The 57,671-nt window shown below is 55.2% G+C and carries 41 protein-coding genes and 3 pseudogenes (2 of these 44 cut by a window edge); 21 read left to right on the forward strand and 23 right to left on the reverse strand.

What is annotated here, in order from left to right:
- Positions 1-975, forward strand: the final stretch of a protein-coding gene (locus Poly41_RS19505) for a PVC-type heme-binding CxxCH protein (protein ID WP_146528409.1). It extends 2,130 nt beyond the left edge of the window; the window shows 975 of its 3,105 coding nt (coding positions 2,131-3,105); its start codon lies off the left edge, out of view; its stop codon occupies positions 973-975.
- On the opposite strand, the gene Poly41_RS19510 is transcribed toward Poly41_RS19505, so the two are convergent.
- Positions 967-1,782 (reverse strand): DOMON domain-containing protein, encoded by an 816-nt coding sequence (locus tag Poly41_RS19510; RefSeq protein ID WP_231615785.1) that lies wholly within the window; start codon positions 1,780-1,782, stop codon positions 967-969. The two genes, Poly41_RS19505 and Poly41_RS19510, sit on opposite strands and share 9 nt — an antisense overlap.
- Positions 1,783-1,893: 111 nt before the next feature.
- Here Poly41_RS19510 and Poly41_RS19515 point away from each other — a divergent pair, with 111 nt between their 5' ends.
- Positions 1,894-4,020, forward strand: coding sequence for a hypothetical protein (locus Poly41_RS19515; RefSeq protein WP_146528410.1), 2,127 nt, complete (start codon positions 1,894-1,896; stop codon positions 4,018-4,020).
- On the opposite strand, the gene Poly41_RS19520 is transcribed toward Poly41_RS19515, so the two are convergent.
- On the reverse strand, positions 3,976-5,721 hold the full coding sequence (locus Poly41_RS19520) for a BBP7 family outer membrane beta-barrel protein (RefSeq protein ID WP_146528411.1): 1,746 nt from the start codon (positions 5,719-5,721) through the stop codon (positions 3,976-3,978). The genes Poly41_RS19515 and Poly41_RS19520 overlap by 45 nt on opposite strands.
- A gap of 239 nt (positions 5,722-5,960) precedes the next feature.
- Positions 5,961-7,103, reverse strand: coding sequence for a prenyltransferase/squalene oxidase repeat-containing protein (locus Poly41_RS19525; RefSeq protein WP_146528412.1), 1,143 nt, complete (start codon positions 7,101-7,103; stop codon positions 5,961-5,963).
- A gap of 263 nt (positions 7,104-7,366) precedes the next feature.
- Here Poly41_RS19525 and Poly41_RS19530 point away from each other — a divergent pair, with 263 nt between their 5' ends.
- Entirely contained in the window at positions 7,367-7,915 is a 549-nt protein-coding gene (locus Poly41_RS19530) for a hypothetical protein (protein ID WP_146528413.1), read from the forward strand.
- A gap of 56 nt (positions 7,916-7,971) precedes the next feature.
- Here the strand turns inward: Poly41_RS19530 and Poly41_RS19535 are convergent, their stop codons facing one another.
- On the reverse strand, positions 7,972-8,685 hold the full coding sequence (locus Poly41_RS19535; protein WP_146528587.1) for a PAS and helix-turn-helix domain-containing protein: 714 nt from the start codon (positions 8,683-8,685) through the stop codon (positions 7,972-7,974).
- Between the two features lie 508 nt (positions 8,686-9,193).
- Here Poly41_RS19535 and Poly41_RS19540 point away from each other — a divergent pair.
- Positions 9,194-10,189, forward strand: coding sequence for a sugar phosphate isomerase/epimerase family protein (locus Poly41_RS19540; RefSeq protein ID WP_146528414.1), 996 nt, complete (start codon positions 9,194-9,196; stop codon positions 10,187-10,189).
- A gap of 24 nt (positions 10,190-10,213) precedes the next feature.
- Positions 10,214-10,417 (forward strand): sulfur carrier protein ThiS, encoded by a 204-nt coding sequence (gene thiS / locus Poly41_RS19545; RefSeq protein WP_146528415.1) that lies wholly within the window; start codon positions 10,214-10,216, stop codon positions 10,415-10,417.
- A 75-nt stretch (positions 10,418-10,492) separates the two neighbouring features.
- Here thiS and Poly41_RS19550 read toward each other — a convergent pair whose 3' ends face one another.
- From Poly41_RS19550 to Poly41_RS19565, 4 genes are all read right to left on the reverse strand, one after another.
- The gene (locus Poly41_RS19550) at positions 10,493-11,359 is read right to left on the reverse strand and encodes a 3-keto-disaccharide hydrolase (RefSeq protein ID WP_146528416.1); all 867 of its coding nucleotides are present in this window, start codon (positions 11,357-11,359) and stop codon (positions 10,493-10,495) included.
- Positions 11,360-11,362: 3 nt separating this feature from the next.
- Positions 11,363-13,624, reverse strand: coding sequence for a serine/threonine protein kinase (locus Poly41_RS19555; RefSeq protein WP_146528417.1), 2,262 nt, complete (start codon positions 13,622-13,624; stop codon positions 11,363-11,365).
- A 106-nt stretch (positions 13,625-13,730) separates the two neighbouring features.
- Complete coding sequence (locus Poly41_RS19560; RefSeq protein ID WP_146528418.1) at positions 13,731-15,056, reverse strand: Trx7/PDZ domain-containing (seleno)protein; 1,326 nt, start codon at positions 15,054-15,056, stop codon at positions 13,731-13,733.
- Positions 15,057-15,134: 78 nt separating this feature from the next.
- Complete coding sequence (locus tag Poly41_RS19565; protein ID WP_231615787.1) at positions 15,135-16,619, reverse strand: sulfatase family protein; 1,485 nt, start codon at positions 16,617-16,619, stop codon at positions 15,135-15,137.
- Positions 16,620-17,031: 412 nt separating this feature from the next.
- Here Poly41_RS19565 and Poly41_RS19570 point away from each other — a divergent pair, with 412 nt between their 5' ends.
- Positions 17,032-18,081 (forward strand): DUF1611 domain-containing protein, encoded by a 1,050-nt coding sequence (locus tag Poly41_RS19570; RefSeq protein WP_146528420.1) that lies wholly within the window; start codon positions 17,032-17,034, stop codon positions 18,079-18,081.
- Positions 18,078-19,094, forward strand: a complete 1,017-nt coding sequence (locus Poly41_RS19575) for a dipeptide epimerase (protein WP_146528421.1) — start codon at positions 18,078-18,080, stop codon at positions 19,092-19,094. The genes Poly41_RS19570 and Poly41_RS19575 overlap by 4 nt, the downstream gene beginning before the upstream one ends.
- 66 nt (positions 19,095-19,160) lie before the next feature.
- On the opposite strand, the gene Poly41_RS19580 is transcribed toward Poly41_RS19575, so the two are convergent.
- Entirely contained in the window at positions 19,161-20,165 is a 1,005-nt protein-coding gene (locus Poly41_RS19580) for a sensor domain-containing diguanylate cyclase (RefSeq protein ID WP_146528422.1), read from the reverse strand.
- Positions 20,166-20,566: 401 nt separating this feature from the next.
- Here Poly41_RS19580 and Poly41_RS19585 point away from each other — a divergent pair, with 401 nt between their 5' ends.
- The 7 genes from Poly41_RS19585 (at position 20,567) to Poly41_RS19615 (ending at position 29,127) form a co-directional block, all read left to right on the forward strand.
- Positions 20,567-21,493: a DUF1559 domain-containing protein gene (locus tag Poly41_RS19585; RefSeq protein ID WP_146528423.1), complete on the forward strand. Its 927-nt coding sequence runs from the start codon at positions 20,567-20,569 to the stop codon at positions 21,491-21,493.
- A 14-nt stretch (positions 21,494-21,507) separates the two neighbouring features.
- Positions 21,508-21,894, forward strand: a complete 387-nt coding sequence (locus Poly41_RS19590) for a BlaI/MecI/CopY family transcriptional regulator (protein WP_146528424.1) — start codon at positions 21,508-21,510, stop codon at positions 21,892-21,894.
- The gene (locus tag Poly41_RS19595; protein WP_146528425.1) at positions 21,894-23,051 is read left to right on the forward strand and encodes a M56 family metallopeptidase; all 1,158 of its coding nucleotides are present in this window, start codon (positions 21,894-21,896) and stop codon (positions 23,049-23,051) included. Before Poly41_RS19590 ends, Poly41_RS19595 begins: the two co-directional genes overlap by 1 nt.
- 306 nt (positions 23,052-23,357) lie before the next feature.
- On the forward strand, positions 23,358-24,404 hold the full coding sequence (locus tag Poly41_RS19600; RefSeq protein WP_146528426.1) for a glycosyltransferase family 2 protein: 1,047 nt from the start codon (positions 23,358-23,360) through the stop codon (positions 24,402-24,404).
- 31 nt (positions 24,405-24,435) lie between these two features.
- A complete protein-coding gene (locus Poly41_RS19605) occupies positions 24,436-25,629 on the forward strand; it encodes an LptF/LptG family permease (protein WP_146528427.1) in 1,194 nt (397 codons plus the stop codon).
- Between the two features lie 83 nt (positions 25,630-25,712).
- Positions 25,713-27,431 (forward strand): phospholipid carrier-dependent glycosyltransferase, encoded by a 1,719-nt coding sequence (locus Poly41_RS19610; protein WP_146528428.1) that lies wholly within the window; start codon positions 25,713-25,715, stop codon positions 27,429-27,431.
- Positions 27,432-27,591: 160 nt separating this feature from the next.
- Positions 27,592-29,127: an FMN-binding glutamate synthase family protein gene (locus Poly41_RS19615; protein ID WP_146528429.1), complete on the forward strand. Its 1,536-nt coding sequence runs from the start codon at positions 27,592-27,594 to the stop codon at positions 29,125-29,127.
- An 18-nt stretch (positions 29,128-29,145) separates the two neighbouring features.
- On the opposite strand, the gene Poly41_RS19620 is transcribed toward Poly41_RS19615, so the two are convergent.
- Genes Poly41_RS19620 through Poly41_RS19630 form a run of 3 tightly spaced genes read right to left on the reverse strand, consistent with a single transcriptional unit; the run spans position 29,146 to position 31,119 of the window.
- Entirely contained in the window at positions 29,146-29,577 is a 432-nt protein-coding gene (locus Poly41_RS19620) for a TadE/TadG family type IV pilus assembly protein (protein WP_146528430.1), read from the reverse strand.
- Positions 29,578-29,599: 22 nt separating this feature from the next.
- On the reverse strand, positions 29,600-30,709 hold the full coding sequence (locus tag Poly41_RS19625; RefSeq protein ID WP_146528431.1) for a vWA domain-containing protein: 1,110 nt from the start codon (positions 30,707-30,709) through the stop codon (positions 29,600-29,602).
- A gap of 53 nt (positions 30,710-30,762) precedes the next feature.
- Positions 30,763-31,119, reverse strand: coding sequence for a TadE family protein (locus Poly41_RS19630; RefSeq protein ID WP_197231460.1), 357 nt, complete (start codon positions 31,117-31,119; stop codon positions 30,763-30,765).
- A gap of 615 nt (positions 31,120-31,734) precedes the next feature.
- On the opposite strand from Poly41_RS19630, the gene deoC reads away from it, so the two are divergent.
- The 3 genes and pseudogenes from deoC (at position 31,735) to Poly41_RS19645 (ending at position 33,475) form a co-directional block, all read left to right on the forward strand.
- A complete protein-coding gene (gene deoC, locus Poly41_RS19635; protein ID WP_146528433.1) occupies positions 31,735-32,457 on the forward strand; it encodes a deoxyribose-phosphate aldolase in 723 nt (240 codons plus the stop codon).
- Between the two features lie 387 nt (positions 32,458-32,844).
- Positions 32,845-32,892 (forward strand): annotated as a pseudogene (locus Poly41_RS35730) (twin-arginine translocation signal domain-containing protein); the annotation flags it as partial.
- A 4-nt stretch (positions 32,893-32,896) separates the two neighbouring features.
- Entirely contained in the window at positions 32,897-33,475 is a 579-nt protein-coding gene (locus Poly41_RS19645) for a hypothetical protein (RefSeq protein ID WP_231615789.1), read from the forward strand.
- Here Poly41_RS19645 and Poly41_RS34985 read toward each other — a convergent pair.
- From Poly41_RS34985 to Poly41_RS19670, 6 genes and pseudogenes are all read right to left on the reverse strand, one after another.
- Positions 33,472-34,893: an alpha-L-fucosidase gene (locus Poly41_RS34985; RefSeq protein ID WP_231615808.1), complete on the reverse strand. Its 1,422-nt coding sequence runs from the start codon at positions 34,891-34,893 to the stop codon at positions 33,472-33,474. The genes Poly41_RS19645 and Poly41_RS34985 overlap by 4 nt on opposite strands.
- A gap of 12 nt (positions 34,894-34,905) precedes the next feature.
- A pseudogene (locus Poly41_RS34990) lies at positions 34,906-36,270 on the reverse strand (sulfatase family protein); the annotation flags it as partial.
- Between the two features lie 130 nt (positions 36,271-36,400).
- On the reverse strand, positions 36,401-37,873 hold the full coding sequence (locus tag Poly41_RS19655) for an alpha-L-fucosidase (RefSeq protein WP_146528437.1): 1,473 nt from the start codon (positions 37,871-37,873) through the stop codon (positions 36,401-36,403).
- Positions 37,874-37,984: 111 nt separating this feature from the next.
- The gene (locus tag Poly41_RS19660; RefSeq protein ID WP_231615790.1) at positions 37,985-39,637 is read right to left on the reverse strand and encodes a sulfatase family protein; all 1,653 of its coding nucleotides are present in this window, start codon (positions 39,635-39,637) and stop codon (positions 37,985-37,987) included.
- Between the two features lie 199 nt (positions 39,638-39,836).
- Positions 39,837-40,910 (reverse strand): ThuA domain-containing protein, encoded by a 1,074-nt coding sequence (locus Poly41_RS19665; RefSeq protein ID WP_146528438.1) that lies wholly within the window; start codon positions 40,908-40,910, stop codon positions 39,837-39,839.
- Positions 40,911-40,962: 52 nt separating this feature from the next.
- Entirely contained in the window at positions 40,963-41,655 is a 693-nt protein-coding gene (locus tag Poly41_RS19670) for an O-methyltransferase (RefSeq protein WP_146528439.1), read from the reverse strand.
- A 320-nt stretch (positions 41,656-41,975) separates the two neighbouring features.
- Between Poly41_RS19670 and Poly41_RS19675 the strand changes: the two are divergent.
- Positions 41,976-42,203: pseudogene (locus tag Poly41_RS19675) on the forward strand (PQQ-binding-like beta-propeller repeat protein); the annotation flags it as partial.
- A 126-nt stretch (positions 42,204-42,329) separates the two neighbouring features.
- On the opposite strand, the gene Poly41_RS19680 reads toward Poly41_RS19675, so the two are convergent.
- Positions 42,330-44,960 (reverse strand): glycosyl hydrolase, encoded by a 2,631-nt coding sequence (locus Poly41_RS19680; protein ID WP_146528440.1) that lies wholly within the window; start codon positions 44,958-44,960, stop codon positions 42,330-42,332.
- A 15-nt stretch (positions 44,961-44,975) separates the two neighbouring features.
- Between Poly41_RS19680 and Poly41_RS19685 the strand changes: the two genes are divergently transcribed.
- The 3 genes from Poly41_RS19685 to Poly41_RS19695 all read left to right on the forward strand — a co-directional run bounded on the left by Poly41_RS19685 (position 44,976) and on the right by Poly41_RS19695 (position 49,376).
- Positions 44,976-45,626, forward strand: a complete 651-nt coding sequence (locus Poly41_RS19685) for a hypothetical protein (RefSeq protein ID WP_146528441.1) — start codon at positions 44,976-44,978, stop codon at positions 45,624-45,626.
- Between the two features lie 176 nt (positions 45,627-45,802).
- The gene (locus Poly41_RS19690) at positions 45,803-47,116 is read left to right on the forward strand and encodes a Gfo/Idh/MocA family protein (protein ID WP_197231462.1); all 1,314 of its coding nucleotides are present in this window, start codon (positions 45,803-45,805) and stop codon (positions 47,114-47,116) included.
- Positions 47,117-47,252: 136 nt separating this feature from the next.
- On the forward strand, positions 47,253-49,376 hold the full coding sequence (locus tag Poly41_RS19695) for a HEAT repeat domain-containing protein (protein WP_197231463.1): 2,124 nt from the start codon (positions 47,253-47,255) through the stop codon (positions 49,374-49,376).
- Positions 49,377-50,074: 698 nt separating this feature from the next.
- Here the strand turns inward: Poly41_RS19695 and Poly41_RS19700 are convergent.
- The 4 genes from Poly41_RS19700 to Poly41_RS19715 all read right to left on the reverse strand — a co-directional run.
- The gene (locus Poly41_RS19700; RefSeq protein ID WP_146528444.1) at positions 50,075-53,608 is read right to left on the reverse strand and encodes a LamG-like jellyroll fold domain-containing protein; all 3,534 of its coding nucleotides are present in this window, start codon (positions 53,606-53,608) and stop codon (positions 50,075-50,077) included.
- A 29-nt stretch (positions 53,609-53,637) separates the two neighbouring features.
- Positions 53,638-54,765 carry an alpha-L-fucosidase gene (locus Poly41_RS19705; RefSeq protein WP_146528445.1) on the reverse strand — a complete coding sequence of 376 codons (1,128 nt, stop codon included), beginning with the start codon at positions 54,763-54,765 and terminating at the stop codon, positions 53,638-53,640.
- Between the two features lie 181 nt (positions 54,766-54,946).
- Complete coding sequence (locus tag Poly41_RS19710; RefSeq protein WP_146528446.1) at positions 54,947-56,698, reverse strand: alpha-L-fucosidase; 1,752 nt, start codon at positions 56,696-56,698, stop codon at positions 54,947-54,949.
- Positions 56,699-56,842: 144 nt separating this feature from the next.
- Positions 56,843-57,671, reverse strand: partial view of a right-handed parallel beta-helix repeat-containing protein gene (locus Poly41_RS19715; protein WP_146528447.1) — the final stretch only. The gene runs 2,096 nt beyond the window's last position; 829 of the gene's 2,925 nt are visible here — the last part of the coding sequence; its start codon lies beyond the right edge, outside the window; the stop codon is at positions 56,843-56,845.

Here is a 57,671-nt window from a genome sequence, read left to right on the forward strand (position 1 = left end):
GAGCGATTGCAATCGTTGATTCGCGAGTTGAGTGTCGTGTTTGGAGAGGGCCGAGCCATCGAGGATTTGAAGCGAATTGCCTTGGGGAGCATGAAAGATGCGACCTCTTCACTGTCCTACGAAACTCGATTGTCAGCCCTTGAAACCTTGATTCAAATACGCCCAAAGGATCTGCGCAGCATCTGCGAACCATTGCTTTCGGACGCTCGGATGAACGTGATCGCGGCGCAGGGTTTGGCCCTGTTTGACGATCCCAAGGTGGCGATCGCATTGATTCGTCGGTACGGCGCGTTTCGAGGGCCGGAGAAGCCAAAGATCATTTCGCTGTTGGCCAGTCGACCGTCCTTTGCAACGGCACTGCTCGAGGCGATCGAGCAGGGGAAAATTCCACGTGCGGACCTTTCTGCGTTCCACGTTCGTCAGATCCAGAGCCTGCAATCGAGTGCTCTGAATGATCGAATTGTCGAAGTCTGGGGGCAAGTCCATGACACGCCCGAAGAGAAACTGCAATCCATTCGCGAGTTAAAGGAAAGCTTAAGTGACCAGGTTTTGTTGCAAGCCAACAAACCTCGTGGCCGAGCCTTGTTTGTAAAACACTGCCAAAATTGTCATCGACTTTATGGTGAAGGCGGCCAAGTCGGTCCAGACCTTTCGGGAGCGAACCGAAACAACTTGGATTACTTGCTAAGCAACATTGTCGACCCCAGCGGTGTCGTGGACCGAGATTTTCGGATGTCTATCCTGCTCCTCGATGACGGACGTGTCCTCAATGGGCTGGTGACCGATCAATCCGATCGGACACTGACGCTTCAAACCAACACCGAATCGGTGACGCTCGATCAAGACACCATCGAAGATCAAAAGATCACCGACAAGTCACCGATGCCCGAAGGTATGCTTGACACGCTTTCTCGCGAAGAAATCCGAGACCTGCTGGGTTACCTGCGGCATCACAGTCAAGTCGCGTTACCGTGATTCCGAATCCAAACGTGCCTCGCCCCACATGCTCGGGTCCTCGGTGACCGGGTATTCCGGTCCTAAGGCGAGCGTTTGCCATCCCAATTCGCGGTCGACGACGGCGTAGTAGAGCCCCACGCGTGGCTGATCAATGGGATCGTAACCGGTTAACGATTCGCTGGGGATAAAACCCGAGAGCAGGTACCCATCGTGTCGAGGGTAGGCCGCAATTTTCAGCGATTCCGAGGGAATCGGTTTTGGGTTCGCTCTGGCTCGGTTGATTGGAATCCACGCGGTAACCGGCCGTTCACGGTTCGCGCCACCTCCTGATGGCATCCATAGAAAACGATGGCAGAACTGAGTCGCACGATGGATTCCGGGGCTACACCGCGTGTCGATCCAAAGATGAAATCCATCGCTGTCGTCGAGTCGTGAATCACGGCACCATGGCAATTGTCGTTTGCCGGTCACGCTGACGTGAATTCCAATTCCCGATGCATTCCATGCCATGCGAACATCGGCAAAGACCTTGCGACCACTTAACGCCCCGAACGAGGGCAGTCGACAACGTTCGTCGAGGGACAAGCCTTTGCTTGTCCATTTCAATTCATCATGGCAAAGCGTTACCTCGAATCGGAACAGGAACGACGGATCGATTAGCGATTGGGGTTGCGTTTCGGCCAGCGGTTCGGTTCCTTCGTTTAGGCAGCGTGCATTCGCCAGATAACGGATAGCTGGGCAACCAAAATCGTGCCCACCTTTTATGAAACTATCGCCTTCGGTGGCCAAACAAAAGGGGATTGAACGACGGAAAGGGGTCGGCATCCGTAGGTCTCGTCCTCGCAGTACGGCCTGGTTTGAGGGGACCCGATACAAATGCTCGAAAATAGACTACATTTATGGCGTATGTTTTTGACTCGAATCAAGGATTTCTTCTTGAAATTTCTACTCGCGCCCGCTTTAGGGTTGGCCATCGGATGCTCGCTCGTCGTGACGGTCGTTCTTTCACCGGCTGCTAGGGCGGGTGTCGTCCCCGAGAATGTGATGGTCGTCGTAAACGCCGACTCGGTTCCTTCTCGTACTCTGGCCAACCACTACTGCGAACTTCGCGATATTCCCACCAATAACGTCATTCTGCTCGACGACGTCCCCAAGGGTTTGACAATTGAATTGTTAGACTTCAAGGAACGGATCTTGATGCCCATCCTCAAGACGCTTGATGAACGCGGATTGGCTGCTCAGGCGAAGGTGATCGCCTACTCGGCAGGTTTTCCTGCGGCAGTGAAGATCGACGAGCATACCGCAAAGTTGGACGATTCGACCGCTAAAAAGTATCAGTTGCCGACCGCCTCGCTGACCGGTTTGACCTTTTTCTACCGGTTCATTCTCGCAGACCAATTCAGCTATTTGGGGTGGGAATCAAACCTCTACGCACGAGGGAAGTTTGACCGAACCTTTCGCAATCCGTTCTCCGGCACGGAAGCAGAGGAGTTTGACAAGGCCATCACGGAGATGGCAAGCGGCGATGCCCCGCAGGCTGCGGAGACACTCAAACGGCTACACGGTTCCCATTTGACATTGAGTGCCGTTGCGATCAAATCGGCGGAAGCCTATTCCGCGGCCGATGATCAGGATGCAGCCTTGTTGATGCTGAAGAAGGCAATCGCGGCGGGTTGGAGTTACCCACGCTATCTCAAGGAAACCCCGGCACTCAAAAAGCTATCGACTGAACCTGAGATCGCAGCGGCCATGGAAGGGATGGCCAACATGCCGATCTCAATGCAAGGTCCGGTGGGGTTCTCTGCCTTACGCGGGTGGATGGCATCGGGTGAAGCGGTCCCCGTCAACCAAGGCGGCGTCTCGTATCTGATGTCGTGCATGTTGGGCGCAGTCTACCCCAATGGCAGTTCGATACGTCAAGCCGTCGACGTGCTTGATCGTTCTGCAACGTGCGACCGAACGTATCCCGACGGCGAGTTTCTTTTTTCGCTGACGGGTGACGTCCGCACCACGACACGAATGCCCGGTTTCGCCGACGCCCTTGTCTACCTCGCCGAACAGGGCAAGACGGCTAAGATCACTCGTGGCTCGTTGCCGACCGGTAAAAACCGGGTGAACGGCTTGATGTTGGGAACTGCGACGTTTGATTTGCTAACGAAGAAATGGAGTTTCGCTCCAGGGGCGATCGCAGAGAACTTGACGAGTCTCGGAGCGGCCTACACGACCTCATCGCAAACGAAACTGAACGAGCTACTGCATGCGGGGGCCGTGATGAGTAGTGGTTCGGTGACGGAACCTTACTCGTTGCAGTTCAAGTTCCCTCATCCGATGATGTACGCCTATTATGCGGAAGGGGTCACGGCGATCGAAGCGTATTACTTGTCGATCACGTCACCTTACCAAACGCTGATTGTTGGCGATCCGCTGTGTCAACCGTTTGCTCGACCGCCAGTGGATCAAGTGGACATGTCGCTTCAGTCGGCCGTGGGCGCAGATGCACAACTCGTGAACACCGTGCGAATTCGTCGTAGCGAAAAAACCGCCTCGGTGGATGCGAACCCCAAGCCGACAAAAGCCCATCATGTTGAGCTATTCGTCAATGGAAAAATGATGCAGGTGGCACGCCCGTTGCAAAACTACAACCTGCGATTCCCTGCGAAGTTGTCCGGAGAGCTGGAAATCGCGGTTGCGGTCTCGGGGAACCATCCCGCTGAACCGATGATGCGTTTTTCGCAATCCTTCGAGGCGCCGGGCGATTTTGCCGTTCCCGTTTTGAAAACGGAGTTCGATCCCAAGGAATCCCTTCGATCCGTTGTCGATGTCCAATGCGAAGGTGCCGACTCGATCGAAATTCAATACTTTGCCGATACGATCGCAACCGTTTCGGGCCAGAAGGGATCCGAAACGATTGATCGAAGCGTGTTAGGCGACGGACCGCTGCGGTTGCGAGCGGTCGCCGTTTTTGTGGGCGACGATGGCAACGCCATCGCGAAGATCCAAGGCAAACGAGTCGTCGTCCTACCAGTTGAAATCGAGTCCGACGTAACCACCGTGCAGGATTAGCGAATCGTTGGCATCGATTTGGCGACTCGACTCAACGCTGTCGTAGGCATGATCGAGCGACCCCGCCGTTGTCGCAACGCCGGTCATGCCCATCAATCGATAGCCACCGCGAAGCGTCCATGCGTTGTTCAGCCGAGCACCTAATCCGAGGTCTAACTCTCCCATCGTCGCAATCGACGTATCGGAGGACTCCGTGTTGATCAATTCGGCTGTCGAGCCGGTGACATGGGCATCGACGGTGGTGGTACCGATACGGTGCCGCATTTCGACATCATTGCTATAGATGCCGAATTTTCCCCCCAGACCCAAGTGGAATCGATTGCCGATGCAATAGGTCAATCGCGAACCAAATTGGTAACCATACAAGTTGTTGTCAATATCGAGGTTGCTGTAGAGGTCTTGTGCAGCAAAGCCTGCTAAGCCGTCAACGTTGGCCGCGAGTTCGAGCTCGTCTTCAAGTTGGAACCATCGGAATCCGTGACTCGTTTGCACTCGCACACGGCCTGTGGTGCTGCGGACAAGGGGGCCGGTCGAGCTACCGTACCCATAGCATCCGCTATTGAGTCCCAAGGCTGCGCCGAGTCCCGTGCCTGCGCTGCCTTCGCTACACAGTCCAGCAGCCCGCTGTGCGCCCATCAAGCCAAAGCTGGCTAGATTGACTTCCACGCCCTGAAAACGCATGTCGCGACGCAATCGGTAAGCGTCTGCCAACGCCATGTGGTTGTACACGGTATCGTACGTAGCTCCACCCGTGGGGTCGATGGAGATGGCGTCCCAGGCATCGATCGCCACATGGTAATCGCCAGCGGTAGGGGGCGCGATCCGCGACTCTTCGCTACTTGGGTCAAAGAACAGGTAGCTAACGCTCAATCCAAATCGCGCGTCGTCGAGGTAACGGCCGCCGAAAATCTCAAATGCCGCACCACTGTCCGAATCGACCTCACTCAGGTTTAACGCTTTGGCGCCATCTGCAGTCCAAGCCAAAATGCTGCGATCGGAATGGTCTTCGACGTCCAGCATCAATACATTGAATCCGCCAAACCAGGGGTTCAGGGGAGGACGTGTCGGAGTGCCGCAGTTGGACGCGGGATTGTATGCCGGCCCAGCAAAGTGTGGAGCTGGTTGATAGGGTGGCCCCATCGCTGGCGTTGGCCCCATTGGGGGCGGTCCCAGCTGCTGCATCGGAACGCCGTTCTGCGATTGCAAAGGCTGGAACGGCCTGCCGTCGTGAGTCGTTGGAAAAACCATCTCCTGTCCCGGCATCGGAACCGCTTCCGGATGCGGCATCTGATCACTTGGTGATGCAGTGGCCTGCGATTCGTCATTCGGAGTCCCGGATGCTTGCGGGTCAGGGACCGGCATTGCAGGCGGCAATAACTCTGCCTCGGGCGGCGACGTTGGCTGTTCCGTAGGGGGCGAGTTCCGTTGGGGCGAGGGCAACTCACTGAACGAATCGGTCGGTTCGGCGAGTTCCGCGTCTTGGCCTTCGTCGCCGCTTGCTGTTTCCTGATTTGCGGCCGTTGAGATCGTTTGTAAGACGTTTTTGGCCGTTGACTTGACCGAATTGAATCGACTCCATTTCGATGGTGGCTGATAGCCGTCGGGCTGTGCCGCATTCTGGGCTTGGACAGCCGAGCCAACCGTCATCCCGACGGACAATCCCAGCGCGATCGCCACACACTTCAGTAAACTGGTCTTCATCAGTCGGCCTCCTATGCCTACGTTCTGGCCACAACCGCGCCAAAGCGATTAAACGCCATTGTCAGAATCGGCGATTCAGGCGTTGCGACTGTGCCAGATACCGAGGGGGAAGCGATGTTCGCAGTTCGGCAAAGCATAGAATAGGAAAAACACTTCGAATTCGCCTAAGTTATCGCGTTCGGAAAAATAGGGGGACCTTTGCCAACCGGCAAAGTTTGAACTCAAACAGCCATCCCTCTCTAATTGGGCCGGCAATAGGCCAGGGCCAGCAACGAATAGGCGGTAACCAATTGCCGGTCACCTTCCATCCAGCGGTCACTTTTCTTGTTGACCCACGATCCGTCATCCTGTTGCTGAGCGATCAAGGTATTCGCCAACTCGGCTCGCCATGCGTGGGGATTGCCAGCGGCGTCATCCAGCACTTCCACCCCTGCCGCATCGAGTGCTTTGGCGAACGTGTGATAGTAGTAGTAAAGGCCAGCGTTCCCCATTCCAGGGTTGCTCTCAAGCGAGTAGGTATTGCGAATGAACTCCATGGCTGCTTGGACGCGTGGGTCGTCGGCGGTCAAGCCGGCGTAGATCATGCTCCTCAACCCGGCATAGGTCATCGATCCATAGCTCCGCAGACCGCCCGAATCGCTTTCTCCGGCCATGCTTTGGCCCCCAGCGGCCGGCGTGTAGTAAAAACCACCATCCCCCACTTTGCCTGCAAAGTCCGTGTCGTTCCCTTCGTCTGACAAATTCTGTGTTCGCAGCACGAACTTCAACGCTTTTTGAATCGCTTCATCCTCAGGTCCGTTGCCCAAATCGTGCAGCGCGTCGAGAAAGAAGGAGGTGTTCGACAAATCGGGGCGTTTGTGCTTGCCGTATCCCGCACCACCATAGGCCGTATCGGACGTTTCGGCGCCTTCTCCTTCGTCCCATTGCATTCCCTTCAAGAACAACTCGGCGCGTTTGAGGGCGCTGTCGTATTGGCCGTCTCGGTTGGATCGCACCAAAGCACCGACGGCGACCGAGGTTTCGTAGTTTTGATGCAACGAACCGGTTTCGTAGATCCCACCATCCCCTTGGAACTTTGATTCGAGGTACTTGAGCGCATTCTGAATGACCGGATCGTGGATCGCTTGAGGCCGATTCTTCAAGATGGCGTCAACGCAAAGCGCCGTCACCGCAGCTCCCGTTTCTCCGCTAAAGGACCCATCCGCTGCCTGACCGCGTGATTGGAGGAAATCGATCCCGCGGTTAACCGATCGGTCGATGGCCACTGCTAGGGCAGGGCCCGTGTCCGAACGGGAATCGCCCCCAGATTGCGCATGGACGGTGAGGGCAAATCCAGTGAACGAAATCGTGAGACAAAGCGTGACGGCGATCAAGCGATACATGAGCAGCTTTCGAGTGAAGGATTGTTTTCAATTTCGGGGGTAGCGTTGACGTGAAGGTGCGAAAGGAGTGCCAAACTTCGTTTTGATCCCCACAATGGTCATGGTCGGACGCAACGACGCCTCCATTTTATCGAGTCAGGCTAGATCGATGCAGTCGCTTGACCTCCGAATCCGAAAAACAGCAAGGGTGTACACGATTGAGTTGCCATCGCTGAATTGCTATCGCGTGGATTGGCAAAACGGAGGCATTCGACCTTCTTGAAATGCATGATATGGCCTTGTACCGTTCTCACCGAATCGACAAGCCGACTCCTTTTCACCAATACCGGGTGGATCCATGTCACGCTGCGCGGCGGAATCCGCTCAACGAAGCGAGGACGTCCGGCCCCGACGAAAAAACGGCCGACGGCGGCGGATTTTCCGCCTCGGCCAATGCGCTCCATCGTGTTGACGAAGCTCACGCCACGAATCCCACCTCGTTTGTTGGTGAACCGTCGCAGCCCTGTCAAACGGCCCAACCCTTTCAAACGGCTCAGCCCTATCAACCGGATCAGCCAAGTGCGGCATCCCATCAGGGTTGGTTGCACCGACATGGCGAGGACCTGGTTCAGCAGTTGCAGCGTTGGGCCGAGGATCTCGATGCTCGCGAAGCTCAACTCAATGCCCGAGCAGCACTTCAAGAACACCATGAACGACAATTCCGCGTTCACAAGCAAGCCACGCTGACGGATCTTGCGGAGCAAACGCGGGCGGCCGAGCACGCCCAGTCCGAACTCAGGGCACAGGCTCGCCGCTTGGCTTTCGAGTCCTGACGGAAGGATGCTTACGGCAATGGGGATGGCTGGCTTCGATCAATTCAGGGGGACCGCTATTTCTTATCCGCTTTGTCGGATGAAAAACGCTTTAGCTTCGCGTCGCTGAGTTCCAATCCAATCGACGTGGTCAAGGTCACCAAGTTGGCTTGTCCATGCAGTTTTAGCTTCTTGCTGATCGAATCTTTATGACGTTCGATCGTCTTGGGGCTGCGGTGCAGCACCGCAGCGGCTCTTGGAACACTTAAACCATGGCCAAGCAACACCAAGACTTCCAGTTCTCGCCGCGTCAATACCTGGAGCGGCCCGAGGCCAATGTACTGAGTTTTCACCGATTCAATCTGCGGTTCGGTGCTTCCGTGATGCGATTGATCCGCTGTTCTTGCTTGAGTGACCACAATCACGCGGTTAAACGGTGGCGTTCGATCACGGATCGGCCAAACCGTCGATTCGATTCGCCGGCCATGGTAGATGTGGCAGAGGGATAACGGCTTACCCTCTCTCAAAACGCGGGCGATCAGCTCAAGGCGTTCGGCAACAAATTCAGGTGGATGGAAGTCGCTGATTCGTTTGCCTTCGTAGTCGATGTCACTCGACTTGCTAAAAAGTACCTTCGACGTATCGTTGACGAACAGCAGCCGGCCTTCCGCATCCGTGATACTGACGCCCACGCCGGGGGTTCGCGAAAGTGCTCTCCAGATCGATCCGGGATCAAGTTCGGGAGGGTCGATTCGAGAACGGAATGTCGCCGGTGCCGATCGATGATGCATCGGATCGTTGGACCTGCCGGAGGAGCTTGTGTCGGAATCTCGGTCGGAAGAAGTCATCGGGCATGGCCGAGGGGAATCGGTTTCCTTGGCACAAGAGTAGCGGAAAGCTTACAAATCGGCTCTCGGAATAGGGGAATTGCCTTATAGGCTTGCATTCGATGCCTACTGATAATAGTCGATGATCAGGCACAAACCAATCGCAGGCACGGTTGGCCACCAGCGACAACCGCTGGAATGTGGCAGGGTAGGAGATCCAGCCCGACCTGGAATTCTAGATGGCGAGGTGGCCCCGAGGGGCAGGTGGCCCCTCGCCTTTTTTGATGGGTTGTTGCAGTCCAGCACTGCTAATGCGCACAATAGGGACGCTAGCGTTTGATCGTCGCTGCCAATTTGCTCGCGTTCTTCGCGTCTGACGCGTTTTCGCTCACAGCGAGGCATCTCCGATGCAAGCGGCATTGAAATACCCTGTCCCTCCCCCTCCACTACTTCCTTCACGGAGACTCTTGCAATGGCTCGACCTGTCACGATGTTCACTGGCCAATGGGCTGATCTTCCGCTCGCTGAACTCGCACCCATGCTTGCTGGATTTGGCTATGACGGCATCGAACTCGCCTGCTGGGGCGATCACTTCGAAGTCGATCGCGCTATGGCCGAAGACGATTACTGCGACAAGAAGCGAAAGTTTCTTGACGACGCTGGCTTGCAGTGCCATGCCATCAGCGCCCACTTGGTCGGCCAAGCGGTCTTGGACAATATTGATGCACGTCACAAGTCGATTTTGCCTGACTACATCTGGGGCGACGGCGATCCCTCCGGCGTCAATGATCGGGCTTGCGAGGAACTGAAACAAACGGCTCGTGCAGCCCAGAAATTTGGCGTTGGCGTCGTCAATGGCTTCACCGGCAGCAGCATTTGGCATCTGCTTTATTCGTTCCCACCGGTTCCTCAGAGCATGTTGGACGACGGTTTTCAATTACTGGCCGACCGTTTTAACCCCATCCTCGACGTGTTTGGCGAGTGCGGTGTGAACTTTGCCCTTGAAGTTCACCCCACCGAGATTGCCTTCGATATTTATACGGCCCAAAGAGCACTCGAAGCGCTCGATCACCGCAAAGAGTTTGGCTTCAACTTTGACCCGAGTCACTTGATTTGGCAGGGTGTCGATCCGGTGCAGTTCATTCGGGCGTTCCCTGACCGGATCTATCACGTTCACATCAAAGATGCGATTGTGACTCTGGATGGCCGTACCGGAATCAATTGCAGCCACTTGAACTTTGGCGATCCTCGCCGTGGTTGGGATTTCCGAAGCCCTGGTCGTGGCGGCGTGAATTTCGAAGAGATCATTCGAGCGCTCAACGACATCAACTATCAAGGCCCGTTGTCGATCGAGTGGGAAGACAGCGGCATGGAACGATCGTTTGGTGCCAAGGAAGCCTGCGAGTTCACGAAAAAACTCGACTTCTCGCCTAGTAACATTGCATTCGATGCAGCGTTTGACGAGTAATCGTTTCCTTTTTGAGAAGAAACCATGATTTCGATCACTGTGAACGGCCAACAAGTCCAAATTGAATCGTCGATGAGTGTCCAGCAGATGTTGGACACTGTCGACGTGCCGCCGAACTACCTGGCTGTTGAGATCAACGCGAATGTTGTGCCGCGTGAGCAGTACGCATCGACGATGGTCCGTGACAACGATGAGATCGAATTGGTAACGTTAGTCGGCGGCGGCTGAGTCGCCGCCGACGCATCGCGGTGCATGCCTTTGCCATAGAAGACGGGGCACCTGACCTCTTCTGCGATGGTCCACTCACTCTCCCGCTAGTGGCAGCAGTTGGATATTTCGAAACCAAACACGCTGTCCCTCGGCCTGTAGTGCAATGTGACCAAAAGACAGTTTGGGGTCAGCTCCACGGGCGAGAATGGGCTCCGCCTCTTTGCTGCCGGGATCCAATTGAGGGTTTTGGTAACGTAACACTTCTTTTCCCTCGACACGATAGATGATCTCGTCATGACCTCGGACTTCCATTTCAACGGCGACCCATTGGTCCGCTGGCAGCGTGGGGCCTGACGATTTAACGATATGCTGCTTGATCAGGTCTCCGTTGATCACCAAGTGCGTTCCAGGCGTGCACACATTTCCGGTCTGGCGTTGGCCTTTGCCCAGATCGGCCAGGAATTGCATTTCCAAACTCGCAGGAAATCCTTGATCAAGTTCCATGCTTTGGGGTGATTGCGAATGCAGCATGACACCGCTATTCAAATCGACATATCCTGGAGCATCCGAAAGCATGCGGCCAACAAAGCGATATTCAAGCCGCAACCGGTAATGGGCATAGGCAAGGTCTGAAAACAGGTGCCCGTAGCGTCCTTCGAACGGGCCGTAGTCATCGTATTCGCATTTCAGGATGCCATCTTCCACGCGGAACGTATTTGCAAAGTTGTCGCCTAGGGTGTGACCGGCGATTTTGACGGTCCATCCCTCCAGGTTCTCACCGTTGAACAGATCGATCCAGCTCTCCGTCTCGCCTGCACCTTGTTGCTCATGATGCTCATGATGCTCGGGATTTGATGAGGACTCATCGGCAAAGGCAAGCCCCGGCCTGTCGCTCACGAGCCAAACCGCCAGGACAACAAGCAAACATACAGAGTGGACCGGTTTGGTCGTGTTTTTCATGAATCAAGGTTCTGGGTGAGGGGGTTCGTTCGCGGTGAGATCCATCGTCTGGTCGAGTGTAGCGATTCCCGGGGGCGATGTGGTCGCCTTTTGTGGTTGGGATGTTGAATCCGCGGTTTTCGACGACTGCGACCCTCGCTCGTGTCGGCCCCACCAACGGTCCCCGTCTTCGATGGTCCACTGGCCGACCGCAGGGCTCTTGGAGAGGAGCAGTCCCAGATCTCGAGCTGTCTGAGGGCGTTTCGCACGTGATTTCTCGAGACAACTCATAATCGCATCTTCCAACTGGCTGGAAACGTTAATGTTACGATGTTCGCCAATCGGTTGTGGCAGTTCATCGACATGCTTTTGGCACAATTCGACTAGCCCACGGGCTTGAAAGACGGGTTTACCGGTCAGCAAGAAATAGCCTACAGCGCCCACGGCATAAATATCGCTCCGGGCGTCAACCGTCATCGGTGCTTGAATGGATTCCGGCGACATGTACAGCGGTGTTCCCGTCAGCGATCCCTCGTTACCACCCTCTTGCTCGGCAGCCTGGTCGACCGCTTTCACCAAACCGAAATCGAGCACCTTCACCACATCAGGCTCGCAGCCGCGTCGATTCAGCATCACATTGGCAGGCTTGATATCGCGATGCACGAGTCCTTGGGAGTGGGCTTCATAGAGTGAACCACAAACCTGCAACAGAATATGGATGACTCGCGATTCGGGTAAACGCCCATAAGCGTCCACCAATGCTTGTAAATCGATTCCGTCAAGAAACTCCATCGCGTAGTAGAAAACGCCCTCGGGTGTGCGCCCGTAGTCATAGATCGCGATCGTGTTAGCATGGTTCAATTGACAGGTGATCTGGACCTCATGTTCAAACCTGGCGATTGACGAATCGTTCACCTTGTCCGAATGCAACAACTTGATCGCAGTCGGCCGTCTCAGCATGGAATGATGGCCTTTGTAGACCACGCCCATGCCGCCTTCGCCCAGTTTTTCTTCCAACGTGTATTGTCCCAATTGTTGAGCTTCAATCACGGCGTCTCTGGCTTGACGCTGCAATCGTGCCACAACCACGGTAAAGACGAAGATGGCAATGGCGCTGAGGATCAACAGCGAATAGATGAACATAAAGGTACGTTGCAGAATCACCAAGGGGCGAAAGGACTGAGCTGCATCGACTTCGGTCGCGACCCCGATTTCGTAATTCGGCATCCAATGCCAAGCGCCAATGACCTGCACTCCACGGTAGTCGCGATAGCCCTCGACGTTGATCCCAGAGTTGCCGGCGATGGCATCGGCAGCCATTTCTGTCAATGGCAATTGTGAGCGTCGAACGGCGGGTCGGAACCCCTGGGTCATGTCCTGCCCCGGGTCACGTACCATCAGTTGTAGCATCGATCGCGAATCCTCGTGGTCGGGCAACAGTCCGAGCAGAATCAATTCCTCATCGAACCGACCATTGCTAACCATGACGCCGTCCGTATTGAATGCATAGGTTTCGCCGGAAGCGCCCACTCGGCCCAGATGCAGGATCTTTGTGAACTCGTCCTCGGGACGAATTTGCAGCGCGAGTACACCGATGACGACTTGAAACGAGGCGTCCCGAATGGGTGCACACACATACATAGTTGGTACGCCCATCCGCGACCGTCCCTTGGAGTTCTTCATCATCACGACGCTGGAAAACGGTGGCGAGACAAACGTTTCACCACTCAGCGCTCGCTCAAGAAAGTGGTCATACTCGGGGATGTCTTGCTCGCCGATCAAAGCCGAATGCGAAGAAGAGACGATTCGCTTCGATTTGTCCGCCAGCAGGAAGCCCACATAGTCATGCGCAGCCATGGCCGGGCCAAGTTCACGTGCCAAAGCTTTATGGGGGGCGGGCGATGTTCCTTGCGATGGTTCGCCATCCAACGCCTCACCGAACAGTTCATAGGAAATCTCTCGAACCGAAGCGTCATTCGCCAAGGACTCTGCGGTTGATTCCTGAACCGCAAACCACTTCTTGAGCATCTCCGTTTCGATATGCACAAAGGATTCCAAGCCGGCATGCACATTTCCCTTGATGGTCGATTCGATCGCGCTGCTAACAAAGTAGCCGATGGTAGAAAGCAGGATCACAGCGATGATCGGCCAAACCCAAATTTGTTTCCTTAAGAACACTCCCGTTCGGTTGACGGTCATCGACAAGCTGCGCGATGCCCAGGTCATGTGCGCTTGAGGTTGAGGACCTCGGGTTCCTGGGCGCCGAAATAGGTCAAGTGGATTCATGGCAAACAGCAAGATGGGAAAGCGACGGATCAAGTCCTCCAGCATAATCGCGATTCGGGTGCGAGTCGCCAAAAAACCGCAGATCCGCGTCGCCGTCGCGCGTCCCTTACGGCTGAATCGGCAGCGAAAAGGAGAGTCTTTCTCCCTGACGCAACACTTGGATCTCAATCCGGTCACCAGGCTGGTGAGTCGAGTTGACATGGGCAAACAGGTCCGCTTCGCGAGAAAAGTCATCTCGCCCATCGAATTTAACCAGGATGTCTTCCGCCTTCACGCCGGCTCGCATTGCGGTGGCGTGGGCGCCATATTTGCCGACGCTACGTACACGCAGTGCCATCTTGCCCTGCCCGATCGCAAGACGTTTTCGTTCCAGATCGTCGAGTGTCGAAAGCCGCATGCCTCCAAGGGCGATTCGGGCGAGTCCCCACGAGGAAACTCGCCATGAAATGTCGTCGGCACGCCGCCATCCAGCCTTCAAATCGAGAGTGGTTGTGAGGAGATGGCCATCGCGACTGAGTTCCAATGACAACGAGCCTCCGCTGGGAGCGACGTTGTCGAGTATCCACTGTACGTCGGCCGTGGATAAAAGTGGTTGAGCATTGATGCTGCGGATCTCATCGCCCGCTCGCAGCCCTGAATTCTCCGCGGGCGAGTGGGCTGCGATTTCTTTTACCGTTGCGCATTGGTCCGGATCGAAGAGGATACCGATTGATTTTGGGTGCGGGTAGGGAAACAGAATCCGCTCGGGGATCGACTTGCCGCGGCTCCAATAATACTCACGTCTCGCGTCTCCAATCTGGTGACAGTGAATGCAACTCTTGACGACATCACCCTCGTAGTCAAGCGTGCTGGAATACTGATCCGTAAGACTCGGGTAACGCTCGGGGGACGCGAATTCAAGCGGCTTGCCTTGTTTTCCGGCCAATGCGTCTTTGTTGGCGGGATATCGCGAGTGTAACGTGATCGCCCCTTCTAAGGCCTTCGCCATCCCATCGAGCGACACGTCCTGTAGCCATTCGGTGCGATGCGATCGTGTGCCAAAACGCCCATAGATTGTCTTGTCAGCATTCAGCATAAAGACCGCAAAAGATTGATCGGTGTCATACTGGAAAACGTTTAGGTCAAGACCATTGGTGCCAACGATCCGCAGGCAGACGAATTGATCCAGCAGTGGCTTGATTCCAGGATGGGTGTCCACCAGTTCATCGTCCAACTTCACGCACTCTTCGCATGGGATGCAGCGTAAGACGACGAGAATGGGCTTCCCCGAGCTGCGAGCTTGTCGGTACGCTTCATCGAGGTCGTTGTACAGCCAACGGCCCTCGGCTTCGACCCGTTCCCGATCCGCGCGGACTTTTTCTTCTCGAGTTTGTGCAGACGCGGAGAGCACGAGTGACAACAAGACGGTGACGGTCCGAAAAACGTTCCACATGGTTTTCTGCTTTTGCTGAGGGGCGAAGGGGGCAATTCAAGTTGGCTGGATGCGACGCGGAACGAAGCTCGGGGAGCCTCAATCCGCGAGTACGGCGCAGGGCCGAACTTCCTCGCCGACAACTCCGGTTAGTGAGTCCCCGAGGGCCTTGCGAATGGGGTGTGCAAGTGCACTCAACCGCTCAACCTGCTGGGGGTGATCCGCCGCCACGTTGACGGTTTCCCCCGGGTCGGACCGCAGGTTGAAGAGCGTGACCGTCTCGAGGTTCTCCACCCGATAACCGTGGCGGCTCGCGATCCCATCGATGCCGGATTGGGTAATGGATTTCGCTTTCAGCTTTCCCCAATTGGACGGTTTCCCGTTGACGCCCGGTTCGGCGGCCGTGGTCAGATACGGATGGGGGAAATGCAGTTTCCAGTCGCCGGATCGAACGGCTTGAAGTTGCTGGCCTGCGTAGAAAAAGAGAGCTTGGTGTGGGGACTTCGCGTCTTGCTCCGCCCGCAAGATCGGAAGAATGTTTCGTCCGTCAATCGTCTTTTCTGGCAGTGGTGCATCCAGAAGGTCACAGATCGTCGGCAACAGATCGATCGACATCACCGGCTCGGAGCAGTCACGCCCCGCAGGAATCTGGCCCGGCCAACGCATGATGCAGGGGCTGCGTACGCCACCGTCAAACACCGTTAGTTTTCCCTCACGTAACGGATCTGCCGAGCCGGCGTGATCTCCATAGGAGAGAAAAGGCCCGTTGTCGGAAAAGAAAATGACCAGGGTGCGATCCTCGACGCCCTGGTCTTTGAGGGCTTGCAAGACTTGTCCGACCGACCAATCCAATTCTTCGATTACATCACCATAGAGCCCTGCGGCCGACGTACCCCTGAATTGCTCCGATGCAAAAATGGGCACATGCGGCATGATGTGTGGCATGTACAGGAAGAAGGGCCGATCCCTATTTTGTTCGATGAACTTCACGGCTCTCTGCGTACACCGGCGCGTAAACTGAGATTGATCGGGATCGGTCTCGATGATCTCGGTGCCGTCATACAATGGTAACGGAGGCATGGAGTCCGCAAGCACCGGATGGTACTTGGTGTTGTCATTGGAGTAGGGAATGCCGAAGAATTCATCGAATCCATGAGCGTGTGGCAGATACTCTTTGACCGTGCCAAGGTGCCATTTTCCATACAGGGCCGTTGCATAGCCCTTGGATTTGCAAATTTCGGGCATCAACAGTTCATCGGGATGGATGCCATTGCGGCTGGTGTGGTTGAGTGCACCTTGCAGACCGATGCGATTCGGGTAACAACCGCTCATCAGTGCAGCACGCGAAGCGGTACAGACAGCTTGCGCCACGTAGAAATCGGTAAATCGAGTTCCTTCCCTCGCCATTTGGTCGAAGGCTGGAGTGCGAATCTTTTCGGATCCGAAACAACCGAGATCCTGATAGCCTTGATCATCTGTCATCATCAACACGATGTTTGGCATGCCCTCGTCGTTCTCTGCACGCGTCTCCTCTGCAATACCATGCGGATCAACAAACGGCACGATCGCAAACAAAACCAACACCGAGAATCGAGATCGCAGCCGCCTCGCTATGCGGCTGCCATCCCGAACTCTCGTCGGGCGGGATGGTCGTGTGCTGTAAACGTTTTCGTTTCGGGGAGATTCTTGAAACGGAGGCTGCATCGTGTGTTGAACTTGTGCTGAAAGTGCGGGAGTTGCCGTAGGTTTGGATGGCTTAATTGTACCAGTTTTCCGAATCGGCGATGGGGCTTGTCGCGTTTTGCCATCGAGCGGAGTACGGAATCCGTCGATGCGATTAGGGCGATTTCCTCTTTGTTAGTCTTCACCACCACGCTGCAGGGACCTTCATGCCGAAAGTGGAATCTCAAAATACACCATGAAGTTGCTGCGATGGTGGGCTTTACGCTAAGATGCCGCGACAAAGCAGATACTTTTGCGTCTCAAAGGTGTGCGGATGAATGAACTGTTGAAGTATCGTCGTGTCGTGTTGTTGGTTGATCGATTGGCGACACCGTTTCTTGCCAAGACCGCGATCAGCATGTTGCGCTATCGCCCCGACGACATTGCCGCGGTGTTGGATACGGAACAAGCGGGAACGACCGCGGAAGTGTTGTTTGGAGTGGGTGGGAAGATACCGGTGGTTGCCACGCTACGTGACGTTGATGCGGACGCGTTGTTCATTGGGATTGCGCCGCCGGGTGGCATGTTGCCCGAGCACTTTCGTCCATTCGTGGAACAGGCGTTGTCGGTTGGAATCGATGTGGTTTCAGGGTTGCATGATTTCTTGTCAAATGATCCAGCCTTGACTCTGCTTGCCAAAACGCACTCCGCTAAGATCCTTGATGTGCGGAAGAATCCATTTCGTCAAACAGCGACGGGAGGCGACATTGCACCCGATTGCCTGAGAGTGCATTCGGTGGGTCAAGATTGCAGCGTTGGAAAGATGGTTGCAACCTTGGAAATCCAACGAGAGCTGTGCCGTCGTGGAGAGGATGCGAGTTTTCTGGCGACGGGCCAGACGGGGATCATGGTTTCTGGAAAAGGTTTGCCGATCGATTGCATGGTTGCCGATTTTGTTAACGGAGCTGCCGAACGCTTGGTCACGGAAAGTCAAGATCATGAGATCCTACTAATCGAGGGCCAAGGTAGCATTTCCCACCCCAGTTTTTCCGCGGTCACGGTTGGTCTGTTGCATGGTTGTGCTCCTGATGGACTCGTCTTCTGTTACGAAATGGGTCGCAAGTTCGTCAAGGGGCTGGACAACATCCCGCTGCTGCCGATAGGTCAAATGATGGATGCATACGAAAGAACCGCTTCACTTCGGCATCCGTGCCGCATCATCGGAATCGCGATCAATAGTCGAAATGCATCCGCGGAGGAAGCAACGGAAGAGCGAGATCGCGTTGGCAAGGAGTTTGGTTTGCCTGCTTGTGATGTTTATCGTGATGGGGCGTCGGCACTTGCTGATGCCGTCGTCGCATTGAAGCGAGAGCTGAAGTCATGAAAATCAAACTCTACCGCTTTGACTTGCCGTTGGAGTTCGAGTTTTCGATTTCACGCGAGTCGCGAACGACTCAACAATCTCTGGTTGTTCAACTGGAACACCACGGTGTCTTGGGCTTTGGTGAAGTTACGGAGAATGCGTTTTACGGTCACTCCGTGGAATCGATGATCGCGACCATCGAGCGTTGTCGCTCCGAGGTTGAGGCCTATGAGTTTGGAACCCCCGCCCAGCTTTGGCAGCAGATCGAGGCTCGCTGCGGGAAGGATCGGTTTGCTCTCGCAGCGATCGACCTCGCGGCATGCGATCTCTTTGGCAAGCTGACCAAGAAACGTACCTACGAGACACTCGGTTTGAAGTGGGAGAACGTTCCTGAGTCGAGTTACACGATCGGCATCGACACGGTAGAAAAGATGACGGCAAAACTCCGGTCGAGGCCTGATTGGAAAATCTATAAGATCAAGCTCGGTCATCCTGGAGACGTGGAGATCGTTCGGCGGCTTCGGCAGCAAACCACGGCGACGTTTCGCGTTGATGCCAACGGCGGATGGACGGCAGCGCAAACGATTGAAAATGCTCCTCTGCTAAAAGAGCTGGGCGTAGAGTTGATTGAGCAGCCATTGCATCCATCTGCACCCGAGGAGGAACAACTTCGCGTTTTCCATGAGTCAGCCTTACCCATTATCGCCGATGAAAGTTGTCAAGTCGAATCCGACGTCGCTGCTTGTTTTGGTCGCTTTCACGGGGTGAACATCAAACTTTGCAAGTGTGGTGGTTTGACACCTGGTTTGCGAATGCTCCGTGAAGCTCGTCATCGAGGGATGAAGACGATGGTTGGATGCATGGTCGAAAGCTCGATCGGTATCTCAGCGGCGGCACAGTTGTTGCCGTTGGTTGACTATGCCGACTTGGACGGCGCCGCGCTGTTGGCCAAGGATCCTGCTCGGGGCGTAACCGTTACCCATGGCGTCGTGGAGCTAGGGGAGCGTTTGGGAAACGGTTGCGAGCTAGCATAGGCCCTGGCACGCCTGTTCGTTCCGAGGCAACGTTTTCACACGTTGTGAAGAAAGCCGATGGAATGTTCAAGCGAATTGGGCGTTCCGTCGGTTGCTCGACATGGTCGCTTTGCTTGATCGGGCTATTGGTTCTGTTTGCTTCGCGCGCTTGCACGCGTACATGTGCTTATCCGCCTGAATCGAAGCATGTTCCAGCGATTGGGCCGGATTCCTTACCGCCATCCCAATCGATGCATGCAGGTTGACTTTGGATAGGTTGTCCTGAATTCGCTCTTTTAATTCAACCGCCATGGATTGGTCGCAATGGACCGCCAAGACTGCGAATTCGTCACCGCCCAATCGTGCCACGACATCGCAGTCGCGTGTTCCCTCACTCAATGCGGCTGCGGCATTTTGAAGCATCAAGTCCCCGACGTCATGTCCTTGTTCGTCGTTGATGGTTTTGAAGTTGTCTAAGTCGACGAGCAGCACCGATGCGACGTGCCCGTATCGATGGCAACGAGCTTCCTCGGCATCGAGCAAACGGTCCCATCCGCGGCGGTTGTAGAGGTGGGTTAAGGCGTCGGTTTCTGCCTCCGCCTCGGCGCGTTCGGCACGACGCGTTTCCGCTTCTGCTTTCAGTTCAGATGCCAGAACGGTGCCCAGCAGCCTCGAAAGCAGCGTAAGCTGAGGGAGCTGTGATTTGATCGTGTCGGGTTGCACTTGCGGATCAATCGCGCACAGTGTCCCAAAAAGCGTGCCATCCGGTTTCGTTAACGGTAAACCGATGTAGGCGGCGATAGGAACTTGCTGACCAATCGGGGCGGTCGCGTACGCTGGGACCTGTTTCGCGTCCGGTGCCACGCAAGGTCCTTTGCCTTGAACCATCTGCGAGCAGAAGGAATCGGTCCAGAGAAACACATCCCCCTCTTTGACACCGTAGCCATGGTCTTCTGCTTGAAGAACGATCCAATCATCGCCCTCGGTTCGGGTCACCATCCAGAGCGAGAACCCAAGTTGTTCATGTAGGTACTCGAGAATGTGTTGGGCGGTAACACGGAATTCGGAAAAGGGTTCAAAACTAGCGAGCATGGCTTGTTCGTTGGTTTCAGGTTCTCTAATGGTGCCGAAAGCTGTGGTCACGTGGCCAGCATCGATCGATGCAAAATTGCATCGGGCTCTCGACGGCACTTGTTCGTCGGGCGGGACGTCTAACCCTACGTCCCTCCGTTGGGCTGCCTTTGAAATCAACGCACATTCGCTTGGATGAAGTCATCTGTGGTTTAAGGAATGACGTTTGTACCGGATGATCGGTTTATGCGTGTGCCGTCCCGCGGAAGGGAGGGCCCCTGATCGAGCAGCTCGATTGCTAGCAAAGGCGTTCATGCATTCGGGTTGTTCTCGTGCCCCCAAACAGCCACCGAAGGTGCTTGGCATTGCTAAGAAAATGGAAGATCCGTACCATCGGGCGCTACTCGCTCAAGGAGGATGGGATGGAACGCACTCAACGTAAAGGTTTTCGCAAGCAAGGTTGGTCGATCCGCTTCGCGTTCACTGTGTTGGAGTTGTTGGTGACCCTTGTGGCGATTGGTATTGTCTTGGGGCTTTTGTTGCCGGCGGTTGGTTTGGCTCGAGAGTCCGCCAGACGCGTGCAGTGCGTCAGTCATTTGCGACAAATTGGGATTGCCCTTCACCATCACCACGATGTTCATCGCAACCTGCCGCCGGGATGGCAGTTCGATCGACAGAATCAATCCGCTTATGGTTGGGCGGTGCCATTGCTGCCTTTCATGGAACAAACGCGTTTGGCAGAGTGCATTGACGTTTGCAAGCCTGTTGATGCCCCCTCCCATGCATTGGCGAGGCAAACATCGCTACCAATCATGTTGTGCCCATCCGACATCACCGAATTGACGTTCACCTTGTTTGAAGAGGGCGAGGAGGGAAAGGAAGACGGCGAGGCGACGTCGGTCGGTTCCGGTAGCTCCCGCGATTTGACCCCTTTGGTCCGATTGCCAACTGCAAATTTTGTGGGTGTGTTTGGGACGATTGAACCGGATGATGAAATTCCTGCGCCGATCGGTGATGGCGCGTTTGTGGAGAACCGTGCGATGCGGTTTCGCGATTTTAGCCGCGGAACAGCAAGTACCCTCGTCGTCGGCGAGCGAACGATGGCTCAAGTTCCCTCAACATGGTTCGGTGTCCGTTTGTCAGGCGAAGATGCTGCGGCGAGATTGGTCGGATCCGCACTTGAGGGGATTAACAATCCGATGGCCGACGAGTGCGATTTTTCGAGTCGTCACGGTGGTGGAGCGAACTTTCTTTGGGGCGACGGTCATGTGACCTTCGTGACCGAGCGTGTTGATTTGCAAGAGTACCACCGGTGGTCACAGTTACGCATTCATCCGCAGGGCCCATGATGGGAAAAACGAGTATGTCGCGATCGTCCAAAGGAAGTGTTGATTTAACTAGGTGCGAAGCCGAGGTAATGGACGTTGTTTGGGAAAACGAGTTTGTCACCGTCAATGATGTCGTCAATGCAATTGATCGGAACTTGGCCTACACGACCGTGATGACGACGATGAAGATTCTGGAGGAAAAGGAGATTGTTTGCCGTGGCAAGAAGATTGGACGAGCCTACACCTACTCTGCAAATGTCTCGCGTGAACAAGTGCGTGTGGGAATGCTCAAATCTCTGACGGACCAGTTGTTTGGCGGGTCTGCTCGATCTTTGGTCCTTAGTCTGATGCAATCGGATGCCGTCTCAGCCGAAGACATTGAAGCGGTGAAGGAAGCTGCTGAGAAGCTGGGAGATTCCTAGTGGACGCTCGATTTCTCTTCGAGGTTGGCTGCACGCTTTGCGTTCAGGTTTCGATCATTATCGGTGCGACATTCGTATTAACGCGGTGGATTGGCGACGCGCGGGTGGGGTGTCGGTTGTGGACCGTTTGTTTCGTTTCAATACTGGTGATCCTAGCTGCGGCATGTTTGCTTCCGCACCGCAGGTTGTTTCCTTTTCCTCAATGGGTCTCCGATGAATCGCGAATCGCGATGCTGATTTGGCAAGGTCGTTTGGCCGTTGCCCTACTCGCGATGTGGGGCATCGGAGTCGTTGTGTCATTGGCACGCCGCGCATCGCTGTGCATTCAGCTGTTTCGTTTCTTGAAGGACCGTTGCAAACGCGTGGACGATTTACCGGTTTGGCACGCAATCACCGCAACGGAAACACAACGAGGAGAAGCCAATGCCTTGGCGCTGTGTCTCGAGCAAGAGTCTCGAACTCGGACTCTGCAAATTCTGACGTCGGCGGAAATCCAGGGACCCTTCTGTTGGCAGTTGCATCGACCGACGATTGTTCTGCCGGAATTTTTGCTGCGTGATGATCCGCAAGCGCTTCGTCATGTACTGTTTCACGAATTAGAGCATTTGCGCACTCAGCACCCGATGCAGCATTTCTTACAAGGCGTTTGCTGTGTTGTGTTCTGGTTTCACCCGGCCGTTTGGATGGCCGCGCGCCGAGCGGAATTGGCTCGCGAGTTCTTGTGTGATGAGGTGGCTGCGACGGCTGCAGGAAAATTCAGCGCCTATCTCAGAACGTTGGCAACGATCGCAGAGCGTTGTGGCAGTTTTTCCTGTACCAAGGTACCGCAAGGCACTTTGGCATTTGGTAACCAAAAGAGTGCACTCGTTCATCGCAGTAATCGATTGGTCAAGATTGCGAAACATAAAGTGGTATCGGGCCGGCGACGCAACGCGATTGCACTATTGTCCTTGTTTTTCGTCGCATGGGGGGCCCAGCAGATTTGGGTTCCCACGAATGCACTGGCTTCAAGTCGCAGCAATTGGTCGCCATGGCCAACCTGGACGGCTCAGGTACTCCACAGCGGTTTTAGCATTCACGTCCGGGACTTTGAGCCCTTTGATAATCGGGTACAGATGCACGAACTGTTTGAGAACGAATCGCAGGGCAGTCCGTAGCGGGTTAGGGCTGTGTTTCTCCTTCGCTGTCGAAGAGGTCGTGCAGGTTTATCGTTGTTTTTTTAGTGGGAACTTAGCAACGTCACTCCAACCAGCCACTCAGGAAGGCTTCCCATCTGGCCGCACCAGACGGGAGGGTGACGTGCGTAATCGCTTAGATTTCGAGCACTCCAGACCTGCACGGCCCCCAAAATAAGGGACATTATCCATTTTCTACTAATTTCTTAGCAGTTGGCCTTGTGGCGCTGGAGCAAGGAAGCCTAATCTCCGCAAATACTAACCGCTCAGTAGCTTGGGATTGCAAGGATGCACTGTTCCGAAAACTCAACAAACTCAGCCACCTCAAATGGTGGTGTTCCGTCTTCGCAAGCGACCATCTCGCTGATCTTGCCCGCGTGGAACGAGAGCGAGGTGATCGAACGTGCGATTGCGGAGGCCGATGCAGCGCTCCGGCCACTCAGTGTGGACTACGAAATCATTGTCGTTGATGACGGCAGCACCGATCAAACAGCGAGTTTGGTTGCCCAAGCAGCGATCCGCAATCCAGCCGTGCGATTGGTCAGGCACAATCCGAACCAGGGATATGGCGCTGCAATCCGCAGCGGATTCGCGGCGGCCCAGAAAAATTTGGTCGTGTTCACTGATGCGGATTGCCAATTCGACCTAACGGAACTCGACCGCTTTGTCCTGTTGTCAAAACGCTACGACATCGTCTGCGGTTACCGTATCGACCGCAAGGACTCGGCACTGCGATGCTTCTATTCACAGGTCTACAATTTGCTCGTTCGCATTCTGCTGCGAACCGATGTTCGAGATGTCGATTGTGCACTGAAAATGTTTCACCGGAATGTGGTGAAGAAACTGACGATCTCAGGCAACGGCTTTTTGGTGAATTCCGAGATCCTGACTTCTGCGAAGCAGCAAGGTTACCGTGTCGTAGAAGTGGGGGTATCTCACAGACCACGGATCGATGGCACCAGTACGGTGTCGGTTCACCACATCCCTAAAGTACTGGCAAGCTTGGCGAGGTTCTGGTGGAGCACGGTTCTGTTTCCTGCCGACAACCCCCGTCGTGGCAGCGGTCTTGTGATGATCGGTTCGGAAGCTAGTCCAAGGGAAATACAGGCTGACGCGGGCAACTGGCTCTTTGGTCGAGCTGTGAAGTGGGTGCCGGTCGGCTTGCTGTTGCTAGCGTCGCTGTTTGTATTGATGAACCTTAGTCATTCGCATCCAACTCAGCGCAAGCTTGGCAGTCAACGAGAAACGGTCACGTCACGGGAACCCTTCGTCAAACCTTCTGGATCTCTGAAAGCCACGATTGCACAGGTCCCGAACGCAGGAGTGCGCCAGTGAGGCGGAATGGCGTTTGCGATCGAGGAGCGTTATGACAACGACCATCCAACGAAAGATCGCCAAGGATGTTTTGGTCGTCTTCATGGTCGCCCTTTTTGTCTTGACCGCGATGGTCATGATGATCGGCGTTGCACGCGAAGCGCTAAGCCAGGGACTAGGCCTTGTGGGCGTGATGCGTTTGCTTCCCTATGCGCTCCCCAACGCCTTGTCACTATCCGTTCCAGGTACGGCTTTGCTGAGTGTTTGCACGGTCTATGGACGGATGTCGGCTGACCGTGAGTTTGTTGCATTGCAATCGGTCGGCATCAGCCCGCTGCCGGCGATGACGCCGGCGATTGCACTCACAACGCTACTCAGTCTTGGAACCGTGGGACTGATCAACTTGGCATTCACTTGGGGATATTGGGGCGTTGAGCATGTGGTGATGTCCTCCGTGGAGAGAATTGCCTATGGAGTTCTCGAGCGAGACCATCGATTCCAACACGGTGATTTGTCGATGAGCGTTCGTGATGTTGAGGGGGAGGATTTGATTGAGCCTGTCATCAGTATTCACAAACCGAACGGCGAATTGGTTTCGATCAATGCGCGAGTCGCCAAGATGCGGTACACCGACGAGGATCAGTCACTGACGCTACAAATCACCGAGGGTCAAGCAACCTTTTCCGATAAGGCGTCATTTGTTTTCCCCGATACGCTTGTACAAAAAATCCCATTGGGCCGGTCACTCGGAATGGATCTGCTGACGGCGCATCCGTCGCACATGCCGATGCGAGAATTGCCAGCGGCTTCGATCGCTCAGACGGAAGATGTTTCTCGGCGTGTGGGCGAGATCGTGGCACACACGGGATTCAGTTTAATCAACGCTCAACCAAACGAACTGATTGAGCAAGCGGCGCTCGATCGTGAAGAGGCACTTCGGCAGAGTCGCCGACGCGTGCACCGGCTCGGTACCGAGATGCACCGGCGATGGGCCAGCGGGTTTACGTGTTTGGCGCTTGCGATGGTTGGCGTCCCGTTAGCGATTCGTATGAAGACGACCGATACAATGACGACGTTTGGAATCGTTTTCCTGCCAACGCTACTGGTGTACTACCCGATCTTTGCCTTGACGTTGGATATGGCGAAGGATGGGCGCTTGGCGGCTCAGGGTGTTTGGATTGCAAACCTTGTCTTTGTTTTGATGAGTTTGCTGATGATGCGCCGGATCATTTACAGGCCGATGTAGTCGCAAAATCAGCGTACCGCGGGCGATGGCTGATGAGGACAGGAAGGGCGAACAGGCGGATGCCGCGACCATGAAAGGAAACGATGAGACAATTGAAGAATCGATTGCGAAACTGGTGGAATGCTAGCGCGTTTCCAGTTTCGGATCATGGGCAACTCCCCGGTTCGCAAATCTGGACAACACGTCAGAACGTGCTTGCACTGGGCTGTTTGCTGATTGCATCCATGGTCGTTTTGTTGCCAAACCTGTCCTATCCGTTGATTGATCCGGATGAGACACGTTACGCACAAATTGCACTCGAGATGATTGAGTCGAGAGACTGGGTCACTCCAATGCTCGACGGCCGGGCCTATCTCGACAAGCCTCCGATGATGTATTGGATGACAGCCATCAGTTTCAATGTGCTGGGGCACAACGAAAGCGCCGCACGCCTCCCGTCGGTGCTATCCGCCTTGGCGACGATCATGATGCTGTTCGTCTTGGGGCGTCGGTTCGTCGGCAGCCGAGCTGCGTTCTTGGGTGCCGTGTCGCTATTACTTTGCGGGGGCTTTCTACTGGCGGGACGCTTTTTGATCCTCGATTCGATGTTGACGTTGTTTACGACCATCAGCTTGTTGACGGGATACATCGCTGTTCGAGAGCAAAAACACCGCTGGGTTTGGTGGATGATTTCAGGGGTTGCCTGCGCGCTAGGCGTGTTAACCAAAGGGCCTGTGGCGCTGGTGTTGTGCGCTCCACCATTAGCGGTCAATGGTTGGTTGCGAAAAGATCAGACTCGCACACGTCGTTTGCACTGGATCGCCTTCGTCTTACCCATGACCCTTGTCTGCGTTCCCTGGTACATCGCGATATGGAAATTCAACCCTGAATTCGGTGACTATTTCTTCTTGGAACACAATTTCAAGCGGTTTACAGAAGGTTCGAACCATCGACAGCCGTTTTGGTTCTATTTGCCGATCCTCTTTGTTGCGATGTTTCCAACCTCGTTATTGCTGCCGTCGCTGGCCGTCTTTCTCGCCAGCCGATCCGAAAGGAAACGTAACGCCCGGTCGAAGGATCTTGGCTTCTTGTTTTGTGGTTCGGTTTGGGTTCTTGCTTTCTTTTCGATTGCCAGTTGCAAGCTGCCAACCTATATCCTCCCTGCGATTCCGCTCGTTGCCTTGATGATGGGTGCGATGTTGGACCATACGGTTTTCAAGCCTGATCTTCCAAGTCGGATCACATCTTACTTGAAGCCCTTTCCACAACGTGCATCGATGGTCATGTTCGTGATGAGCATGACCATCGCGGCAGTGGACGTTTGGCTCACTGGATCGCTGCAGTTCACGGTTGCCATGGCGATGATGGTCAGTGTCACGCTGGCGATGATCACCGTAGCAAACTGGAATCACCAAATTGCGTTCGAGATGCCCGGCTGGGCATTTTTATCGCTCGTTGGGATCACGCTTTTGAGCTTCGCTGGGGAGCGCTTGATGCCGACGATTGCTGCTTACCGGTCCATCCACACGAAAGTTGCGATCGCCGCAGAGCAGCATCCGGGAGCGACGATTGTGTACTTTGGTGAAAACCCGCATGCGTTGGAACTCGTGATGCCGACGAGCAACGTGTTCTACTTTTGCCGAGAACAACGCGAGGCGTTTGTGGCATTCTTGTCGCATTATCCTGAGGTTTTGTTGGTGACCGATGATGAAGAGATCGAATCGACTCGGCAAGCGGTCGCAACGACACATCAACTCGTGCAGACCCGTCTGGACAAACACTTGTACGTCGCATCTCGTCAGCATCCGACCCGCGACTTGTAGCCTCGCTGGTCGGTAACGGAGGATCGCGATCGAGAACGACCCCCTCAAGTCTTGCACCTGCGACAATATATCTAGCGAATCGAGGTCGATAGCAAGCTGACTCGCCTTGCTTGTGGGAGTAGGATGGACATCCTTCAACCCCTTCGCAGGAGAGCGGAAAATGTGGTTTTGGTGGACCTTGATCGCGATTGGTTCGTTATTGGTGGTCATTGTTGTCTATGACCTTGTCCAACGAAAACATGCGATTCTTCGCAACTTCCCGATCATTGGCCATTTTCGTTACCTGCTCGAAATGATCGGCCCCGAGCTTCGGCAGTACATTGTCACCGGGAACGACGAAGAACGCCCCTTTTCTCGCGATCAACGACGATGGGTCTATGCATCGGCGAAGCAGCAGAATCGATACTTTGGATTCGGATCTGACAATGAAATGGAGACCACCGACAATTACTTGATTCTCAAGCACGATGCGTTTCCGCTCCATCTCCCTCATGTGGGAGAGCTGGGATATGATCCCAAGTACGAGATTCCCTGCGCCAAGATTCTTGGCGGTTACCGAAGGCGGGCTAAGGCTTTTCGTCCCGCATCGGTCGTTAACCTTTCAGCCATGAGCTTTGGTTCGCTGAGTGGTCCCGCGGTGGAAGCCATCAATCGTGGTTGTCTGATCGCGGGCTGCCTGCACAATTCGGGTGAAGGTGGGATTTCTCGCCACCACCTCCATGGCGCGGATTTGATCTGGCAAATTGGTACGGGCTATTTTGGTTGTCGTGACGCTGCGGGCAAGTTCGATCTTGGAAAACTCAAAGAGACCGTTGCCCGATGTCCGGTGCGTGCAATCGAAATCAAACTAAGCCAGGGTGCCAAGGCAGGTGTTGGGGGCATTGTGCCAGCGGCCAAGGTAACGAAAGAGGTCAGTCAAATCCGAGGCGTTCCCGTCGGTGTTGACTGTCTCAGCCCTGCGACGCATTCTGCCTTTGACGGCCCCGACTCGCTGCTGGACTTCGTGGAGAGGATCGCGGAGGAGACAGGGCTTCCGGTTGGCATCAAATCGGCCGTGGGCCAAACAGGATTTTGGGCTGAATTGGCTCGATTGATGGCGTCGACAAGTCGAGCGGTCGATTTCATCAGCATTGATGGCGGTGAGGGTGGGTCGGGCGCTGCGCCGTTGGCCTTCTCAGACCATGTCGCCTTGCCGTTCAAAGTTGGATTTGCTCGCGTGTACCGGATGCTTGCCGAAGCGGGTGTGCAAGAGAACATCGTCTTTGTCGGCGCTGCGAAGCTTGGCCTCCCCGATGCTGCAATGTTCGCGTTTGCACTCGGTTGTGACATGATTGCGGTCGCCCGGGAGCCGATGATGGCAATCGGGTGCATCCAAGCGCAACGATGTCACACAGGACATTGCCCGACGGGGGTCGCAACCCAGAACCGTTGGTTGATGCGGGGCTTGGACCCCACCGACAAGGCAGCCAGGCTGGCAAACTATATCGTGACGCTGCGTAAGGAAATTATGATGCTGAGTCGGACCTGCGGCGTGATTCATCCCGGTCTGATCACGGGCGAACATGTGGAAATATTGAATGGCCGCTACGGGTCGAGCAGCATTTCGGAGTTGTTCGGGTACAAGGACAATGCGTTGCCAGGGACCAGCGATCGGGACGCCATCGAAGCCGAAATGAAGCTGCGAGAGAACCGCTGAGCGATCTGGTGCATCGAATTACGGTGTGGCGGGAATCGCGGCGGCCATATCCGCCGCTGCACGCTCGGCCAGCATGCGTGTTCGCCCAGAGATGACACCTTCGTAGTAGATGGGTGAGACCCATGAATTGCCCTCAACGGGGACGTCGATCGTGACTTCAATGACCTGAGTCTCATCGGAAAGCGTCTTGGGGTTGACCGAGACCGATGCTTTGGCGACCTGCATCCGTTGCAAGTGTTGTTCGGCAACCGCAGCAACATCTTGGCTTTTTGCGCCAACGATCATCCCGGTTCGCGCTGCCAAGTAGGAAGCATGCTCAACGGAGTGGCGAAGCATGTTGAGTCGAAAGAATTCAATCGATGCAAACACGATGACAAGCAAGATGCTTATCGCAATTGCAAACTCAACCGCTGCGGCGCCGGTTCGCCTGGTTCTTTTCCTGAATGCCATGTCTACTGTTATTCCTATATTCCTATTGCGTCAGCATGCTGGGAAGGCGTCGTGCGATATTGCGGAAGGCTTCATTCAGTTGTGCTCCATCCACGGCGTGATAGTGGGTGCCGCCCGTCATATCAGCAATTTGTTGCATCAACACCTGATCGGCTTCTTCGCTGAAACTGACCGTGTAGATGGGGATTTGTTGGTTCGCGGCTTCCGATGCAGCCAACAAGGGATCGGTTCCTATATTGTGGTTACCATCGCTCATCAAGACCAACGCATTGTTGGCCCAAGGTCGTGCCAGCGTAGGGTGCGTCACACCGGCGATCCCTTGCAGGATGCCATCACCCACATTCGTCCTTCCGCCGTTAAACTCGTACGAGATTTGAGCGTTGCATGCATTGATCAGGGAGTAGTCGTCGGTAAGGTCGATTTCACGAGTCGCCTCGTTTGCATAGCTGACCAATCCCACTTTCTCAACTTTGGCTGTTTGCGACAACTCATCGCAAAAGCCGTTCACGGAGGCAACAAGGTCGAGCCAGCGGCTATTTGGCGGAACAGGATCACCATAATTCCATCCTTCGGGAGCTGCGATGGGGGTTCCTCCAGTGGGCTCATCCGCCGCGAATGCCATCGAACCACTCCGATCGACGATCACAGCCACGTCCAGCGTTGTTTGCGTGTTTGTCGCGGTGCATCGAGGTCGGATTTCAAAGCTCCCGGTCAAACCGGGAAGGAGTGCATGCAGTGAGCTCCCTGCACCCGCCGCAAAGGAGTCAGTCGTCAAACGGACCGAATTACCCGCCTCGGCGACCTCAAACGTGTAGGCCTGGTCTTTCGTTTTGCGCTGACTCAGTCCAAATTCAAGGTCGGCCGCAGAGATCGGGACCACCACATTATGGATGGGATTTTGTGACGAAATGTGTTGCGCTGCAGCCAAGGCATCCTGTTTGCTTCCGCTTTCGACATAGACGCGTCCTGCCGCGCGTGCGGCCGCATCGGTCACGATCTGTACCTTGGCATGAATCACTTGGATGTAGGCAAGATTGATCGCGATGCTTGCGAGTAGCAGCAGCACCGGCAGCATCACCGCAACGGTAACCATCGTTGCTCCGACTCGCTTTGATCTTGATGGGTTCATCATAGGAAGGGCTCCGAAACTGTTTCAATAAATCGGGCGGCACTCGTATCGACGGCCTATTCCGCTCTCAAAACAACCGCTTCCGCGAGTGTTTTGTCCTGGAAGAAGATCCCCCCGAAAACGGAGTTCGCCGCAAAATCGGCTGACACGGTGACGGTAAACGGGTCGCCCGGGCTCTTCGACGAAGGATCCGGCGGATTCATCGTGACCGCGTATCCCTGGATGTTTCGATCATCGAGTAGCATTTCGCATTGAAGCTGCACGCCTTCCGACGAGGCTCCAGGCACGTTACCGATTCTCGCTCCTTCGTAGGCCGTAATCGAAAGATTTTGCTGCAACTGCAGCATCACGCACGCTTCCACCGTTGCCAGTAAGATGATCGCCAGAACCGGAAGGCAAATTGCCAATTCCACAACAGCGACTCCGTGTCGAGAGCATCGATTGGTCGAAAGGTATCGGTGGCGCATCGCTGACGAGGATTTTTGCGGAGGAAGGTTAGGGAGAAGAAGGACCAACAAGGGTTCTTCTGCAGAACCGTATGTCACCCGCAGCGACAGGATGCCGAATCTGCTTGAGTTCACCGAGATCTTGAAGGAACGTCGGCCATGCGTGAAGCAGTTGAAGCGGATATATCGGTCATGCACGGGAAGCAGTTACCTCGCTGATCTGGAAAACGGCACACCGAGGGGGACGCAACGTGATCCCCGGCGTCGTCTCTTGGAAGGGAAGCCCGTGTCTTTTGACTGAATCCCCGTGTCTCTTGCCTTGATTTTCGTTACCAGGAACGCCTTCGGTCTCAACCGTTTGGCTCAGTAGGGCTGATCCCGGTTTGGCATGCTCTGGATTGACTTTGGGGCGAAGTCGCGGTAGATTTTGTCGCGTTTTAGGCAGCTTGGCTCTCGTGCGGCGCACGGCCTGATTCCGTTCCGTTGGTTCGCTTTCTTACAATCTGCCGCGTCCGTTCTTGGCCGACTTCGTTGGCATCTCGATGACACGCTAAAGCCCTTTCCTCTTACACGAAAACTCCAATGCAATATCAGTATTCTGACATATCGAAGATGATCGATCATTCGCTGTTGAATCCCACGCTAACGGTGGCAGATCTTGATTCGGGAATTGCATTGGCGCTCGCCTACGACGTCGCAAGTGTTTGCATCATGCCGTACTACCTGAAGCGTTGCACGGAACTGCTAGGGGACAGCACGGTCAATCCGTCCACAACCATCGGATTTCCACACGGTGGACATACGACTGCGATCAAGCAAGCGGAAGCGGAAACCGCGATTGCGGATGGCTGTCAAGAATTAGATATGGTTGTCAATATTTCGAAGGTACTCAGCGAGGATTGGAGCTACGTCCGCAACGACATCCACGCGGTGGTCGAGGTTGCTCACGTGGCGGGCCGCAAGGTCAAAGTGATTTTTGAGAATTGCTATTTGAACGATTCCCAGAAAATTCGTTTGTGCGAAATTTGTAACGAGGAGAATGTCGACTGGGTCAAGACGTCGACCGGTTATGGAACGGGTGGCGCGACGAATGAGGACTTGGTCTTGATGCGAAAACATGCGGCACCGCATGTTCAGGTTAAGGCTGCCGGTGGTATTCGTGATCTGGATGGATTGATTGCAGTTCGTGAACTGGGGGTGACACGTTGTGGTGCCAGTCGCACGAAAGACATGCTCGACGAATGCCGTCGGCGTTTGAATCTTGAAGAGATTCACGTTACGGCAACGGGTGCGTCGTCTTATTGACGCGGAGGATTCACAGCTTGGGTCGGCTGCGATTATTAAGGCTCATCCGACGGAAGCGCGCGGACCCCAGACTCAAGGTTTTTTGGAGGTATGGCTCCGGTGTCCAATGATCTCTTAGAAAAGAGTCCCCGACGGACGGTCGTCCGCTGGGAACCGGTAGCACCCTTGGCGCACCGTCGACCGGGATATCCCTTGTCAAGTTGCACCTCTGCAGAGCTCCACTCCGTTTCTCCCGGCAACTGCACGATAACAAGTGAAAATAGCTCCTGCCAGCAATGATGGGACACCGGAGAGATGCCTCGAAAACCTCCTGCGCACGCTTGCGCAGGATGAGCCATTATTAACTTGATAGGTCGAAGGCTCATGTCTCAGAAGAATTTATCAGCAATGACTCGCCGTCGTTTTCTTAAACGAAGCACGGTCGCAGTTGCGTCGACCTATGCCCTGCCAACCCTCATTCCCCGCCATGTGCTGGGGTTCGGTGGCCAGGTGGGGGCCAACGATCAAATTGTTGTTGGGCATGGATCAGACGGGGCCCGTTGAACTCTGGCCCGTCGAACAAGGGCCCAACGCTCGGCTCCGCTTTCGATATAAGAACGGCGTCGAGGTGAGGTTGACCTTCCCCGATGAGGAGCCCCATCGCGGTCCAAAACTCGGCGCCGTGTTTACGGGCGAAAAGTGCAAGATTGAGATCAACCGGAATAAGTTCACCACGAATCCGCGTGATTGGATCAAAGACGCTCCGCCGCCCGAATTGGCGGCGAAATGGGAAGGCGATGGTTGGGTTGCCAAAGGACACGTTGAAAATTGGTTCGATTACATTCGCTCACGCGAGAGGCCCAATGCGGACGTCGAGATCGGTCATCGCACCGCGTCGCTGTGCCAGTTGCTTGTGATCACACGCCAGTTGGGTCGGCGATTGAAGTGGGATCCTGATCGCGAGGTTTTTCCCGAAGATTCGGAGGCGAATGCACTTCTGGATCGCCCCCGACGAACGGGTTGGGAACTTCCCCTTTAGTTGATCTTCAGCACGAAGGCATAGTCGCAGGGCAAGTGCTCAGGCAGCGCCACCGTGAGCGATTCGTCTGACTGACGCCATTTGATGGGGCCGTCATGTCCGAGCATTTCGACCTTCTCGATGCCTGAATTCCCGATCCGCGTCCCCTTCTTGAGGCAACGGATCGAATAACGGTCGGACTCGGGTTGTCGAAAACAGATTGCGTACAGGGAGCCTTTTTTCTGCGTCAGACGGACGGCATCGGTAGCGAACTCGATTTTTCCCCCCTCGACGGGCGCATTGTCGGCCGCCGGTTTGGCAATCTCTCCCTCGCCGAAGGTGGTCCAAGGTCGCGTGCCGTAGATTGCTTCGCCATTGACCCTCAGCCAGCCACCCAGCTGTTTGAGCGTGTTGATCTCTTCTTCGCGAATCGTGCCGTCGGGAAGCGGGCCTACATTGAGCAGCAGATTGCCATTCTTGCTAACCGTATCGGCTAACACAGCGACCAGATATTCCGTTGGCCAAAATGCCGTGCCTTCGACACAACACCAACCCTGTACCGCGATCTTCTCGTCGGTTTGCCACTTCGATGACATACGAATCTCGTCAATTCCCTTCCGCTCAAAATCCTCTACCGCTTGGTCGGGTTCGAGGAATTCGCGTTTGTACGTCAGCACGACTCCTTCGGTGTTTGTCTCTTGAGACTGGTTGTAGTAGTGCGACAACACGTTGTAGAACGGCTGGCGAAAGTAAGGCTTGCCAAACATTCGCTCGCCATCCCCAATGCCGCCATCGACGAAGATATAGTCCGGATGGTAGTTGTCGATCAATTCGACCATCACGGCTTCCCACTCTTTTTCATCCTCCGCCGTCGGTGGGTCGTTCTCTGCGCGGCGACGACCGTAGAGCCCCGAGTATTTCGGATCCCAGTTGTCGTACTTCGGAGAGAATTCATAGAAGTTCCAATGACGCCCATAATGCGTCGATACGCCAGTCTTGAGTCCCGCCTTCTTTGCCGCGGAACAGAATTCACCGACGATATCACGTTGCGGTCCCATGGCAGCCGAATGGAATGGGATCACGTTGGAGTCCCAGAGCGCAAACCCGTCGTGATGCACGGCTGCTGAAACGAGGTACTTTGCGCCTGCCTCTTCGAACAACTCAACCCATTGCTCGGGGTTCCAGTTTTCCGCTTGGAACTTAGGGATAAAGTCCTTGTAGCCAAACTTGTTGAGTGGCCCCCATGTCGCTTCGTGATGTTTTTTTAAATCGCCCCACTTCTTATTCGTTTTTGAATCGTACATCCATTTCGGGTACCACTCGGTTTGGTAGGCGGCTACCGAAAAAGGTGCCCAATGGAAATAGATGCCAAGTTTCGCGTCGTCGTACCACTCAGGTACTTCGTACTGCTTCAGCGATTGAGCATTGGGCTCAAACAAAGGTTGTGTCGGTTTCTTCCATACCGGTCGAGCGTTGGCAGTGATCTCTTGGTCGAGTTCGACCATGCGAGCTCGCAGTTGCCTGGCAACCTCCGGCTTAGTAAGGACCAGATTGACTTGTTCACCAATGTCTTCCGTCAGATGAAACAGAAACCGTTGAGGCTCCGGGGGAGGAGCGTTTGCATTGCTCGCCTTCTTTTGAGGAGCTTTCTCGAGATATTTCCATTCTCCCAAACGAATTCCTTCCAAGACGCCGTGGGCGGAGTAGAACACCAATTCATTTCGCGGAGACACATCCGAAGTAAAGGTTCCGGAAATGTCATGTCCATCGATCTTGCGGTCCTTAGGAAGCGGTTTGCCGGATAACGCAGCGATGGTTGGAAGCAAATCCATCGTCGAAGTCATCGCGTTGGTGCTGGTTCCGGCTGGAATCCGGCCAGGCCCCCACATCACGCACGGAACTCGCTGCCCTCCCTCGAATGTGGTGCCTTTGCCATCTCGCAGCGGTTTTGCACTGCCACCATGATTCTTGAATTGCAGCCACGGACCATTGTCGCTGGTGTAGATGATGTAGGTGTTTTCTGCCAAATCAAGGTTACGGACCGTATCGACCAATCGACCGACTTCCGCATCGATGTGTTCAATCACACACTTATAGGCGTTTTGAGGATCCGGGTCGTAAGCGTCCTCGGGTACATAAAGCGGAATGTGCGGCATCGAATGGGGCAGGTACAAGAAGAAGGGTTGATCTTGATTCGCCTTCACGAACTCAATCGCTCTGTCGGTGTAACGTCGCGTGATGGTTCGCTGATCCACTGGCAACTCGATGATTTCTTCGTCTTCAACAAGTGGCGTGTTCCATTTCGTAATGCAGCTGCTTTGGTCCAACCATAACTCGTCGGAGGGGATGCGGAGCTTTCCCTTGTTATCGGGATGATTCATGTCGTTGGAGTAAGGGATGCCGAAGTAGGAATCGAATCCATTGGCTCGCGGAAGGATCTCAGGGTGATGTCCAAGATGCCATTTGCCGACGCAGGCGGTTGCGTAGCCCTGGGACTTCAAGTGATCTGCGATCGTGTGCTCCGTCGCGTTGAGACCATAGTCGCTTGAAGGGAATAGCACGTGCTTGTGCATACCCACGCGTTTGGGATAGCAACCGGTCAGAAGAGCTGCTCGCGAAGGAGAGCAGACCGAGCACGCCGAATAGAAACTCTTGTAGGTGCGGCCCTCGGCGGCCAATTGATCAATGTTGGGCGTTTCAATCGTTTCGGAGCCGAAGCAACCGAGATCGTTGTAACCTTGGTCATCGGTGAAAATGATAATGAAATTCGGTTGCTCAGCGGCGTCGCACGTTTGCAGGAAGCTTGTCGCGAGCATCAATGCGCCGATGCAGCGGAGTGCCGAAGAAATGAGGGTTGTCAGGCGGGGGCGAGTGAAATGCATCATGTTTGCTATACGGAAAGGGGAAGGTAGGGTACGAGTTCTCGTCTCGATGGATGGGTTGCAGTTAGGGGACGATGACTTCCACATCACCCGCGATCTCGGCAACGACAACGGCCGGCAGTGGGTTGACTTCGGTATCCGGCAGCCGAATGGTCTGGCCGTTGTCCGTGTTGATCACCGATATCGATAAAGTGGTTTCTGGGTCCGACAACAAGTAGGCTTTCCGAATAGGATTGGTCATCGGAAGAAGTAACCTGCCATCGTTGGGCCGATCAAAGAGGTGTAGGTAGAGTTTACCGGGCTTGCTTGTGCAACGACCGTCAAAAGGCAGCGTCGCGAAGGGGCTGGCGGTGGTGCCATGGATCGCTTCGCCGTTGATCTGCATCCACTTGCCGATGGACTGAAGCGCATCGATGCTCTGCTGCGGTATGCTGCCGTCCCCCTTGGGGCCGATGTTGAGCAAATAGTTGCCGCCTTTACTGGCGATGTCGACCAAGTTGCGGATCAGCGTCTGGTCCGATTTCCATGCATCATCGTGATCGCTGAAGCCCCAAGTCGTGTTCATCGTCATGCAGGTTTCCCAGTCAATCCCGGGCATGCCCGTTGACGGGATATGTTGCTCGGGCGTAATGAAATCTCCGTACTGTGAGTCGAGTTGCGCGATGAATCCTGCGGTTCCCATTCCGGACCATCCGGCCTCGGGAGTACGGAACAAGCGATTGTTCATGATGATGCCGGGCTGTCTTGCTCGGGCAAGCTGCATCAGTTCGTTGGCACGCCACGCTTCATCACCCTGGAAATCCTGCGAGCTGTAATCCCACCAAAGAACATCCACGGGCCCGTAGTTGCTAAGCAGTTCGTCCACTTGTGTATGAAGATAGTCTTGATACTTCGCGTGATCACGCAGTCCGTTTGGGTAGGGTTGCCCCTTGAGCGGATGGGGTAACTGCTTCGATTCTGCATACGTGTATTGGTCATGATGCCAATCAATCACCGAGTGATAGAACCCAACCTTCAAACCTTCGCTACGGCAGGCCTCGACAATTTCTCTAACCAAGTCGCGATTCAAGACATGTCCGGCGTTAAAGTCACCGGCTTTGGAATCATGAAGACCGAAACCATCGTGGTGCTTTGTGGTAAATACGAGGTACTTACAGCCGGCATTCTTGGCGAGCTTCGCCCACTGCGCTGCAAAAATCTCACTTGGTTTGAACTTGGGGATTGCTTGTTCGGCATAGGCATTCGTGTCGGCCTTGACTCGCTGTTGGATCCACTCCATCCCACCACGCGTGCCAACCGGTTTGCCATCCCATGTTCCAGCCAAACCGCTGTAGAGCCCCCAGTGCACAAACATGCCAAAACGAGCGTCACGCCACCATTTCATGCGAGCATCCCGTTGCTGCGACGTTTCCTGGGTCGAGGACGCGTCCAGATTGTTGGGCGTCGGTTCCGAAGCAAGGGACTGTGCTGAACATGCGGCAAAGCCGTTCATCAACATCCATAGGGAAAGTGTTTTCAAGAATGCTGCATTTTTCATGGTAGCTGCCTGTCGCGTTTACTGTTCGAGTTGTCCATCCTCGCGATGCGCAACGCAAGGCGATTCCGTGTTCTATTTTTTTTGGCGAAAGAAAAGCAGTAAGGCTCTTACTTACTTGGTTGAAGGACGATCAACTTGTTTCGTGTCGTTCACGGAAGGGGCGGTTTTGGGAGTACTGCGTCCTGTCTTGATCGAGTGCTGCAACAATCCGAGCATCTCGTCGGCAATGTTGGGATGGATCAGGGCCAGGTTCGTCGTTTCACCAGGGTCGGTCTCTAAGTTGTACAGTTGCCCCGATGCATCAGGGGCGGTGTCGGGCAGCGCATACTCTCGCAGCAAGTCGTGGTTGGCGTAGTTGTTGCCGCCTGAACCTTTATGGGCCAAGTACTTCCATTTGCCTTTACGAATCGCCAGGTACCGACTTCCGCCAAAACCCTGTTGCAAGAGGTAGGGACGGATCGGGTTGCGACCGTCTTGGTCCTGCCCCAGCATCGCCGGCAAGAGACTAAAACTATCCTCCGCCGCATTGTCAGGAATCTTTGCGCCGGTGATTTGGGCAACCGTCGCCATCACATCGGTGAGCGACACAATTTGATTCGATGTCGATCCTGGCAAGACATGATCGGGCCAACGAACGAGCAACGGCACGCGATGACCTCCTTCCCAATTGTCTCGTTTGACGCCGCGCCAAGGTCGTGCACCGTCATGTTCGTGATCGTGACGCATGTAGTAGACCGTGGGGACTTCTGGGCCGTTGTCGCTCGAGAACATCACAATCGTGTTGTCGGCGATCCCCAGTTCATCGATGGTTCCCAGCAGCTCGCCGACGACGTAGTCGAGTTCAAAAATGAAATCGCCGTGTGGGCCTGATTGCGTCTTGCCTTTGAATTCGTCCGCCGGAAATGAGGGCAAGTGCACAGCTTGTGTCGAATGGAACAGAAAAAATGGCTTGTCGGGTGTTTGCTTGACGTGATGTTTGAGAAAGTGCTGGCTCTTTTCGAGGAACTGAAGGTCCACTTTCTCGAGATCGAAATCGGGAGCGACCAAGCCACGGCGGTTATCGTTGGCATAGGGGTGGTTGGGTAGTTTCGATTGGTCGAGCTTCCCCAGCGGTGGCACGGGGATCCGTTTGCCATCGATAAACGCATACAGCCAATCGGTTGTTGGGCAACACGCGGTACCAAAGAAATGATCGAAGCCACAATCGATCGGTCCGCCGTCAATCTCACGTGAATAATCGATCCGAGTTACGCCATCGGGACTGCCATCGTGAATCGGAAGTCCCGCTTCGTCATAGAAGGTCAATCCAATATGCCATTTGCCAAAGCATGCCGTCGTGTAGCCTTGTTCCCGCAGCATATCGGGCATCGTGGTCCGATCCGCAGCGATCAAAGACGGACCACCGGCTCCCGAGAAAACTCGCCCGCCGTTGGGCACTCGAAACGCCATCTGTCCGGTCATTAAACTGTACCGTGTCGGCGTACAGACGGTGCAAGGGCTGTGCGCGTCGGTGAACCGCATGCCTTGCTGAGCAAGTCGATCGAGATTCGGCGTCGGGATTTTCGATTCGGGGTTGTAGCAACCCAGATCGCCGTAGCCAAGATCGTCCGCGAGGATGAACAGGATGTTGGGGGGTGCGGCAACACTTTGGGTCGCAAAAGCGAGCAGCACCATCAACAGCGCAGAACAGGTCAAAGGTTGCGTTGTTCGTCGTGGTCGGAGAGCGTGACGGCTTCCGCCATAAGGTGCGAGTGGATCAGGCATTGTGAAATTATTCCTTCGAGTACCGGCAATTGCCAGAATCTGCTGCGACATCAGGGTAACGATTTACGACAAATCTGGATGATTCACTGCACGGAATCCTGTCGGGGAGGTGCTCGGGCTTGGCAAGACGCTCTGCTTGCCAACGCTCATCCTCTTCGCGGCGTTACTTGATCGATCGTGGAAACCGCGTCGGAGTTGATCACGACTTCTCGGCAGGCTTCCTTTTTGCAGCCGGTGTCTTTTTTGCAGCCGGTTTGTTGATGTGGTTGTTCGCCGGAATCGGACTCTCAAATCCCTGATACATCTCCGGTCGGATGCCCAAGGCGTGTGTTTGGTTACCGAAGGTGTTGGGTTGAAATGGGCCGACAAGCGAGACGTCCAATTGAGAGGTGATTGCGTCTTCTAGGCCAATGGCCCAGAACATCCCGTTGATCATAAGGCGACGATAGCCCTCGTTCGTGATGTCTTCGGGGGTGCCGTACAAAGAAGTGAAAACGCGGGCCTTTTTGCCCGATGGCGACAGGTACGTTCGCGTCCACTCGGAGGGTTGCGGGGGCAAGCTTTCGACAACAGGCGAATCGGGCGTCATGCCTTCAAGCGGCTGGGCCATGGTAAGGATGTCGCCATCAACCGGCTTGCCGACGTAGGCACCGGCTTGAACCCAGGCGTTTTCGACCCCGCGCAAGATCGGATGCTCACGCATCGCATCCATGGCGGTGATGCGAGTGCTTTGTTGGTGATTCTTTCCGTAGTGGCCGACCCAGGTTTGACCGAGCACTTGATGGCCAAAGCCAAGTTCATAATCGGATGCCGTCGATCGAAAGGAGTACTTCGCATAGGGCTGCCCCTCAGCGATTTGAAAGGCATGCGTCGCGGTTCGCATGCCGACGACGGGGCCGCCACGATTCAGATAGTCCTCAAAGTGTTTCATCTGTTCCGGCGGCAGATTTTGAAAACGCAAGAAGACGACGGCGAGATCCGCCGAGTCGAGGGCTTCCATGCCGGGCATGTTCGAGGGTTTGCCAGCAACGATCTCACCCGTTGCCGGGTCGATATTGAAAAGGACCGTGCATTTGAACCCATGATGCTTGGCCATGATTCTCGCGAGCGCCGGAAGCGATTCTTCCGAGCGGTATTCGTGGTCGCCTGCCAAGAAGACAATGTGTTTGCCAGAGCCGGGACCCGATTCGCCTTGGAAAACCAGTGATTCGGCGTGTGACATTGAGCCAAGGCAAGCGAGAATGGCCATACAGAGTAGGATCGGTTTTAGCATGAATTGTTTGTGGGGAGAGTAGGTGATGTTGTTGCCGGCACTTCGTACTTCTCTATTCCTTCTTCATCGTGATCGACATACCTCCACGAACAACCGTTTCCAAGTTGGGGTCGGTCGTGATTGCTGTCATGTAGTTTGGGTCTGCCATTCGGGGATTGATATTGTGAGCCAAAACCAAGCCGCCCGGACGGAGTTTGGGCAGCAGTTTGTTCAGGTAATCAACGTAGCCTTCCTTATCTGCATCCAGGAAGATGATATCAATCGTGCCTTCCAACTTCGTGACGGCTTCATGAGCGTCCCCTTCGACCAACGTGATCACGTCATCGACACCCGCGCGTTGGAAGTTCGCCCGAGCAATCGCTGCACGTTCTTTGTCAATTTCATAGGTCGTTAGCTTCCCGCCGGTTTGTTTCAATGCGAGACCGAACCAGATTCCTGAGTAACCGGTCGATGAGCCCAGTTCCACCACATGTTTGGCATCGGCAGAACGCGTCATGATGCGCAGTAGCCGGCCGTCGTGTTGGGGGACGTTACGGTATGCTTGGTTGGCCGCGATATCCTCAAGCACCGCCAACGCGTTCGACTCGAATTCGTTCGCCGCTAAAGGCCCTTTTTCGAGCTCGACATCGCCCGCAAGCCGACTGTCTCCAGGGCCTCTGCCTCGTTGGGCATGGCTGACAGTGGACGTGACGGCAAGAAAGGCGAACATCGAAATCGCGATAACGTGGTTGATGGTGATGTGCATGAATGGCTCCTTGAACGGGGTGGGATGAAGGGGACTCGGCAGGGCACGCTGCTCGCGGCTTGACGAGTCAACACGTCTCTACAAGATAACCGAAATTGGACCCGTCGACATGCAAGTGCCCGGGGGCCAGTAAACAAACTTCCAAGTCGAGCCGGCGGATCACCGGTACCGGCGGACGTGTTTGGGGTTTAACTAGAGATCCTATCGCTTTTCTGTTTTTCTCGTTACTCGTCGGAACCAAGAATCTGTGAAATCTTTTCAACACTACACGCTGTTTTCTTCCTTTTTGCTCATCGCTGCACTTCAACCTGGCATGGCCATGGGCGAATCCGCTGATCACCGAGTTCGACGGACGAACGCAAGTGATCACCAACGGCACCAACCGTGTCCGTAGCTATGACCTTTCCAATGGTGAATTGATCTGGGAATGTGGTGGTCAAGCAGGAAACCCGATCCCATCGCCAGTGCGTTTTGAAAACAACGTCATTGTCATGACTGGGTTCCGGGGGTACGCGATCTATTCCATTCCACTCGATTCGAAAGGCGATTTTTCCGGGCGCGGATGAACTCGACCAGCGTTAGCGCGGATGATTCGCGCAAACACACAAGTTCAAAGTAACACCCGGTCATGCAACGAATTGCGACGGCTGTTCATGCCTCAGGCATTTCAGCCATTAGCCCTGGATCGCGGATAGCGCATCCAGGGTTGGGCTTGCCAAGGGTTGCAGTCGGATGGGACCGAGCAAGCCAGAGGGACGAATCGGCCAATCGGATGCATCAAACGGTCTGTAGTGGATGTCGACGAAATTGATGTCGTAAAAGATCTTCCACGGCACACCACGTCGATCCAAATCTCGGATGCGATTGGCAGACAAATTGGTGACTTCGATTTCTAGGACATTCGAGTGCTCGCGGAGCAAATCAAGATGACAACGAAACGGATGGGCTACCAACGACGCAATGGGGCTTCCGTTGAGTCGTACGTTGGCACTTTCGCGAACATCACCAAGATCCAATCGCCAACCGTCGGCGGACACGCTCGGTGCATCGAACTCGATCCGGTAACGGGCTGTTCCTGCAAAGCGAACCGCTTCGGTGTCACCCAATTCGGTCCAGCAAGCGAGGTGTGTTGTTTCGATCGGGTTGGGCAATTCAGGTCCGCCGTCTAGGAAAGTGATTTCCCAATCACCTCGGATAGGGATTGGATCGCCGGCCGGTTGCCAGATCGGCAGCGGCGGGAGTCCAGCATCTTTTGCCTGAAGCCGGATGAAAACTGATTGGCCCGCTGCGAGTTGGAGATACAAACGAGTCCCCTTCTCATCGACTCGATTCCGAATCGTCGCCTGTCCCAACTTTCCGGTCATGGGGTCCATCACCACGGCCGCCGCAGCTGTTCGGCTGAGTGTGAACCCGTCATCGAAATCCTTTGCCGATTGGTTGACGATGAAGTAGAAGGTGTCATCACCAACCTTGCGACGAATCGACGCCAACTCACTCTGGGCCATCGGCTCTGGTCGAACACCGGCGGAAACCAGCCGTTGCAAAACAGAAGTGGATTCGTTGCTTAAGTTCTGGTCGCCAATCGTCTCTCGAACCTGCTCGGCCAATTGCTGGAACGTGTCGCGGCGCTGATCGAGATTGCCAAGTCCGGGAACATCGGTCGGTAAGCCATCGGCAAAGACGACCTGTCCGCCGGCTTGTAAGAGGGATTGGATCTGACGTAGCGTCGCCATCGGCATGAACTGGGTTTTGGGAATTGCAATGCAGTCGTAGCTCGAATTGCCGCAGACGACCTTTCCCTTGACGACCCTCGCGCGCCCAAGCAGCCTGTCCGAGACGAAGTCGTAAGCGATTCCACGGTCGGACAGTTCTGCTGCGAGCTCTCCGCATGAGGTGTTGGTAAGCCAAGTTTCGTGATTGTGAACACGAAAGAAGAACAACGGATCTTTCTGGACGCTGCTATAGACATCCTCGATGGGCCAGTACAGCAGAACGTCGTTGTCCGGAGATCCCGATTGAAGAATCGATTGACAGCGAGCGATATAGGAATTGAGCGTGGGAAGGTCGTGCCAGAACGCATTCCGCGAATTCACTTCGGTCGATGCATAGAACAGCCATCCAGGCCATGTCGCATCTTTGGGGGAATAGCAATTGCCATGATAAAGCAGATGATTGACCCCTGAGAGGAAGAGTAGGTCCACTTCCGCTTTGATCTGCGACAGTGCGGTGTTGAAGTGCTCGCGTAGCCAAGTGAATGACTCGGACGAAACCAGGGGGTGCCCCGAAAGATGTGCCGCCGATGAGGCGAAGCGATTGACCAACGGGCTGCTGTCCTTGGTCGGTGCAACGAACCGTTCCTCTCGTCGGAAACCAGGGATTGAAAAGGAATTGGCACCAAAGACCTCCGTTTCCGGAATGTCGGCGAGCGCGTACAGGTCAAGCAGGTTTCCGGGGGCACCGTGAGCCTGTTCTCGCAGGCTGCTGCCACGCTCGCCTGCCCACTGGTGCAGCAGGGTGACGAAATCGTAGTGCAAGTCGGATATCGTATCGCGGTAATCACGCTGAACACGTGCCGCCGTTTCCTGATCTCCTTCGCCGAACAACTCTGCGGCGTAGTCCGCGAGGTCGTAAGGGTGTTTTTGGCGGAAGGTGTCAAGGAATCCGTCCGTCCAACTGCCGTTGTACTCGAACGAATCATGATAGAACGCACGCGGGCGCTCCGCCGTCAACTCCGAGAAGTTCTGGTCGAAGAACCGTAAATGCTGTTGTAGTGCCGCAACGGAGTACGGATCAATCGACAAGCCGGCTCCGCCCGGTGCAGCACGCTTGACCTTGGCGTTCGAGCGACTGGGGGCAAGCTTTCCCTCGGAGAGCTTAATTCGAAGTTCTCCCATCTCCGGTGTGACATTGGGTCCACCAATTCTCCATCCGGTTCCGGGTGTGAGGTCGAGCCACAACCCGAGTCGTCTGGTTTCGCGTGACGCGAACTCGAACATCTCGATCCACTGCGGTGAAAGGTATGGCAGAAAATGGTCTTCCGCGCCTTTGACGCCATAGATCGGTACCATGCTGACGCCACCGAATCCCGCAGAACGGAGCTGACGGAGGTTCTCGGTCAAGTTGTCGCGGTCCATGGCACTGCCGGGGACCCACCAAATCACTCCCGGTTGATGCGTCGATGTGATCGGTGGCCAAGGCTCGGTCGGGTCCGCCGCGCCCGATTCCTCGGCAGGTGCCAAGTTGAGTGTAGAGAAGATGCCCATTCCCATCAGGGCAATCGCGACGATTCGAAAGGGTTGTGTCATGCTCTGCTCTTACTGATGATGTTTGAATTCGATGCTTCGGGGGGAGGGGGTTCGCAGGGGCGTCCGTCGCGCAACAACCGGATGGTTTGTCTCGGCATCCGCAATCGCACGGGCAAGGATATCTGGATCACGGTTCCTCACGTCGCGGATGATGACTATGTCAAAAACCTGGCCGTACTGATTCGCGACACGCTTGATCCAAGTTTGAAGTGTTACGTCGAGTGGTCCAACGAGACTTGGAATGGCATCATGCCTGACGCCTATGCGTTGGCGCCCGATATCGGTCATCACCTGCAGCCTGGGGCCGAAAATGTCTTTGATCGATTGGTCCATGAAGCGATTCCCGAACGAGTCGAGATGATCAAACGAATTGCAGAGACGGTTACGAGTAGCACGCCAATGAAAATGGTTACTTATGAGGGCGGTCAGCACCTCAAGCATACCGACCCGAAAGCCCTGTTGGACCAACACGACCCTCGTATGGGGGAGGTGTACCGTGCGATGCTGAAGGCATACGCACCTTACTTCACTCACTTCAACCACTATGTCCATATGGGCGGCAGTTGGGGAGCCAAGCAATCGCTTGGTGATCTTGAGAATCGTGCGCCAAAATACGCCGTGCTTCGCGAGTGGGCCGAGAGCAACCACTCGGTCACGAACCCTTAGGTGACAGTAGGCTGGGCACCTGCTACGGACGAATTGTCGCAATGCTTGACATTCGCCGACGGTTGAGAGACGATCAAGATTCCGTCGTGTTGCATGGCCGCGTTTCGCTTTGGCTGTTGCGACTCGACGCTCGCCCCAGGTCCCCGCCATCCTACCCTCCCCCTTGTGGAACCGCCATGTTCGACCCAGCGCCTTTGTCACGCCGCCGATTTGTCAAAAAGGCGGCGGGTGCCGCAGCTTTGGCAACCGTCCCTTATTTCGTTCCTGCCTCTGCGCTTGGCATGGGCGGTGCCGTACCGCCCAGTGACCGGATTGTCGTTGGCGGGATTGGGATCCAGAATCGCGGCAAGCACGACCTGAAATGGATCATGCGCAGCCCCGAAGTGCAATTCGTTGCCATCTGTGATCTGCAACAAAAGCAGCGGGTTGCGGTCAAGCAGATTGTTGATGATCACTATGGCACGAGCGACTGCGCCATGTATCCAGAGATCAACGGCTTCCTCGACGCGAGACCGGATATCGATGCCGTGTTGATTGCGACAGGTGATCGTTGGCACGCGCTCGCTTCCATCTTGGCGATGCGATCCGGGAAAGACGTTTATACAGAGAAGCCATCGTGCATGACGATTGCCGAAGGGCGAGCGGTGGTCGAGACGGCTCGCCGGTACGCGCGCGTGTATCAAACGGGCACACAGCGTTTGAGTGAACCGAACCATGTGTTCTGTATCGAGATGGCTCGCAGTGGCCGTCTTGGTGAAATCCACACGGCTTATGCCCATATCGCTCCTTGGGATGCTGCCGAGATGCGTCACGATTGGCTACCCGCCGTCGCTCAGCCGCCCAAACAAGAAGTGGATTGGGATGCATGGCTAGGCTCCTGTCCTTGGCGACCTTATAACCCGGCCTACGTTTCCGGCGGCTGGCGAGGCCATTACGATTTTCACACCAGTTGCATCGGAGAATGGGGGGCACATACCTTCGCGCAGGCACAGGCTGGACTGGGTTGCAGCGAATCGTCACCGATCGAGTACGAGTATGTGGCCAACGACAGCGGTGACGGGATGGTCACGCACTTTGCCAACGGTACGAGGTTGGTCCTTTCGCGAGGCAATAAGTATTGGCACGGTTCCTGTGGGGAACGGTTCGACGGAAGTGAGGGCTGGGCCGCGGCTGCGGACGGCTATTCGCAACCCGATGTCTCGTCGGCCGCGTTGCTTGGCGAGTACAACCGCGTGATCGGTCAGTATGTTGCTCGCACCGGTCGATCGCTCGACCACATGCAGAATTTTCTCGACTGTGTCAGGAGCCGTGAACGAACAGTTGCCAACCCCGACGTGATGCACCACAGCATGACGACCGTCCACGCCGCCAATATTTGCATGTGGCTCAAGCGAAGTCTGAAGTTTGATCCCAGCACCGATGAATTTGTGGGCGACGACGAGGCCAACAGCCTTCGTTCGCGCGCCATGCGAGAGCCCTACGTTTACTAGTTCGGCAATGGCTTGGCCGCCGTTTCGGATTGAGCGGTTCGCGCCGCTGTTCATCACCCTGCCTTGTTCCCAGGTTCTTCCCTGGAAACCTAAACACCTACCGTCCTTTCCCTACCGTCATCGAGAAATCGCCACCATGTGGAAATGCAGCCTTCAAAGATACTTGGTACTGATTGTCGTCCTGGTCGTTACCGCCGCGATGCAATCTGCTACGGAATCCGTTGCTCAAGAAGCTGAGCTGATCGCGGTGCTTCGCTCGGACGCGGGCCTGCAAGAGAAATCGGCCGCCTGTCGACAATTGGCGAGAATTGGCACGAAGGAGGCTGTTCCCGCGTTGGCCGAATTGCTAGCCGACGAAGAGCTTTCGCACATGGCACGCTATGCGTTGGAGCCCATCACCGACCCCTCCGTTAACGAAGCTTTGCGGGATGCACTGGGCAACACTCAGGGCAGGCCGCAGTTAGGTGTGATCGGCAGCCTTGGCGTCCGACGCGACACGAAAGCCGTGGAGCCTCTATCCGAATGGCTTGAAACGGCCGAAACGGCACAAGCCGCCGCACGAGCCATCGGTAACATCGGTACCCCTACTGCTGCGGAAGCCTTGCAGAAAGCGTTGCCGAATACCACCGAAGACAATCAAATGGCCATCTGCGAAGGCTTACTCCGCTGTGCCGAAGCCTTGGCGGCGGAGGGCGAACCGGAGTCGTCGCAAGCCATTTATGATGAGTTGCGAGGTCGGTCGGATGTGCCGCCTGCGGTCCGTGCCGCAGCGCTGCGTGGAGCGATTCTTGCTCGCGGCAGCGAGGGGATCCCGCTGCTGGTGGAGGCCCTTCATGGTGACGACTATGGGTTGGCCGCCGCCGCAGTGCGAGCCGCCATGGAGTCCCCTGGAAGGGAGGTCACCGATGCGTTGGTGACAGAGTTACCTAAGACTTCGTCAGAGCGAAAGGGCTTGTTGATTCTTGCTCTGGCCGACCGTGGCGAATCCCGAGTTTTGCCGGCAGTGCTCGACGTCGCAACGAGCGACGAGGGTCCGCTTCGCCTACTCGCCTTTCGTGCCCTGAAGCGAATCGGCGACGCTTCGTGCGTGCCACCACTTCTCGATGCAGCAGCCGGCGATAGCGATGAGGTGTCACAGGCTGCGATCGAATCGCTCGAAAGTCTACAAGGAAAAACAGTGGATGGACAGATTGTAGGCAGAATCTCCGATGCTCAGGGAAAAATGCGACAAGTGCTCATCGGCTTAGCCGGCCAGCGGCGGATCGCCGCAGCGGCACCCGCGCTCTGGCAAGCAGTCGAGGATCCTGATGCCAACGTGCGAGTTGCTGCCTTGGTCAGCCTGGGCAACGTGATGGAGCCGGCCGATCTGCCGAAACTGATTTCGCGATTGGCGACGACCCGAGACACAGCGGAGGCCGCTGCCTTAGACCAGGCGATCCGTGATGTCTGCTTGCGAGCGGAGGATCAGGAAGCCGTTGCAGCAAAACTTGCCGAGACACTGGCGACCGCAGACCCCGCGGTCAAAGGGCGAATTCTCGACACGTTGAACATCGTGGGGGGAACGAACTCGCTTGCAGCGGTCGCATCGGCCGCCCGAGATGGTGATGAACTGCTTCGCGACGAAGCGTTTCGTGTGTTGGGTTCGTGGAAGTCGGCCGATGCCGCGCCCTTGCTGCTCGAGCTGTTCCACGCAGAGAGCAACCCGAAATTCAAGATTCGTGCTGTCCGTGCCTACATCCGCATTGCTCGACAATTCGATATGCCCGCCGAAACTCGCGCCGCGATGTGTCGCACGGCACTCGCCACCGCCACTCGTGACGCCGACAAGCAATTGGTATTGGAAGTCTTGCTGCGTTATCCCAGTCAAGAGATGCAGGCAATTGCACTCGAAGCCGCTCATGATCCGGCGTTGAAAGACCAAGCCATGCTGGTGGTGATGGGGATGGCCAGCAAAGGGATCAATCGTGCCGAACTTGGTAAAGCGTTGGCACAGGCCGGTCAGACACCGGTGGAGCTTGAAATCATCAAGGCCGAGTATGGTGCGGATAAGAAGATCAAGGATGTTACAGCAACGCTTCGCAAGTACGCGAAAAGCTATCGCATCATCTTTTTGCCGAGTGAAAGCTACAACACCACTTTCGGTGGCGACCCCGCCCAAGGGGTCGTGAAGCAGCTAAAGATCAAGTACCGAATCGACGGCAAGGAAGCAGAGGTCACGTTAAATGAGAACGCGACGATCATCTTGCCGCTGCCGAAATAGGGACCGTCGAGACGCTGCTATTCAACCGATGAATTGGGGCCAATCGGCTTAGGTATCCGAGCGTACTTGTCGTGCCACTTCACGAAGGTTGTCTACGCGACACGAACCGAATTGGCCGCGGCAGAGCGATCGCGCACCTACGGTCATTTAGCAGCAAGAGAGCTTTATGCCCCGCTTCGGAGACTGCTGAAGTATTAGCAATGGAGAAGACTTTACCTTGTCTTTTACCCCTTTTTATGATGCCGTAGGCATCGCAGAGGGTAGCCGGTGGTCGCGTCAGCGCACCACCGGAAAGTAGGTGTTTTTCTTCCACCAGCGACCCCGCAGGTGGTCGCAGATACCACCGGGGTTCTGCGACCGCCTTTGGGGTCGGTTGTCCGCATTTTCGCATGCCGGCGGTGCGCTGACGCGACCGCCGGCTACCATCTTTGACCGCCTCGCGGTCATTCCGTGGCACAATGCCGTGCCAGCTCGCGAAGATGCGGGTAAAGACAAGGACTTTCGTCCGCAGTTCCATGCTTCCGCAGCTATCGCCGCGAAAGTTAACAACCGCGAAATCGCTTTATCAACAAGCTGTCAATGAGCCTATCGCCAAGGATCTTTTACAAGATCCACTAAACTCTTTCAGGAATGGGCTTTGGAATCCAACGCCAGCGGGCGTAAGGGACTTCTTAGCGCTCCGTTACCATTCGCACGGATTAAGGCATGGGGTCGACCCGCTCGAGTGCGCCTGCGTCGCGACGGCCAATGGGACGGTGGCCGACAAAATCTTTCAGGAACGGGCCATCGAATTGCCATGCGTAGAGTTCTTCGATCGCCGTCTTGGCGTCCGCCAACGTTCCCAATGCGATGCGTACGAAATCGATGGTGCCGCTCAAATAGTGCCCTTCTTTCCGACCCGCAACGTAAAAGTCGGACTGGTTTTCCAATGAGACCGCTCCGATTCCCGGACCCTGAGCGTCGAGACGCCCATCGATGTAGATACGAAGCTGCTTTGATTTGCGGTCCGCTTCGACGATCACGTGATGCCATCGGCCATCGTTGATGAGGGAGCGGCTGTCGATCGATGCTGCTTCGTCTTGACCCGCCACCTGGAACGTCACGCCACCCTCGTTAGCAACGAAAAGGCGATATCCGGATTGGCTCATCTTTTCGCAGAGAATCCCACCCGCGTGTTGTGGCTGCGTTTTGAAGTAGCACTCGATCAAGAAATTGGAATCCCGAATCGATGCGTTCGGGTATCCCTCGGTCGGTTGCACGCTCGCTGCGGGGACCTTCCACTGAGCCAAATCAACCCGGTCCTGCCACTCGCCCGAAGGGGTCAGGTAAGCCGTCACAATGTAGTGACCGAGTCCCAGTTTGTCTTTGGCATCAAACGTGAACACGTAGGGTCCTTCACCCTCGACGACATACCCTGTACCGCCGTTCGCGTTCACACCACCGAAACCGCCTCCAGATTTCTGCCAATGCAAATCCGCCTTGATCCTGATTCCTGGAGGGACGTCGGAAAGACGCAGACGGACTTCGCATGCGTTGCCGGGATGGATGCGATCGGGCACCTCAAATGTGATTTTTGCGTGTTGAGTGTTGGAGAGCTTTGGTTCCTCCGAGGGTAAGGACTTTACCTCGAAAGCCTCATGCGCAACCGTTGCGTATTGGTCGATACCATTGAACCGAACAGCGCCCGGAATCCAATCCTCTAACGGTCCCCTTTCGTAAGCATCGTCGTCCAGATTGATCGCATGCAGTGGATAAGTCGGATTGTCGTGATACTTCGTTCGGTCAACATAGCTGGCGGCGAGGTAGAAATGATCGTCGGGGATCTGCGTCGGGTCATCGCCGGAGTGATAAAAGTTCCACTCGGCGACGGGGGCGTACAGTGCCCAGGGGACGAAAACTTTGACACCTTTATCGGTCGCCATGCCGGTTGGCCGAAAGTCGTGCGCTGCGGCATCAACAAGTGGTGATTGATTCAGCTGCTCACCAACATCTCCCAGCGAACCTCGCAGTCGCAGAGCTCTACGAAATCCATCAACGCTTGCGTGCCAACGGCCTGAGGGCTCGAACACCGCCAGCATCTCAGGCGTCTCAAAAAAGAGATTGTTGGCGTAGGCGTTTGTAGCATGTTGGTAGGAAGAGGGTTGAGCCCCCGCGTCTGCTGCGTTTGGGTCTGCTGCCAGATTTTTTGGATCGGCATGCCGAAAAACCATGTGGCCAATCGATTGCCATAGATTTCCCAAGTACTTGTTGCGACCAGCGACGGGTGATTGGCGGCGTGACCCGATGACAAAGTTGTAGATCGTGTTGTTGAAGATCGAGCAGGCGTAACCGTGGATCTCTTGGAACGCCGATGTGTTTCCCAATGCATCAAATGGGTCGCTCGATTTTCCCCAAGCGATGTTGTTGAAGTAGTACTGCTTAAAGGCTCCGTCCATGTAGTACGCGTGACCAAACCGTGAATTGGCAGCCTGCTTGGCGTGGTTCAGGTTCCCCCACGCTTTGAAACCACCTGGGTTTCCGGAGATGTTGTTGAAGACGTAAGCCGGTCCACCCTGCCAGGTCTCGATGCCTCCCCAATCGTTGCTGTTGAGCAAAGGGTCGATGACCTTGTTGTGATGGATGAGAATCCGCGTCAAAGGGCGATCGACTTTGGCTTCTTGCCGTTTTCCGCCGAAAACAAAAATGCCGGATCCGTAAATGCGGCTCAGTTGATTTCCCGCCACTTCCAGCGTCTCGGCACATTCGATATCGATGGCGTGCCCCTGGCCGTAGCGTGTCGGCCGTTGACCAATGTGGTGCAAGCGATTGCGTAGAACCTTAACGTCCAGCAATCGGCCAAGTGGATACTCGCTGCCATAGCCACCACCATCGTGTAGCACCAATCCTGCGTGGTCGGTGGGGCCGATCACATTGTCGGTAATCCGAACCTGATCAATGGTCGTGTCTTCGCCTATGGATTGGACGCGGACAGCTGTGTGGACATCGGAAAAACGGCAATGCGAAACGGTGATGTCTTGGCCATTACCCCTCAAACGAATGCAGCCCGGGTCAGCGTCGGGACCACCTGGTAGCTTGGTCAGATCAAACGGAACGTTAGTGAACCGAAAATCGAGTCCACTGAATTCAACATGATTCATCGATTGGCTGTCGATCAGATGGATTCGTTTAGCGGCTTCGATATGGGATTCATTGGGATCGGCGTCGCCGGGCAATCGCAAGTACAACCTGCCGCCAGCTCCGCGACGCTCGAACCAGAATTCACCCTGCTTCGCATCGTCTAAGTAGTGCGGTTTGTCTTCCAAGTAGTAGCGAGTGTGGCGAGGGTAGTGGTAGCTGCCGATGGAATTTCCCCATTGTCCACCGAAGACGATCCCGCGTTTTTCTGCGTCAAAGTGGACCACCTTTGAAGGGTAGGGTGTTCCCATCACCCATCCGTATTCGGACCAGATCAACGCGTCGTTGTAGGTGTCCGCTTCTTGCGTGAGATGGACGGTGTCGTATCCGATCGGTCGTTCGATGCCGCCAAACTCAACCTTGGCCCCCCATACGTCCTTGCGATCAGGATTGTTGAACGAATACCACTGGCTCTTGATGTCATCGGGGTCGGAAACCTGCCAATTGGGAGTTCTCGCCAATGGAATCCGCACGGCATCGCCGTCTTGGCCGTAGCACCACAGGTTGCGCGGTTGGAAATCAAGGTCGGCGTACCAGACACAATCGGGCTCCGGTATATCGGGATGGTCGACACCCTGGACCCAATTCGTGACACGTTCCGATCCAACAAGTGCAGCGGGGCCGCTTCCCCATTCGGGGTCGCTGGTCAAGCGAATCGGATTGCCAGGCTGGCCGGACTCCGTCGCGATCAAGGTGCCGCGGTATTGGACTCCTCGTCGAAACACGTAGGTGCAGATTCCGCCGTGCTTGGCCGCATGATCGGTTGCGTTGGCGTCCCAGGGGTGATGTTTCCAGGGCTCGTCTCGAGTTCCGGGATTTGTGTCCGTGCCGTTGTCAAAATCAACATAGCGAACTTGACCCACGGCGCGAAATGCAAACGGACTCGGTTTCCATTGCAGGTCACCCGTTGGCAAAATTTCGGATTGCGAGTCCGACCAAAACATCGCAGCGTCATCGGCATGACTCGATTGACCAAGCTTTGGATGAACGGCCGCCATACCGAAGCCGACAAACAATGCCACGAGAACGGATGGAGAAATGCTGAGACCGGTTTTCACCACGAAGGTCCTTTTGAAGAAAGATGTGACTACTGCGAGGAAGCATCCGCATCGGGTCCAGCGCCGCGCAGCCGTTTGCCGACTTCTCTTAGCGTGGCTTGATCCTCGGGATGGATCGATCCGTCGGGGAGCGGTCCGGTGTTCAAAAGCAGGTTCGCTTGGATGGCCTTGGCCTTTTGAAGCATTTGCATGACTTGGTCAGGCGTCTTGTGTTTGCCGTCGTCGCTTTTCATGTAGCCCCATCCGTGCGGTTGAAGCGTATCGCAAATCTCAAGCGGTACGTCCGACTCGCCCTTCCAATTGCGTTCGGGTGCCTTGAAGTCTTCGGTCCCTAACAAGCCCTGTTTGTACGAGACCAACACTTGAGGCTGTAGCGAATGGATGTGGTCATAGAGCTCTTGCAGCCTAAATTCGTGCATCTTTTCCTTGCGGGATGCAGGCGTCGAAAAACCGTCCAACCAGATGCCGCCGACCGGACCATATTGGGTCAGCAGCTCGGTGATCTGGTTCTTCATGAATTCGACATAAATCTGCAAGTCGTGTGTTTCTCCTTGTGCATAGAATGATTCGGGCGGATCGTACTTGGGTCGCGCGGAGCCACCCCACCCCCAATTGTTTGGCGCGTGAGGATGCCGCCAATCTCGTCCGTGGGAGTAGTACAGAAAGTACCCGAGTCCTTTTTCGCGACACGCATCGGCAAGCTCACCCACCAAGTCGCGTTTGGCAGGGGTGTTCGTGCTCTTGAACTCCGTATACTTGGAATCGAACAGGCAAAAGCTATCGTGATGCCGCGTCGTGATGTTGATGTACTTCATGCCCGCATCGAGTGCCATGTCGGTGATGAAGTCAGCGTCGAACTTTTCTGCGGTGAATCGCTCAGCGAGTTTTTCATACTCCTTGACCCGAATGGTTTCTTTCATCATCACCCACTCGTGGCGACCGAGAAGTGAATAGAGCCCATAATGAATGAACAAACCGAATTCGGCTTTGCGAAACCAATCGATCGCCGCTTTTCGAGGATCGGCGGCGTAGGACTTGGCAACCGGGTTCAAGTAGGATGGAACCTTGGCGTTGGTTTCGGCAGCGAGAAGCGGATGGATCGCCATCAGAGCGGTCCCGCTGGAAGTGGCTTGAATGAATTGACGACGGTTAGGCATAGGGTTCAGTTCCATTGTTTAAGGAGGGGGTCTTTCGACTTGAGAAACCCAAGTTGCTGTCTCGAACACGCAGGTGCAGCTAAGCAACGAACGGACAATTGATGTTGTTTTGCAGGCTGCTGGCCTTCAACACAGGCTAGCAGCCTGTGCTACAAATCGGACAATTTTTTTTCGCTCGTTCCTAACGCAAACGTAATTCAAGTTGCCTCAGGTTCATCGGTTGCCACCCGTCGGGATCCGGTTTGACTCGGAACGTGTACTCACCCGATCGATCGATCCGAATCTTGCCAAGTGTTTTCTTCACATAATTGCCGTAGCCGCCCGTGGACTCGATTTCAACGGACATCGGCTGCCCCGGTAAGCCGAATGCAAAACGAGTCCTGGGGCTTTCGACCGACAGGATGGCTTGGACCTCGTACTCGCCGGGTTGGGTGGTTTGGAACGTCCATTCGACAAAGGCCTCGGGGTCGGTCCAGTATCCGATGTGTGGGGTATCGTCATGGACTTGAATTCTGGCTTGACGGCTACCTTCGTTGTTGTGGATGTAGGCCTTGTTGGCCGACAAGACGACGCTGCCGTCGCGGTTCACCGTAGGAAGGTTTGCCTCAATTTCCAATTTTCCGGCTACCTCGACGACCACCACGCTCGCGACTTCGTCGGGTGCCACCGAGGGAACCGAAATGATCACTCCCTCCGCCGTTGATTCTGCCTGCAACGATTGGCCTCCCGCCAGCAGTGAGGCCTGTTGCACCTCGTTCTTCAGGCCCGGAACGACGAGCTTGCCGTCGGTGGGCCAATCGAACACATGCAAGTACAAAACGGTGCCGTTGTCGGTACGTTTACTGGTGCAGCGTCCCCATTCCAAGTCGATGAACGGACTGGCCTGGGTCCCGTAGATCGATTCGCTATTGACGCTCATCCAAGCCCCAATGGCCTTGAGTCGTTCGACCGCAGGGGGAAGCAACGTTCCGTCCCCGGTCGGGCTGACGTTGAGGAGATAGTTCCCGCCCTTGCTGGCGATATCAATCAGATTGCGAATCAAGGTTGTCGATGATTTGAAATCATCATCACCGATCTTGTATCCCCAGCTTCCGCTAATGGGCATGCAGACTTCCCAGTCCTTGCCAACGGGCGCTTGTGCCGGAATCTGTCGCTCATACGTCTTGTAATCGCCTGGATAATCTTCTCCGAGCCGATCGTTGGTAATCACATTGGTTTGCAGCTTGGTCAGCGAATGCAGCGAGTCGAACGATTCCTGGCTCATCGCTCGAGGGGTGTCCCACCAAAAAATTCCGATCGGCCCGTAATCGGTCAGCAATTGCCTGACCTCGGGAACGGCCTTTTGCATCACATACTCATCCGTGCTGACGCGTTGAATGGTTTTATCCCAACTGTTCCCCATGCCGCCGGGGTGATGCCAATCTTGAGCCTGGGAATAGTAGAAACCAAAGCGAATGCCTTGTTTCTGGCAGGCATCCGCAAGTTCCTTCATGATGTCGCGGCCAAACGGAGTGGCATCGACGACGTTGTAGGGGCTGCACTGCGAACCGAACATCGAAAACCCGTCATGATGCTTGGCGGTGATGACGAGATATTTCATGCCGGCTTGCTTGGCAAGACCGACAAATTCGTCGGCATGAAAGGCGGCCGGATTGAACTGGGCTGCGTATTGTTCGTATTCCGCGATCGGAATGCGACCTTTGTTCATCATCCATTCGGCACTATTGGGCAGCTTGTTTCCTTTATAAAGTCCGCCGGTCGTTGAGTAGATGCCCCAGTGAACGAACATGCCGAACTTGGCCTCACGCCACCACGCCATCCGTGTATCGCGATCTTGTTGGGTTTCGTTCTTGTTTTCCGCGATCACGGGGGTCGTGACCAGCACCAACAAGAAGACAATCAACGATCGATAGTTCGTGGTCATAATGCTCATGAAGTGGTCCTGTCCGGATGTGATGCGGTGATTGAGTGATGCGAGTTGGCGACGGATCATGGATTCGATGCGATCCGCAATCGCTGCAGGGCGGGGCTCCCTAACTCGCTGGGCTCCGTAACTTGCGGGGCGAGGGACGTAACGCTACTCAACGTGTAGTTCTTGGAATGCAGTGTTTTCCCCGATGCGGGTCACCGGGCTGACTTGCCAAACAATCCAGCGGAAGGTTCCCAGCGATTGCCCCGGCCTGGCCCGCAGGGATGTTGCATTGTAGCTGTTTGTTTTCCTCGATGACGTGTCGATGGAAGCCAAGGGAACAAATTGGGATCGATCCTGGAGATCCCAACCGGGATCCTTGGTGGCGTGGCTGCCGTAGAGCGTCATTTTTTGTGGCCCCCGATTGAGGTTCTTGTTCGTGCTCCAAGTGCTGATCATGGAAACGGCTTTGGGTTGGCCTAGATCGAGCCGATAGATGCCCGTGTCGACCTGGTTGGCGAACACAGGACCGTAACCCTCATCCAAATGGCCATCGACCAACGTTTCCAACGGTTCGTCCTTGGGTAGCTGATTTGCGTTGATCGTTCCCGCCGGTTGCTTTGGCAACGGAATCTTGGAAAACGCGTCACCTTGTTCAGCCGTTTCAACGACCCAGTAAGCTCCCACGGTCAGCTTGACCTCAATCGGCTGTTGATTGCGGATGACGCGAACGGTCAGTGGTTCGTCGGCAACGCCGCAAACGGTTTTGAGCAAATCTTCAACTGTTTTCACCGTCGCCGCGTTGATGGCTTGGACCAAGTCCCCCTCCATCAGACCCGCTTTCGCCGCGTCACAGTTATCGCTGATTTGGCTCATCACGACTCCGCCATCTTCTTGACTGACTCCGAACGCGCTGAACGCCTCGCCCTCGAGCGATTGAACTTTTGCGCCCAACCAAAAAACAGGCATCACACGGCTGGGTTGGCTGCGATCGGCT

The organism is Novipirellula artificiosorum (assembly GCF_007860135.1).
Taxonomy (GTDB): domain Bacteria; phylum Planctomycetota; class Planctomycetia; order Pirellulales; family Pirellulaceae; genus Novipirellula_A; species Novipirellula_A artificiosorum.

What these genes read in the sequence shown, in the direction of transcription:
- Poly41_RS19510 (WP_231615785.1), bottom strand. Translation starts at nt 1,782, where the DNA reads ATGCCGACCCCTTTCCGTCGTTCAATCCCCTTTTGTTTGGCCACCGAA.
- Poly41_RS19520 (WP_146528411.1), bottom strand. Translation starts at nt 5,721, where the DNA reads ATGAAGACCAGTTTACTGAAGTGTGTGGCGATCGCGCTGGGATTGTCC.
- Poly41_RS19525 (WP_146528412.1), bottom strand. Translation starts at nt 7,103, where the DNA reads ATGTATCGCTTGATCGCCGTCACGCTTTGTCTCACGATTTCGTTCACT.
- Poly41_RS19530 (WP_146528413.1), top strand. Translation starts at nt 7,367, where the DNA reads ATGCATGATATGGCCTTGTACCGTTCTCACCGAATCGACAAGCCGACT.
- Poly41_RS19535 (WP_146528587.1), bottom strand. Translation starts at nt 8,685, where the DNA reads ATGCATCATCGATCGGCACCGGCGACATTCCGTTCTCGAATCGACCCT.
- Poly41_RS19540 (WP_146528414.1), top strand. Translation starts at nt 9,194, where the DNA reads ATGGCTCGACCTGTCACGATGTTCACTGGCCAATGGGCTGATCTTCCG.
- thiS (WP_146528415.1), top strand. Translation starts at nt 10,214, where the DNA reads ATGATTTCGATCACTGTGAACGGCCAACAAGTCCAAATTGAATCGTCG.
- Poly41_RS19550 (WP_146528416.1), bottom strand. Translation starts at nt 11,359, where the DNA reads ATGAAAAACACGACCAAACCGGTCCACTCTGTATGTTTGCTTGTTGTC.
- Poly41_RS19555 (WP_146528417.1), bottom strand. Translation starts at nt 13,624, where the DNA reads ATGAATCCACTTGACCTATTTCGGCGCCCAGGAACCCGAGGTCCTCAA.
- Poly41_RS19560 (WP_146528418.1), bottom strand. Translation starts at nt 15,056, where the DNA reads ATGTGGAACGTTTTTCGGACCGTCACCGTCTTGTTGTCACTCGTGCTC.
- Poly41_RS19570 (WP_146528420.1), top strand. Translation starts at nt 17,032, where the DNA reads ATGAATGAACTGTTGAAGTATCGTCGTGTCGTGTTGTTGGTTGATCGA.
- Poly41_RS19575 (WP_146528421.1), top strand. Translation starts at nt 18,078, where the DNA reads ATGAAAATCAAACTCTACCGCTTTGACTTGCCGTTGGAGTTCGAGTTT.
- Poly41_RS19580 (WP_146528422.1), bottom strand. Translation starts at nt 20,165, where the DNA reads ATGCTCGCTAGTTTTGAACCCTTTTCCGAATTCCGTGTTACCGCCCAA.
- Poly41_RS19585 (WP_146528423.1), top strand. Translation starts at nt 20,567, where the DNA reads ATGGAACGCACTCAACGTAAAGGTTTTCGCAAGCAAGGTTGGTCGATC.
- Poly41_RS19590 (WP_146528424.1), top strand. Translation starts at nt 21,508, where the DNA reads ATGTCGCGATCGTCCAAAGGAAGTGTTGATTTAACTAGGTGCGAAGCC.
- Poly41_RS19600 (WP_146528426.1), top strand. Translation starts at nt 23,358, where the DNA reads ATGCACTGTTCCGAAAACTCAACAAACTCAGCCACCTCAAATGGTGGT.
- Poly41_RS19605 (WP_146528427.1), top strand. Translation starts at nt 24,436, where the DNA reads ATGACAACGACCATCCAACGAAAGATCGCCAAGGATGTTTTGGTCGTC.
- Poly41_RS19610 (WP_146528428.1), top strand. Translation starts at nt 25,713, where the DNA reads ATGAGACAATTGAAGAATCGATTGCGAAACTGGTGGAATGCTAGCGCG.
- Poly41_RS19615 (WP_146528429.1), top strand. Translation starts at nt 27,592, where the DNA reads ATGTGGTTTTGGTGGACCTTGATCGCGATTGGTTCGTTATTGGTGGTC.
- Poly41_RS19620 (WP_146528430.1), bottom strand. Translation starts at nt 29,577, where the DNA reads ATGGCATTCAGGAAAAGAACCAGGCGAACCGGCGCCGCAGCGGTTGAG.
- Poly41_RS19625 (WP_146528431.1), bottom strand. Translation starts at nt 30,709, where the DNA reads ATGATGAACCCATCAAGATCAAAGCGAGTCGGAGCAACGATGGTTACC.
- deoC (WP_146528433.1), top strand. Translation starts at nt 31,735, where the DNA reads ATGCAATATCAGTATTCTGACATATCGAAGATGATCGATCATTCGCTG.
- Poly41_RS19645 (WP_231615789.1), top strand. Translation starts at nt 32,897, where the DNA reads ATGCCCTGCCAACCCTCATTCCCCGCCATGTGCTGGGGTTCGGTGGCC.
- Poly41_RS19655 (WP_146528437.1), bottom strand. Translation starts at nt 37,873, where the DNA reads ATGAAAAATGCAGCATTCTTGAAAACACTTTCCCTATGGATGTTGATG.
- Poly41_RS19660 (WP_231615790.1), bottom strand. Translation starts at nt 39,637, where the DNA reads ATGCCTGATCCACTCGCACCTTATGGCGGAAGCCGTCACGCTCTCCGA.
- Poly41_RS19665 (WP_146528438.1), bottom strand. Translation starts at nt 40,910, where the DNA reads ATGCTAAAACCGATCCTACTCTGTATGGCCATTCTCGCTTGCCTTGGC.
- Poly41_RS19670 (WP_146528439.1), bottom strand. Translation starts at nt 41,655, where the DNA reads ATGCACATCACCATCAACCACGTTATCGCGATTTCGATGTTCGCCTTT.
- Poly41_RS19680 (WP_146528440.1), bottom strand. Translation starts at nt 44,960, where the DNA reads ATGACACAACCCTTTCGAATCGTCGCGATTGCCCTGATGGGAATGGGC.
- Poly41_RS19685 (WP_146528441.1), top strand. Translation starts at nt 44,976, where the DNA reads ATGATGTTTGAATTCGATGCTTCGGGGGGAGGGGGTTCGCAGGGGCGT.
- Poly41_RS19690 (WP_197231462.1), top strand. Translation starts at nt 45,803, where the DNA reads ATGTTCGACCCAGCGCCTTTGTCACGCCGCCGATTTGTCAAAAAGGCG.
- Poly41_RS19695 (WP_197231463.1), top strand. Translation starts at nt 47,253, where the DNA reads ATGTGGAAATGCAGCCTTCAAAGATACTTGGTACTGATTGTCGTCCTG.
- Poly41_RS19705 (WP_146528445.1), bottom strand. Translation starts at nt 54,765, where the DNA reads ATGCCTAACCGTCGTCAATTCATTCAAGCCACTTCCAGCGGGACCGCT.
- Poly41_RS19710 (WP_146528446.1), bottom strand. Translation starts at nt 56,698, where the DNA reads ATGAGCATTATGACCACGAACTATCGATCGTTGATTGTCTTCTTGTTG.